52 protein-coding genes and 1 pseudogene (2 of these 53 cut by a window edge) are annotated in these 56,608 nt (G+C 71.9%); 25 read left to right on the top strand and 28 right to left on the bottom strand.

The genetic code is table 11. The features are described from left to right. A protein-coding gene (locus ACFYZA_RS03130) for an SDR family NAD(P)-dependent oxidoreductase (RefSeq protein WP_382583984.1) crosses the window boundary here: on the bottom strand, positions 1-29 show its 5' portion. Its footprint begins 739 nt before the window's first position; only the first 29 of its 768 coding nucleotides appear in the window; its start codon is at positions 27-29; its stop codon lies beyond the left edge, outside the window. Positions 30-227: 198 nt separating this feature from the next. On the opposite strand from ACFYZA_RS03130, the gene ACFYZA_RS03125 reads away from it, so the two are divergent. Then, a complete protein-coding gene (locus ACFYZA_RS03125) occupies positions 228-1,643 on the top strand; it encodes a putative Ig domain-containing protein (protein WP_388486640.1) in 1,416 nt (471 codons plus the stop codon). A 70-nt stretch (positions 1,644-1,713) separates the two neighbouring features. Here the strand turns inward: ACFYZA_RS03125 and ACFYZA_RS03120 are convergent, their stop codons facing one another. The 7 genes and pseudogenes from ACFYZA_RS03120 to ACFYZA_RS03090 all read right to left on the bottom strand — a co-directional run bounded on the left by ACFYZA_RS03120 (position 1,714) and on the right by ACFYZA_RS03090 (position 10,603). Continuing rightward, the gene (locus tag ACFYZA_RS03120) at positions 1,714-4,566 is read right to left on the bottom strand and encodes an AAA family ATPase (RefSeq protein WP_388486638.1); all 2,853 of its coding nucleotides are present in this window, start codon (positions 4,564-4,566) and stop codon (positions 1,714-1,716) included. A gap of 77 nt (positions 4,567-4,643) precedes the next feature. Further along, entirely contained in the window at positions 4,644-6,248 is a 1,605-nt protein-coding gene (locus ACFYZA_RS03115) for a glycoside hydrolase family 9 protein (protein ID WP_388486636.1), read from the bottom strand. Beyond that, positions 6,221-6,346 (bottom strand): annotated as a pseudogene (locus ACFYZA_RS03110) (hypothetical protein); the annotation flags it as partial. The pseudogene ACFYZA_RS03110 and the gene ACFYZA_RS03115, both read right to left, overlap by 28 nt. 322 nt (positions 6,347-6,668) lie before the next feature. Further along, the gene (locus ACFYZA_RS03105; RefSeq protein ID WP_388486634.1) at positions 6,669-8,528 is read right to left on the bottom strand and encodes a cytochrome c biogenesis protein CcdA; all 1,860 of its coding nucleotides are present in this window, start codon (positions 8,526-8,528) and stop codon (positions 6,669-6,671) included. Positions 8,529-8,737: 209 nt separating this feature from the next. After that, positions 8,738-9,337 carry a fasciclin domain-containing protein gene (locus ACFYZA_RS03100; RefSeq protein ID WP_382583998.1) on the bottom strand — a complete coding sequence of 200 codons (600 nt, stop codon included), beginning with the start codon at positions 9,335-9,337 and terminating at the stop codon, positions 8,738-8,740. A 321-nt stretch (positions 9,338-9,658) separates the two neighbouring features. Next, positions 9,659-10,318 (bottom strand): dienelactone hydrolase family protein, encoded by a 660-nt coding sequence (locus ACFYZA_RS03095; RefSeq protein ID WP_388486631.1) that lies wholly within the window; start codon positions 10,316-10,318, stop codon positions 9,659-9,661. Positions 10,319-10,459: 141 nt separating this feature from the next. Next, entirely contained in the window at positions 10,460-10,603 is a 144-nt protein-coding gene (locus ACFYZA_RS03090) for a hypothetical protein (protein ID WP_382584000.1), read from the bottom strand. Positions 10,604-10,879: 276 nt separating this feature from the next. On the opposite strand from ACFYZA_RS03090, the gene ACFYZA_RS03085 reads away from it, so the two are divergent. From ACFYZA_RS03085 to ACFYZA_RS03065, 5 genes are all read left to right on the top strand, one after another. Further along, positions 10,880-11,143, top strand: coding sequence for a hypothetical protein (locus ACFYZA_RS03085; RefSeq protein WP_382584002.1), 264 nt, complete (start codon positions 10,880-10,882; stop codon positions 11,141-11,143). Beyond that, positions 11,137-11,745 (top strand): RNA polymerase sigma factor, encoded by a 609-nt coding sequence (locus ACFYZA_RS03080; protein ID WP_382584005.1) that lies wholly within the window; start codon positions 11,137-11,139, stop codon positions 11,743-11,745. The genes ACFYZA_RS03085 and ACFYZA_RS03080 overlap by 7 nt, the downstream gene beginning before the upstream one ends. After that, entirely contained in the window at positions 11,724-13,484 is a 1,761-nt protein-coding gene (locus tag ACFYZA_RS03075; RefSeq protein ID WP_388486628.1) for an IclR family transcriptional regulator C-terminal domain-containing protein, read from the top strand. Before ACFYZA_RS03080 ends, ACFYZA_RS03075 begins: the two co-directional genes overlap by 22 nt. Before the next feature lie 125 nt (positions 13,485-13,609). Beyond that, positions 13,610-14,305, top strand: a complete 696-nt coding sequence (locus tag ACFYZA_RS03070) for a DUF899 domain-containing protein (protein ID WP_388486626.1) — start codon at positions 13,610-13,612, stop codon at positions 14,303-14,305. A gap of 69 nt (positions 14,306-14,374) precedes the next feature. Beyond that, positions 14,375-14,815, top strand: a complete 441-nt coding sequence (locus ACFYZA_RS03065; RefSeq protein WP_388486624.1) for an OsmC family protein — start codon at positions 14,375-14,377, stop codon at positions 14,813-14,815. Between the two features lie 73 nt (positions 14,816-14,888). Here the strand turns inward: ACFYZA_RS03065 and ACFYZA_RS03060 are convergent, their stop codons facing one another. Then, complete coding sequence (locus tag ACFYZA_RS03060) at positions 14,889-16,043, bottom strand: ABC transporter permease (protein ID WP_388486622.1); 1,155 nt, start codon at positions 16,041-16,043, stop codon at positions 14,889-14,891. 221 nt (positions 16,044-16,264) lie between these two features. On the opposite strand from ACFYZA_RS03060, the gene ACFYZA_RS03055 reads away from it, so the two are divergent. After that, positions 16,265-16,528, top strand: coding sequence for a GlsB/YeaQ/YmgE family stress response membrane protein (locus ACFYZA_RS03055; protein ID WP_100573259.1), 264 nt, complete (start codon positions 16,265-16,267; stop codon positions 16,526-16,528). Between the two features lie 138 nt (positions 16,529-16,666). On the opposite strand, the gene ACFYZA_RS03050 is transcribed toward ACFYZA_RS03055, so the two are convergent. Beyond that, a complete protein-coding gene (locus tag ACFYZA_RS03050) occupies positions 16,667-17,455 on the bottom strand; it encodes an SDR family NAD(P)-dependent oxidoreductase (protein WP_382584015.1) in 789 nt (262 codons plus the stop codon). Between the two features lie 196 nt (positions 17,456-17,651). On the opposite strand from ACFYZA_RS03050, the gene ACFYZA_RS03045 reads away from it, so the two are divergent. Then, positions 17,652-17,963, top strand: a complete 312-nt coding sequence (locus tag ACFYZA_RS03045) for a hypothetical protein (RefSeq protein WP_388486619.1) — start codon at positions 17,652-17,654, stop codon at positions 17,961-17,963. Between the two features lie 124 nt (positions 17,964-18,087). Here ACFYZA_RS03045 and ACFYZA_RS03040 read toward each other — a convergent pair whose 3' ends face one another. Beyond that, the gene (locus tag ACFYZA_RS03040) at positions 18,088-18,597 is read right to left on the bottom strand and encodes a CYTH domain-containing protein (RefSeq protein WP_388486616.1); all 510 of its coding nucleotides are present in this window, start codon (positions 18,595-18,597) and stop codon (positions 18,088-18,090) included. Between the two features lie 284 nt (positions 18,598-18,881). On the opposite strand from ACFYZA_RS03040, the gene asnB reads away from it, so the two are divergent. From asnB to ACFYZA_RS03005, 7 genes are all read left to right on the top strand, one after another. Further along, positions 18,882-21,125: an asparagine synthase (glutamine-hydrolyzing) gene (gene asnB / locus ACFYZA_RS03035; RefSeq protein ID WP_388486614.1), complete on the top strand. Its 2,244-nt coding sequence runs from the start codon at positions 18,882-18,884 to the stop codon at positions 21,123-21,125. A 71-nt stretch (positions 21,126-21,196) separates the two neighbouring features. Next, the gene (locus tag ACFYZA_RS03030; protein WP_382584027.1) at positions 21,197-21,898 is read left to right on the top strand and encodes a class I SAM-dependent methyltransferase; all 702 of its coding nucleotides are present in this window, start codon (positions 21,197-21,199) and stop codon (positions 21,896-21,898) included. Beyond that, positions 21,895-22,749: an isocitrate lyase/phosphoenolpyruvate mutase family protein gene (locus ACFYZA_RS03025; protein ID WP_388486612.1), complete on the top strand. Its 855-nt coding sequence runs from the start codon at positions 21,895-21,897 to the stop codon at positions 22,747-22,749. Before ACFYZA_RS03030 ends, ACFYZA_RS03025 begins: the two co-directional genes overlap by 4 nt. Further along, positions 22,746-23,855: a phosphonopyruvate decarboxylase gene (gene aepY, locus ACFYZA_RS03020; protein WP_382584033.1), complete on the top strand. Its 1,110-nt coding sequence runs from the start codon at positions 22,746-22,748 to the stop codon at positions 23,853-23,855. Before ACFYZA_RS03025 ends, aepY begins: the two co-directional genes overlap by 4 nt. 5 nt (positions 23,856-23,860) lie before the next feature. Next, complete coding sequence (locus tag ACFYZA_RS03015) at positions 23,861-24,025, top strand: hypothetical protein (protein WP_388486609.1); 165 nt, start codon at positions 23,861-23,863, stop codon at positions 24,023-24,025. Continuing rightward, positions 24,022-25,083, top strand: a complete 1,062-nt coding sequence (locus tag ACFYZA_RS03010; protein WP_388486607.1) for a methyltransferase — start codon at positions 24,022-24,024, stop codon at positions 25,081-25,083. The genes ACFYZA_RS03015 and ACFYZA_RS03010 overlap by 4 nt, the downstream gene beginning before the upstream one ends. Positions 25,084-25,132: 49 nt before the next feature. Next, entirely contained in the window at positions 25,133-26,305 is a 1,173-nt protein-coding gene (locus tag ACFYZA_RS03005) for a GNAT family N-acetyltransferase (protein ID WP_388486605.1), read from the top strand. A 38-nt stretch (positions 26,306-26,343) separates the two neighbouring features. Here ACFYZA_RS03005 and ACFYZA_RS03000 read toward each other — a convergent pair whose 3' ends face one another. The 10 genes from ACFYZA_RS03000 to ACFYZA_RS02955 form a co-directional block, all read right to left on the bottom strand. After that, positions 26,344-27,567: an MFS transporter gene (locus ACFYZA_RS03000; RefSeq protein ID WP_388486603.1), complete on the bottom strand. Its 1,224-nt coding sequence runs from the start codon at positions 27,565-27,567 to the stop codon at positions 26,344-26,346. Continuing rightward, positions 27,567-28,223, bottom strand: coding sequence for a hypothetical protein (locus tag ACFYZA_RS02995; RefSeq protein WP_388486601.1), 657 nt, complete (start codon positions 28,221-28,223; stop codon positions 27,567-27,569). The genes ACFYZA_RS03000 and ACFYZA_RS02995 overlap by 1 nt, the downstream gene beginning before the upstream one ends. Positions 28,224-28,278: 55 nt before the next feature. Then, positions 28,279-29,820, bottom strand: a complete 1,542-nt coding sequence (locus tag ACFYZA_RS02990) for a glutamine synthetase family protein (protein ID WP_382584050.1) — start codon at positions 29,818-29,820, stop codon at positions 28,279-28,281. Continuing rightward, the gene (locus ACFYZA_RS02985; protein WP_388486598.1) at positions 29,817-31,271 is read right to left on the bottom strand and encodes an amidase; all 1,455 of its coding nucleotides are present in this window, start codon (positions 31,269-31,271) and stop codon (positions 29,817-29,819) included. Before ACFYZA_RS02985 ends, ACFYZA_RS02990 begins: the two co-directional genes overlap by 4 nt. Then, positions 31,261-32,964, bottom strand: a complete 1,704-nt coding sequence (locus ACFYZA_RS02980) for a hypothetical protein (RefSeq protein WP_388486596.1) — start codon at positions 32,962-32,964, stop codon at positions 31,261-31,263. Before ACFYZA_RS02980 ends, ACFYZA_RS02985 begins: the two co-directional genes overlap by 11 nt. A 63-nt stretch (positions 32,965-33,027) precedes the next feature. Next, positions 33,028-33,432 (bottom strand): GNAT family N-acetyltransferase, encoded by a 405-nt coding sequence (locus ACFYZA_RS02975; protein ID WP_382584059.1) that lies wholly within the window; start codon positions 33,430-33,432, stop codon positions 33,028-33,030. After that, positions 33,419-34,726, bottom strand: coding sequence for an adenylosuccinate lyase (purB, locus tag ACFYZA_RS02970; RefSeq protein ID WP_382584062.1), 1,308 nt, complete (start codon positions 34,724-34,726; stop codon positions 33,419-33,421). The genes ACFYZA_RS02975 and purB overlap by 14 nt, the downstream gene beginning before the upstream one ends. A 153-nt stretch (positions 34,727-34,879) precedes the next feature. Continuing rightward, positions 34,880-36,847 (bottom strand): BTAD domain-containing putative transcriptional regulator, encoded by a 1,968-nt coding sequence (locus tag ACFYZA_RS02965; protein WP_382584065.1) that lies wholly within the window; start codon positions 36,845-36,847, stop codon positions 34,880-34,882. 66 nt (positions 36,848-36,913) lie between these two features. Next, a complete protein-coding gene (locus tag ACFYZA_RS02960; protein WP_382584067.1) occupies positions 36,914-37,228 on the bottom strand; it encodes a PqqD family protein in 315 nt (104 codons plus the stop codon). Further along, the gene (locus tag ACFYZA_RS02955) at positions 37,228-38,010 is read right to left on the bottom strand and encodes a hypothetical protein (protein WP_382584070.1); all 783 of its coding nucleotides are present in this window, start codon (positions 38,008-38,010) and stop codon (positions 37,228-37,230) included. Before ACFYZA_RS02955 ends, ACFYZA_RS02960 begins: the two co-directional genes overlap by 1 nt. A gap of 619 nt (positions 38,011-38,629) precedes the next feature. Here ACFYZA_RS02955 and tpx point away from each other — a divergent pair. After that, a complete protein-coding gene (gene tpx, locus ACFYZA_RS02950) occupies positions 38,630-39,139 on the top strand; it encodes a thiol peroxidase (RefSeq protein WP_388486593.1) in 510 nt (169 codons plus the stop codon). A gap of 226 nt (positions 39,140-39,365) precedes the next feature. Here tpx and ACFYZA_RS02945 read toward each other — a convergent pair whose 3' ends face one another. The 4 genes from ACFYZA_RS02945 to ACFYZA_RS02930 form a co-directional block, all read right to left on the bottom strand. Next, positions 39,366-40,811 carry a serine/threonine-protein kinase gene (locus ACFYZA_RS02945; RefSeq protein ID WP_388486591.1) on the bottom strand — a complete coding sequence of 482 codons (1,446 nt, stop codon included), beginning with the start codon at positions 40,809-40,811 and terminating at the stop codon, positions 39,366-39,368. Positions 40,812-40,829: 18 nt separating this feature from the next. Next, a complete protein-coding gene (locus tag ACFYZA_RS02940) occupies positions 40,830-41,633 on the bottom strand; it encodes a serine/threonine protein kinase (protein ID WP_388486589.1) in 804 nt (267 codons plus the stop codon). Positions 41,634-41,723: 90 nt separating this feature from the next. Further along, complete coding sequence (locus tag ACFYZA_RS02935; RefSeq protein WP_382584082.1) at positions 41,724-42,647, bottom strand: LysR family transcriptional regulator; 924 nt, start codon at positions 42,645-42,647, stop codon at positions 41,724-41,726. Between the two features lie 94 nt (positions 42,648-42,741). Then, a complete protein-coding gene (locus tag ACFYZA_RS02930) occupies positions 42,742-43,095 on the bottom strand; it encodes a VOC family protein (protein WP_388486587.1) in 354 nt (117 codons plus the stop codon). A gap of 149 nt (positions 43,096-43,244) precedes the next feature. On the opposite strand from ACFYZA_RS02930, the gene ACFYZA_RS02925 reads away from it, so the two are divergent. Next, a complete protein-coding gene (locus ACFYZA_RS02925) occupies positions 43,245-44,645 on the top strand; it encodes an FAD-binding oxidoreductase (protein ID WP_382584088.1) in 1,401 nt (466 codons plus the stop codon). A gap of 87 nt (positions 44,646-44,732) precedes the next feature. On the opposite strand, the gene ACFYZA_RS02920 is transcribed toward ACFYZA_RS02925, so the two are convergent. Then, positions 44,733-45,959 carry a cytochrome P450 gene (locus ACFYZA_RS02920; protein ID WP_382584091.1) on the bottom strand — a complete coding sequence of 409 codons (1,227 nt, stop codon included), beginning with the start codon at positions 45,957-45,959 and terminating at the stop codon, positions 44,733-44,735. 160 nt (positions 45,960-46,119) lie between these two features. On the opposite strand from ACFYZA_RS02920, the gene ACFYZA_RS02915 reads away from it, so the two are divergent. Further along, entirely contained in the window at positions 46,120-47,325 is a 1,206-nt protein-coding gene (locus ACFYZA_RS02915; protein WP_382584094.1) for a cytochrome P450, read from the top strand. A gap of 541 nt (positions 47,326-47,866) precedes the next feature. Then, entirely contained in the window at positions 47,867-48,295 is a 429-nt protein-coding gene (locus ACFYZA_RS02910) for a winged helix-turn-helix domain-containing protein (RefSeq protein ID WP_202518752.1), read from the top strand. On the opposite strand, the gene ACFYZA_RS02905 is transcribed toward ACFYZA_RS02910, so the two are convergent. Together ACFYZA_RS02905 and ACFYZA_RS02900 are read right to left on the bottom strand one after the other, a co-directional pair. Next, positions 48,262-49,032, bottom strand: a complete 771-nt coding sequence (locus ACFYZA_RS02905; protein WP_388486583.1) for a 4'-phosphopantetheinyl transferase — start codon at positions 49,030-49,032, stop codon at positions 48,262-48,264. The two genes, ACFYZA_RS02910 and ACFYZA_RS02905, sit on opposite strands and share 34 nt — an antisense overlap. After that, positions 49,013-50,617 carry a (2,3-dihydroxybenzoyl)adenylate synthase gene (locus tag ACFYZA_RS02900; RefSeq protein ID WP_388486581.1) on the bottom strand — a complete coding sequence of 535 codons (1,605 nt, stop codon included), beginning with the start codon at positions 50,615-50,617 and terminating at the stop codon, positions 49,013-49,015. The genes ACFYZA_RS02905 and ACFYZA_RS02900 overlap by 20 nt, the downstream gene beginning before the upstream one ends. 185 nt (positions 50,618-50,802) lie before the next feature. On the opposite strand from ACFYZA_RS02900, the gene ACFYZA_RS02895 reads away from it, so the two are divergent. From ACFYZA_RS02895 to ACFYZA_RS02870, 6 genes are all read left to right on the top strand, one after another. Continuing rightward, the gene (locus tag ACFYZA_RS02895; RefSeq protein ID WP_388486579.1) at positions 50,803-52,401 is read left to right on the top strand and encodes an AMP-binding protein; all 1,599 of its coding nucleotides are present in this window, start codon (positions 50,803-50,805) and stop codon (positions 52,399-52,401) included. A gap of 11 nt (positions 52,402-52,412) precedes the next feature. Beyond that, complete coding sequence (locus ACFYZA_RS02890) at positions 52,413-52,688, top strand: hypothetical protein (RefSeq protein WP_161244872.1); 276 nt, start codon at positions 52,413-52,415, stop codon at positions 52,686-52,688. A gap of 159 nt (positions 52,689-52,847) precedes the next feature. Further along, a complete protein-coding gene (locus ACFYZA_RS02885) occupies positions 52,848-53,816 on the top strand; it encodes an ATP-binding cassette domain-containing protein (protein WP_388486577.1) in 969 nt (322 codons plus the stop codon). Next, positions 53,813-54,595 carry an ABC transporter permease gene (locus tag ACFYZA_RS02880; protein ID WP_388486575.1) on the top strand — a complete coding sequence of 261 codons (783 nt, stop codon included), beginning with the start codon at positions 53,813-53,815 and terminating at the stop codon, positions 54,593-54,595. Before ACFYZA_RS02885 ends, ACFYZA_RS02880 begins: the two co-directional genes overlap by 4 nt. Then, positions 54,592-55,401, top strand: coding sequence for an ABC transporter permease (locus ACFYZA_RS02875; protein ID WP_382584114.1), 810 nt, complete (start codon positions 54,592-54,594; stop codon positions 55,399-55,401). Before ACFYZA_RS02880 ends, ACFYZA_RS02875 begins: the two co-directional genes overlap by 4 nt. 48 nt (positions 55,402-55,449) lie before the next feature. Continuing rightward, positions 55,450-56,608, top strand: partial view of an FAD-dependent oxidoreductase gene (locus tag ACFYZA_RS02870; protein ID WP_388486572.1) — the 5' portion only. Its footprint extends 53 nt past the window's final position; the window shows 1,159 of its 1,212 coding nt (coding positions 1-1,159); the start codon lies at positions 55,450-55,452; the stop codon falls past the right edge of the window.

Here is a 56,608-nt window from a genome sequence, read left to right as displayed (position 1 = left end):
ACGCGGCGGCCGGTGGCAGGCAGATTCATGGACAAGACTCCCGTCGTAGGCGGTGGATCCCTGTCGATCCGTCCCCAACCTCCCTTTATACGTGGCGGAGCCCTCGCTATACGCGGCGGAGCCCTCGCTCCAACGCCGAGAAGGACAAGGGATTTCCCCGATGCCGCACGCTGCCGGGCGGATCGAGTATGTCCGCACCGCTCTCCCCGACCTTCGAGAGGTGTGGAATGAACATATCCAGACGTGCCGGTGCCGCCGTGTTGTGCGGGGTGGCCGCCGCCGCGGCGCTGTCCGCGCCGCCCGCGTTCGCGGCGCGGGGCGCCGAGGCCCGTGCCCACCCGGCCGCCCCCGTCGCACGGTCGGAGGCGGCCAGGGCGGAGCTGGCCGCCCTGCCGGCCGTGCCCAACACGGCGTACGGCCTCGACCCGGTGGCCGGACAGGTGGTCCTCACCGTCAGTGACGCGGCACAGGGGCCGGACCTGAGCAGACTGCTCGCGAAGGCGTCCGCCCTCGGCGGCGCGGTACGCGTCGAGCACACCAAGGGCAGGATGGTGCAGCAGAGCACCACCCACACCGGCGACAAGCTCCAGGTGGTCGGGAACACCGGCAGTTGGTGCTCGATCGGGTTCAACGTCACGGACGGCCAGAGCAATTACGTACTCACGGCCGGTCATTGCAAGGCCGCGAACGGATGGCAGACGCCTGCGGGCGACTTCATCGGCAAGACCGTGAAGGTCGGCCCCAACGGCACCGACGCGAGCCTCGTGACCAACGCGCTGACCCCCGACACCACCACGTTCACCAAGGTGGGCACCGCACGGGTCGGCGAGAGCGTGTGCAAGGACGGCGCGACGTCCGGCACCACCTGCGGCACCGTCAACGCGGTGGACCAGACCGTCACGTACGACAACGGCGTCGTGGTCAACCACCTGATCCAGACCGGTAACCTCACGCAGTCCGGTGACAGCGGCGGCGGCCTGTACGACGGCTCGACGGCGCTCGGCGTGGTGAGCGGCGGCAGTGACACCGTGAGCAGCTTCTACCCGCTCACCAACGCGCTGAGCGACCTGGGTGTGCGGCTCGCCACCGGCGGCGCTCCCGGCACCAGCGTGACCGTGACCAATCCCGGTGACCAGAGCGGCACGGTCGCGAGCCCCGCCCGCCTGCAGGTCGCCGCCACGGACAGCACGCCCGGCGCCACCCTGGCCTACAGCGCGACGGGACTTCCGGCCGGCCTCGGGATCAACGCCTCCACCGGTCTGATCTCCGGCACACCCACGGCGGCCGGTACCTACCGGGTCACCGTCACGGCCACCGATCAGTCCAAGGCCGCGGGCAGCGCCTCCTTCACGTGGACGGTGAAGCCGGCGGGAGGCAGTGGGACGGTCACCGTCAACAATCCCGGAAATCAAGCGAGTTGGGTCGGCTACTGGATCTTCTCCTTCACGATCCAGGCCAAGGCGAGTGACGGCGGAGCCGTGACGTTCGCGGCCACCGGGCTGCCCTCGGGTGTGAGCATCAACGCGACGACCGGCCTCGTCTCCGGCACGCCGACGGTCAGGGGTACGTCAGCGGTCACCGTGACCGCGACCGAGGCCAACGGCACCCATGGCAGCACCTCCTTCCAGTGGAACGTCACCTGAAACCGTCGGGGCGGCGGATGACCGGCGCCCCCAGGTGCCTTCCGGCGGCGCTCCGCCCGGCTGCGTCGCGTCAGCCGGACGGCGTCAACCGCCTGAGCACCGAGCCGAGTTCGGTCCGCGACCGGACGGCGAGTTTGCGATAGATGCGGCTCAGCATCGCCTCCACCGTCTTCACCGACAGGTGGAGGCGGTGCGCTGCTTCCTGGTTGGTGGCCCCCTCGGCGACGATCGCGGCCAGTCCGGCCTCCGCTTCGGTCAGGGGGCCCGACGGAGGCGCCATGGGGCCGCCGAGGAGCGCGGCCCAGGGGTGGGCGTGGACGCGGACGAACAGACCCAGGGCACGGTGCGCCGCCTCCCTCGACGCGGCCTGCCGGCGCCGGCCGCGTTCGAGGCGGGCGAGCTGTACGAGGGCGCGGCCCTCCTCCAACGGGAGCCCCAGGGAACGGAATTGGGCGAGCGAGGCCTCAAGGAGCGTGCGGGCCACGTCCGGTTCGCCGGTCCTGTCGCGGTAGGAAGCCTCCGCCCTGGCCAGCGCGGCGCCCGCCCCGGTGTCCAGCGCCCGGGAACCCATGGCCCGCCGAGCTCCGGCCAGCAGGGCGTGGGCCTCGTCCAGTCGGCCCAGGCCCACGAGCGTCTCGATCAGCTCGGGCTGCCAGCGCAGCGCGGTCGCGTCGCGCACCTGCTGATCCGCTTCCAGCGTGGCGACCTCGCGCAGCGCCTCCACCGCCTCCGCCAGGTGCCCCGTGACCAGGCGTACGGTCCCCAGCGCGAAGAGGTTGCGCGAGGTGAAGACCAGGTCGCGCTCCTCCCGCGAGATGCGCACGCCCCGCGCGGCGTGCGCGGCGGCCTCGGCGAAGCTGCCGCCCGCGCTCTGCACCAGCGCGGCCGTGTAGGAGGCGGGCCCCGGTGAGAGGCCCGCTCCGGCGCACTGGCTCAGGGCCCGCTCGCTCCACTCCAGGGCCTGTGCGCACGCGCCCGAGCGCGCGTCGACCTCGGCCAGACTGCGCAGCACCTCTTGCAGGTCCTCCGCGTCGCCGGTGCGCTCGGCGAGCGGCAGGAGCCGCAGCAGGGCCTCGCGGGCGAAGCCGAGCCGGTCGTCGAACACGGCGTGCCGCGCGGCAAGGTACTGCGGGCTGTTGCGGATGCCCACGCGCTCGGCGGGCACCGCGAGGGCGAGCGCCCTCGCCAGGGTCCGGGTCGAGCCGGGGTGCCCGGTGATCCGCTCCATCCGGGCGCGCATGCTGAGGGCGGCGGCTTCGAGCGCGAGGTCGCCGCCGTTCCGGGCCATCCGCACCGCGCGGTCGGCGGCGGCGCGGGCGCTGCCCGGCAGGCCGGCGCAGAGGTTCGTCCGTACGGCGACCCGAAGCTGTACGGCCGCCAGCAACGCGGGGTCGTCGCCCGCCCGTTCACGGGCCCGGGCGATGATGTCGTCCAGTTCTCCCATGGCCTGGCCGCCCGCGTCGATCACGGCGAGCAGCGCCGCGACCTGTTCCACGCGGCCCGCTCCGGCGGCGCGCACCGCGTCGGCGACCCGCACGGCCAGGTCGAAGCTGCCGCTCGCCGCGGCGTGCGACGCGGCCGCCGCGAGGCGGCGCAGCCGGTCCGCGCGGAGGGCGGCCGGAGTGCGGTCGGCGGCCAGCAGCAGGAGCTCCGCGGCCAGGGTCCGCTCGCCGCGCGAGCCGGCCCGGCGGGCCGCCCCCTCCCCCAGCTCCGCCAGCGCCTGGTCGAAGTCGTCCGAGGCCAGGAGCCGGTGCCGGACGGCGCGCACCGGGTCGTCCACCGCCGTGGCCAGCGCCAGATGTGCGGCGGCCGAAGCCGAGCGCGTCGTGCGGTGCGCGGCCGCGTCCCGCAGCGCCCGCGCGGTGAACTCGACGGCCCCGGTCGCCCCGGTCCGTACGATCCCGGCGTTGCGTGCCTCGGCCAGGTGCTGCTCGGTGGCATCGGCACAGCCGGCCCGGCGCAGCAGGGCCGGGGTCGGCCGGCGTGCCAGGGCCGCGGTCAGGAGCGTTGTCCGGGTGTGCGGGCCGAGGGTGGCGAGCCAGGCGGTGGCGGCGGCTCGTACCGCGTCCGGCACCGGTGGCGCGAGGCGGCCCCACGGATCCGCCGCGCGACTCGTCCGCCCGATCACCATCGCCCGCACCAATGCCGGGTTACCCCCGGAGTGCCGGTGCACGCGCGCGGCCCAACTGGCGGGCAGGTCCTGGGCGTTGAGCAGGTCCGCCACCTCGTCGAGCGTGAGCGGTTCGAGGGGCAGCCGCATCGCGTGGTCCCCGCACAGCCGGCCCGCGAGCGGCGTCTCATGGGCGGCGCGCTCGGCGACGACCGCTCGCAGCCGCTCGGGCGCCAGCGCCCGCAGCGCGTGCCCGAGTACGTCCGCGCTGGCCGCGTCGAGCCACTGGGCGTCGTCGATCAGAAGGAGCGGAGGGTCTTCCCGGGCGCCTCCCCGCGTCGCTTCCCGCGCACCCTCCCTGGCACCTCCCCGCGTCCCTTCCCGCGCCAGGGACGTGAACAGATCCGTCAGCGCGAACCGAACCGCCAACGGGTCCCCGTCCGCGTTTCCGGGCCCGTGTCCGATGGCGGCGGCCAGGAGCCGCCGCTTGGCCTCGACCACTCCTCCCTCGGCCCTGGCGTGCGGCCGGAGGGCGAACAGCGTGGCTAGCGCGGCGTACGCGAGGTTCCGATCCCCCGGGGCGGGCGTCACCCGCAGCACCGGCACGCCGGCCCCGGCCGCCCTGTGGGCCAGTGCCGACAGCAGGACGGACTTCCCCGACCCCCAGGGGCCGTGCACCACCAACCGGCCCCCGGCGAGCAGCAGTTGCTCGGCCCGGTCGGCCGACCCCGGCCCCGGGGACTCCGGGAATCCCGCCCCGGCCGTCCTCGCGCCGGCCATCGGCAGGGGGTCGCTGTCGCGGTCCGAGGTCATGGCGTCACGGTAGGCCGCCCGCGCGCCGCCAACAAGCGCGGGCCGCCCACTCCTCTCCCGCGCTGTGCCGCCGTGCGTTATGCCGCGGACAGGGCGAAGGCGAGGAGCGCCGTCGAGGTGAAGTCGTCGGCGGGCTCGACCGTCTGCCAGGCGCCGACCCGGTCGACGTAGCGGGCGCCCCTGCCGTCGAAGCGCTTCCACTCGGCGTCGCCCGCGGCGCACGCTCGCGTCGCATCCAGGGTGTCGTCGGCGCCGGAGAGCTTCTTGGCTCCGTTGGGGCCGTTGACGACCGCGCCGCGCAGCAGCGCGCCTTGGCCCGTGAGGCTGCCCGCCAGGTTGGCCACCTGGTGGGCCGGGCAGTGCGGGAACACCTCACCCGTGCCGATCATGAAGCTCGAGCCCCAGGCGTTGGCGCCCAGCGCCCAGCCGCGCTGCTGCCCGGCGAAGGCGTCGTAGCGGTGGTCGCCGGTCGCCTTCGCGTAGAGAGCGGCCGTGGCGACGAGGCCGAAGGTCTGCGGTACGGCGTCGAAGTCCGTATAGACCGCACCGGCGCGGAAGGGGTCCTTCGCGGCGCGGCGCTCGCCGTCGGCGAGCTGCCGGCGCAGGTCGGCGGCGGCGACGTCCGAGGGGCCTAGCCGCAGCAGGTCCGCGTGGGCCGGCGCGCTCACGTCGGAGACGCCGAGCGTGCCGAGGTTGCCCGAGGCCAGGTAGGCCCGCGCCCAGTCGCCGGCCTGCGCGTGCCAGCCCTCGGCCCTCTCGTCGCCCAACTCCTTTGCCGCAAGGGCAAGTTCAACGGCTCCGAACTCCATGTCGTCCTGCCAGGAGTCCTCGCTGTAGAAGGCGTGCGGGAAGGTGGTGACCAGCTTGCGGGGGTCGTGTGTGTCGGCCTGGCCGTAGACGGCGGCCGCCTTGTCCAGCCACTGCCGGGCGCCGGCCGGGTCATGGGCGGCATCGATCTGCGCGGCCAGCGCGAAGGCGGCGGCGACCCGGCCCGCGAGGTTGGGGCTGATGGGCGCGCCGGGCTGGTTGGCGCGGAAGACGGGGCGGAGTCCGACCAGTTGGTCCACGTCGCCGTCACGCACCTTCAGCGCGTCGTCCGCCTCCGGCAGACGCCACACGTCGTGATCGCTGTGCAGGTCCTTGTCACCGGCGCCCAGGCCGACTTGGGCGTAGAGCGTACGGGTGCGGCCGTCCCACATCTTGTCGAGCCAGGACAGGCCGTGCCTGGCCTCCGCCGAAAGCCCGGGGATGGCGGGCAACGCCCTTTGCGCGAGCAGCAGTTCGTCCGTCGCGTAGGAGGCGGTGTGGGTGAACTTGAGGTAGTCCCCCGCGTCGAACCAGCCACCCGACACGTCGACGGGACCGCCGTCCCGCCGCAGCGGGGCGGTCAGCTCGGCGCCGTCGTCGTTGTACCGGGGCGTGGCGTACACGGTCGCCGAACGGTCCGCGAGGTGGGACGGCCGGCGCCCGAGTACGCCGGGGACGACGTCGGCGCCGTCGCGCTGCGCTGGAAGAAGCGGACGTTGTCGGCCGCCAGGTTCTTCATCAGGTCGCCCGCCGGGGCCACGGTGAACCGTGGCGAGGTGGCCTCGGCGGTGCCGGTCACGTGCAGCCGGTAGGTGCCGGCCTTGGTGAGGGCGGAGATATCGAGGGGCCGCACCGCGTCGTACGTCGCGTTCCACGCTCCGGTACTGGGTCCGGGCGCGCCCTCCAGGACGGCCCGTCCGGCCTCGTCGACCACCTCGAAGCGCGTCCCCGCCAGCCTGCCCTTCGGCCCCATCAGGTAGGCGGCCTTGCTTTCGCCGCCGACGTATCCTCCCTGGTCGACACGGATGGTGACCGGCCCCGGCTCGTCGTCGTGCGAGGGCAGCGCGTACCAGGCGGCGCCCCCCGCGCCGAGGCAGAGCGCGAGACCGAGGACGAGAACGCGGGGGCGTCGCAGGCGCGGAAACATGGGGTCTTGCTGCTGCCTTCTCTTGACGGACGGGCGTACAAGAGACCAGAGGCCACAATCGCCGAGGCGGTTCCGGATGTTCTGATGGTTTTCGCACCGGGCGGGCCCCGGCTCTGCGCCGGGCGGGTCCCGTGCCCCCTCCCCCTGCCTATCCGAAGGTGAAGGCGTAGCCCTCGACTCCCGGGGCGACGCGGAGTTCGAGGTGGGCCTGGGCGGGGGTGGCGGCGTTGACGAGGGCGTACAGGGACGGCGTGCCGTGCACCTGGATCGTCCTGGTCACCTTGCCGTTGACGAGGACCGTCACGGGGCCGTTGCCGCCCAGGACCAAGTTGACGTTCCTGGCCCGGTAGGTGAAGGCCAGTCGCGCGTTCTGGCCGGCGGTGAAGTGGTCATAGCCTGCGGTCCAAGTCCCGTCCAGGGAGAGGCTGTTGAGGGGGATGGCGGCCGGGAAGTGGTAGGTGGCCGGCTTGTCGTCGACGAGCGGGGTGCCGACGTATCCGCTGATGCGCAAGTTGCTCAGGTACGTCTCCGGGGTGCGGTCCGCGGTCAGGACATCGGCCTTCTGGCCGGTCTTCGGCGGCAGTTGCACCTGGGGGTTGGCCTGGTGCAGGAGGGTCCTGATCAGGTCCTCGGTCTGGTCGTACTGGCCCTCGCCGAACTTGAAGTAGCGCACCGTCCCGTTGGCGTCGACGAGGTACTTGGCGGGCCAGAAGCGGTTGCGGTAGTTGTCCCAGGTGGTCAGCTTGTTGTCGAGGGCGACCGGGTAGGTCACGCCGAGCTTCTTGGCCTGGCTCGCGACGTTGCCCGCGTCCTTCTCGAAGGGGAACTCCGGCGAGTGGACGCCGATCACCTCGAGTCCGTACGCCTTGTACGCGGCGTTCCACGCCTCGATGTGCGGCAGGCTGCGCTGGCAGTTGATGCAGGAGTAGGTCCAGAAGTCGATCAGTACGACCTTGCCGTGCTGGGCGGCCAGGTCGACGGGTGCGCCGCCGGGGGTGTTGAGCCACTTCGCGATGCCGTCGATGGCGGGGGCCCTGCCGCAGGAGCGGAGTTGGTCGACGCCGTCCTCGCAGCGGGAGAGCTCCTTGTTGGAGTTGTCGTAGAGCCCGGACAGCTGCTGGCGGGCCGTGTCGCTGTCCTCGATCTTCTTCTGGGCCGCCGACGTGTAGTCGGGCAGGGCGCGCTGAATGGCGTCCGTGACGTTGAACGCCAGGGCGAAGGCGAGGGCGACCATCAGCACACCGGCGCCGATGCGGAGCTTGCGGGCCCGGGTGCGGAAGGCGGCGACGCGCTCGGCCACCCTTCGTCCCGCGAGCGCGAAGGCGAGCAGCGGAATCGCCGTGCCGACGGCGAACGAGATCGTCAGCGCGACGATCTCGCCGCTGATCTGCCCCCGCGCCCCGGCCACCGTGATCGCGGCCAGTACGGGACCCGCGCACGGCACGTACAGCAGCCCGAGTCCGAGGCCGAGGACGAACGCGCTGCCACCCTTGTTGACCTGCCGCTGCGGGAGGCGGGCGAACGGCTTCTCGAGGAGACGCTCGACGGGCGGGAAGATGAGGCCGAACCCGATCAGGACCAGGAGGGCCAGGCCGATGTAGCGCAGGATGTCCTGCGGCAGCCCGAGGGCCGACAGCAGGGTCACGCCGAGCAGCGTGAAGAAGCTGAAGCTGAGCACCAGGCCCGCGACCACCGCGTAGGGCCGCCGGTTGCGCGTGTGCCGGGGAGTCTCTCCCGGGTCGGCCGCGCGAGTGCCCGACTCCGGGTCGGCCACGAGGGTGCCCGACTCCGGGTCGGCCACGAGGGTGCCCGAGGCCGCCGTACCGCCCTCCGGCAGCTGCCGCCCCTTCCCCTTTCCCGGGTGCGTCCCGGTCCCCGCCCCGGGGCTGGTCTCGGATTCCGTCCCGGGGCCGCCGGCCAGGAACACGACCGGCAGGACCGGCAGGATGCACGGTGACACCGCCGTGATCAGCCCTCCCAGGAGTCCGATGAGGATCAGTACCAACATGGCGGCCCGCTCTCGGGAGACAAAGGCCCACGGTCGCGGCCTCTTGCCTCCTTGATTCGTCACCACACGGTCGGAGGATTGGCCCCGCGAGGGGTGGGGGTGCCCGGCGTACACGGGCGGCCGCCCCTGCACACAGACGCCCCCCAGGCCCGGTTCGGGGCGCTGAGGGACGTGAGGGTGCGGAGCTTTCCCGCGATGCGCGGCGGCTCCTACATCCCGGACATGCCAGGCATGCCGGGCATGAGCACGCTGTCGATGATGTAGACGGTGGCATTGGCCGTCGGGACGTTGCCGCAGACGACGGACGCCTTGGCGTTGACCTTGTACGAGTCGCCCGAACCCGTGGTCTTCAGGGTGCTCCCCTCAAGGGTCTTGAAGCTGCCCTTCGCGAGCTGGTCGGGGGTGATCTTCTGGCCCACCACGTGGTAGGTGAGGATCTTGGTCAGTTGGGCCTTGTCGTTGAGCACCTTGTCCAGCTGCGCCTTCGGGATCTTGTTGAAGGCGTCGTTGGTGGGTGCGAAGACCGTGATGTTCTTCGCGTTGTTCAGGGTGTCCACGAGACCGGCCTTCTGGACCGCGGTGACCAGTGTGGACAGGGCCGGGTTGTGGGAGGCGGCCGTCGCGACCGGGTCCTTGGCCATACCGGCGAAGCTGCCCGCGCCGTCCTTGGGCACGCCCGCGCAGGCCGTCCCGAAGGGGCCCGGAGAGCTGTCGGCGAAGGCCGCCGGGGCGAGGGCGATGAGCGAGGCGGGAAGTACGACGGCGGCAGCGCCCGCGAGCACTGTCCGCCGGATGCGGCTGGTGTCCATGGTTCCTCCTTGGCCACGACGTGGGAGCGGCCCCGGAACGCGGGGGCTCCGGGCTTCCCCGCGGCTGTCTGCCACGTACCCGAGCGGTGGAACCGGGCGGAGAGAAGCCCACGCCATACCCGTGATTCGTGGCCCAGAGGCGTGCGGATTGCCCGTTATGTTCACTTTTTTGGGTACCCGCCGGTAGACCGCGCCGAGCCCTCGGCGCCCGAGCCATCGGCGTCCGACACCGCGCACCGCGTACCGGCCGGCGCCGACCCCGTCCCTCGGCACCGACCGCGTACAGCGCCCCGGGGCGGGGCCCGGCTGGGACGCGGCCGGTCATTCGTCTCGGCGGGGTGTCAACCGGCTTGGCGGAGGCGGCAGTTCGAGCAGGTCCCGCACGTTGTCCACGGTGACGCGGTGCCATCCGCGAGCGCCTCGCACCATGGCGTGACCGCCGCTGGGCATGCTGATGGCCTTGGTCGTCGCACCGGCGCGACGCGCTCGCGCGAGGAAGGCCCATGACTCGTGGGCCGAGGTCACCCGGTCGCTCTCGTCGTGCAGGACCACGACCCGCCTGTGGGCGAGGTGGTCGACCGGCTCTCCGGGCGGGCACCAGGGGGCGAGCGCCACCACCCCCCGGACCTGGGGGTGGCCGGCGACGAGCAGCGCGGCCCGCCCGCCCATCGAGTGCCCGACGAGCACGACGGGGACGTCGTCGCCCACCGTGCGCCGCACCTCCTCCAGGGCCTCACGAGCGTCCCGGGCCGCGTCGCCGCGGGCCCCGTTCCACCCCCGGTAGCGATAGCGCACCTCGCCCACCAGGACGCGGTCGGCGCGGGTCGCCGCGGCGATCTCCGAGCTGAAGGGACGCATGCGCGCCGCGGGGAGATTGAGCCGTGGCGGCGGGGTCAGGGCGTCCGAGCGTCCGCCGTGCAGGACGAGCACGACCGCCCCGGGCGCGGCACCGCCGCCGGACGGTGTCCGGCGGCGGGTCATGGCCCTGGACGGCCGCCTCCACACGACCCTCCCCCGGGCACCGCCAGGTACGGGCGGGTCGGCGTCCAGGTGCTGTACGTGGCTCATGACGCGGGGCTGCCTTTCTGCTTCCGGACGTACGGGGGCGGCTCGTGCGGACGTTCAGTGTGCCGCGGCACCGAACTCGGCGTGCTGGCTGCGATGGGTGAACTCCTCGTCCTCGGGCGGCGGCGGCGCGGGAAAGCCGATCCGCCGGGCGGCCGCCTTCGCCTGCGCCATCAGAGCCTCGAACTCCTGGTCTGTCATTGCCCTCACCCCGGAACGAGATCGGTCTTCTGTGATTCGTCGCCGACCGGCGCGGAGATTGGCGGCGTCGCCGAGCGGCTCCCGCGCGGCGTCGCCGAGCCGCTCCCGTTCCGATCAGTACCGGGCCCGGTGCGGCCTCGACATGGCTCCTGTTCGGCGGCCGATGGGCCAGTTCCAGTGGAATTCGGTCCCGGGGGGAGATCCGGGGGGCGCCGACCGTCAGGGAAGCAGGGCGCGTCCCGCGTTCCGTATCGGAGTAGATGGAGACCGACTCACATGACGCCGTTCTTGGACTGGCTCGGGAGCCTTCCGGCAGCCGTGAGCGCGGTGCACGCGCTGGCCGTTCTGTTGCGAGCCGGCCGGAACCGGCGCGGCCCCCGTACGGCGGGAGACGGTTCCGGCGGGCCCTGTGCGACGGTGGTGCGCGTCGAGGGCGCCACGCACTCGGCCGTCACCGTCACGGTCCGTCTCGTGCCGCCCGGCGTCGGCCCGGCGGCGGGCGGTGCGCATCCGGCGGCGGAAGAGCGCGGCCGGTGGTAGGCGGTGAGGCGTCCAGTGAACCGGCGGCGGTCGCGGTGGAGGCGACGGGGATCGGACAGCGGCTGCTGGCCGTCTACGACGGGTTCATGGCCCGGGAGCCGTTGATGCTGCGCAGGATGTCCAATCGCCAATTGTCGCTGGCCGCCTGTCAGGACGCGGCCCAGGAGGCGTTCGTCCGGGTGGTGCGGAAGGCGGCGGCCGGCGACCTCGACGCCGGGGCGAACGTGATGGCGTACCTCCAGACGGCCGCCCGCAACCTCATCCTCGACCAGCTGCGTGCCGACCGGCGGCTGGAGTTGATGGACAGCGACGGCCTCACCAAGGTGCCGCCGCCACGCGGGGAGACAGGGGAGGACGTGGACGTGCTGGAGGACCTGGTGCTGCCCGCGATCGACGCGATGCCGCAGAGCGGACGGCAGCAGGTGGTGTGGCTGCAGAGCCAGGGGCTCACCGACATCGAGATCGCGGCCGCGCTCGGCATGCACGCCGCCCGCGTCCACCGCGAGCGGTACAACGCCGTCATCGAACTCCGTGGGTCCTTGGCCACGTTCATCCGGCACGGACACCAGAAGAAGGCACGATGCCCGAAGAAGGACAGGTGACCGGTGTGAGCCGCCCCGACGAGGAGAGCAGCGGCCGCCCCGCTCCGGACCTGCCGCCCCAACTCCTTGACCTCGTAAGCCAGTTGACCCCGCCGGACCACTGGGACCGGCCCGCCGGTGACTTCGGTCCGCTCACCTCCCTGTACGGCCTGGACCGTGCGGCGCGCGAACGCGCGAACTCGCTGTTCCGGCTGGGCTCGAAGGCCCTGGCGCGCGATGAGCTCACCACCGCCGCGCAGTGGCTCGGCCAGGCCGCCTCCGCCGGCCACCCCGGGGCGCTGTTCCGGCTGGCCCTGGTGGCGCTGCGCGCCGGTGACGACTGGGAGAAGGAGGCGCTGTTCCTGATCGCCGAGGCGGCCCGGCACGGCCACGGCGATGCCCGCCGCCTGCTTGCCGCGACCGGCCACCGCAGGCCGGCCGGCGGCGAACCCGTGGCGGCGCCGGAGGACCCGTCGTTCTTCGACGAGGCTCGCGAACGCCTCGGAATCCCCCACGACGCCCTGCTGCCCGAGCCCGCAGTCGACCTCGGCGCGACCACCGCACGGCTGGCACTCGCCGATGCGCCGGTCCGGCCGGGCGACGGACCGCGGCACCACGCACCGCAGCACTACGCACCACCGCAGGACTACGCACCGCAGGACTACGCACCGCAGGGCGCCGCGTCCCAGGAGCGGCGTCCACGACTCGTCCTCGTCCCTCCGCCCCGCCTGCTCCCCGCCCAGGGGCCGGGCGCACCCGCGCCCCCCGGCCCACGGCCCGCGGGCGGACAGCCGGGCCCCGCCTCCGGTCCCGACGCCCGGAGCGGGCCCGGCGCTCAGAGCCCGCCGATCGCCCTTCAGCCACTGCCCGGCCTCGACCGCGCTCCCGGATCGGGCGGCGGACGGGAGTGGTCGGCGAACGCCCTGCGCCCGGCGGTCCTCAATGACATCGCCCGCGGCCGGCCCCTGCCGGCCCCCTGCCCCGCCCGGGTTCAGGCGGCCCAGCGCGCCCGCGACCTGCTGCACCGGATCAGCGCCGCCGACGGCATCACCACCCGCACCCTGGCCCTGCGCTGCGGCATGACCATCACCGCGACGGCCTGGCTGCTGCACTGGCTGCGCACCCAGAACCTCGTCGAGACCGTCGCGGGCGTCCATGTGCCGGGTCCCGTGATGAAGATGGTCAGCCACCCCGAACAGCACGGCCCGCTGCTCCACCAGGCACTCGCCGCCCTGCGCGACCAGCTCGGCGCCGCCGTCTACATCAGTGCCTACGCCGACGGGGACGTCCACGTCCTCGCCTCCGTGTACAGCCCCACCGCGCCCCCGGTCGACGAATGGGTCGCCTTCCGCGACGCCGCCCACGCCAGCGCCGTCGGCAAGAGCCTCCTGGCGCAGCTCGACTTCGAGTCCCGCATGGACCACCTCGCCCGCCACCCCTCCATCCCGCTGACGGAACGCACCATCACCAGCCCCCGGGCCCTCATCGACTCCCTCGACGGGTACGGGCCCCACGCCGCCCAGTTCGATCTGCTCGAATACTCACGCCGTGAGGTCTGCGCCGCCTACTCCCTCGGCCTGCCGGGCCGGACCTCCTGCGTCGCCCTGTCCCTCCCCGCCCGGCGGTCGCACCGCCTGATCGACGCCGCCCGCTCGCTGAGCGAGCGCGCCACGGGCCTCCTGCTCGCGCACCTGCTCACCGACGACTCCGCCTCCGGCGCACCCCCGAGCACGCTCACCAGCACTCCGGCAGAGCGATGAATCCGGCCGCCGCGATGAGATTCACGGCCGGGCGCGGTCCACACATAAGAGCTGGATGCCCGCAGGGCCGTACGCCCTGAGAGCTGTGCGGAGCCGTACCCCCGTCGTGAACCCTGGAGGAACCCATGACCGCCCAGGCACTACCGCCCGTCGTCGACGCCGAGACCTGGCAGCGCCGGCTCGACGAGCTGCGCGTGCAGGAGAAGGCCGCCACCCGCCAACTGGACGCCGTCGCCGCCCAGCGGCGGGCCATGCCGATGGTGGAGATGCCCGACTACACCCTCGAAGGGGAGGAGGGGCCCGTCCGGCTGGCCGACATCTTCGGCGACAAGCGCCAGCTCATCGTCTACAACCACATGTGGTTCCCCGGCGAGAAGTGGCAGTGCCACGGCTGCACGGGGTTCAGCTCGCAGTTCACCCGGCTCGAATTCCTGGCCGCCTACGACGCCCGGTTCGTCATCGTCACCCAGGGCCCCCTCCACGAGGCCCTCGCGTACAAGCGCCGGGTCGGCAACAGGATGACCTGGTACTCCACCGCGAACAGCCCGTTCGGCGCGGACGTCGACGCACCGCCCGGCGGCGGCTTCGCGCTCAACGTGTTCCTGCGCGACGGCGACACCGTGTACCGCACCTGGCACACCACCGGCCGTGGCATCGAGCAGCTCAGCCACACCTTCGCGCTCATGGACGTGCTCCCCTACGGCCGCCAGGAGGAGTGGCAGGACTCCCCCAAGGGCTGGCCGCAGTCGGCCACCGGCGGCCGGTGGGCCGGCTCCGAGGACATCGCCGCGCTCTACGGTCCGGACGCGAGCACCGCCTGAGGCCGCGGGCCCCGCCCGGTCCGGCGGGGCACCGGCTCCCCCTCCGGGCGTGCGGTTACCGTCGTCGCCATGACTGACGATTCACTGCGCTCCATCAGCATCGAGCGGTCCGGCCCCGGCCGGTTCACCGCGACCAACGCCCGCGGGGCCACGCTGGACTTCGGCACCGGCGCGGGCACCGAGTTCACACCGGTCGAGCTGTTCCTCGCGGCGATCGGCGGCTGTTCCGCCGCCGACGTGGAGGTCGCCACGAGCCGCCACGCGGAGCCGGCGGTGTTCTCCGTCACCGTCACGGGCAACAAGGTCGAGGACGACGGCGGAAACCGGCTGTCGGACCTCGAAGTCACCTTCTCCGTCAGCTTCCCTGACGTTCCGTCAGGCGATCGTGCCCGGACGATCCTGCCCCGCGCCGTGAAGACCTCGCACGACCGGCTGTGCACCGTGAGCCGCACGATCGAGGCGGGCACCCAGGTGAGCGTGATCGTCTCCGAGCCGGACGACCGGGCCTGACGTCGGGACCATCCGTCCCACCGCGACCCGGCGGATCCCGGCACCCGGCACCCGGCACTGACAGCGGGGCCCGTCAGGCGGCGGGCGCTGCCCCGTGCGCCGGGGCCGGGCGGTCGCGGCCGCCCGGGTGGCGGTGGCGCCAGAACCAGAACACCGCGCAGGACAGCAGGGACCAGCCGGCCAGCACCAGGAACGGGAAGGCGTGCTGGGCGTCGGCGAAGTACACCGCCGTGTGCTGGGCGTTCACGGACGCTCCCGGCGGCAGCCAGCGCCCCACATGGCCGAGGAGCGAGGGCAGCAGCGGCCACGACACCGCGCCACCCGACGAGGGGTTGCCGAGCAGCACCATGAGCCCCCAGGTGGGCAGCATCGCCCAGCGTCCGATCAGGGTGTTGAACATGGTGAAGACCATCCCGGACGTGAACATCGTGAACGCGAGGATCAGCCAGGCCTCGACGAACGGCAGCCGTACCGCGCCGAGTCCCCAGTCGACCACCGCCGCGATGGTGAATCCGCCGAGGAGCGAGTACGCCACGGTGAACGCGATCCGCTCCAGCGGGTTGAGCGTCCGGGCGTGCACGCTCAGCTGGATCGAGCCGACGAAGCCGAGGACCACCGCGGCGAGGGAGATGTAGAACAGCGCGAGGCCGCGCGGGTCGCCCTTCTGCAACGGCTTCACATCGGAGATCGTCACCGGCACGCCGACGGCCTTGGCCACCGGGGGCGCCGCCTGGGCGAGCACCTGCGCCACGGATGCCCCGGCCGCGCCCGCCACGTCCATGTGCACGCCGGCCGGCCGGACGGCGAGGATCGCGAAGACGCTCTGCTCCTCCATGGCCTGCCGCGCGGCAGGCTCGTCCGGGTAGGGGCGCACGTCCAGGGAGGTGTTGAGGGCCTTGTCCATCCCGGCGATGAACTGCTTCGCCTCGGGGGAGCCGTCGGGCGCGACCAGAGCGGTGGGAATGTGGTGCGGCGTCGGGTTGGCCATGGTGTACGTGTACGAGCCGGCGAACAGGCCCGCCGCCGCGGCCAGGATGAAGACCAGGACGACCGCCGGCAGGAACGGCGAGTCCTTGAAGTCCGCCCAGGCCCCGCCCGCGCCCCGCTTCCTCGCGTGCGCACCGTGACCGGCGTACTGCCCCTCGGGGGCACCGGGCTCCCGGGGCGAGCGGCCGGCGCCGTCCTGGTTGGCGCCGTCTCGACGGGCGTCGTCTTCTTCCATCGGCATGTGCGACCAATCCGGTACCGGGGACGTTTTCCGTGCCGTCTGCCCTGGCCGGCGCCGCCCGGTCGAGGACCTTCGGTCACGGCATGAGGGCCGTAGGTCCCGTGCGCGGGCCCGGGCCGGGGGTACCGGCTCGAAGGCGAACGGGGGGACCGGCTCCCCGCTGCCACCACCCGGTCGGCGGCGCCACCGGGTCGCGCAACGAAAGGAATCGGGTTTCCGTTATGGGCATCATCGCCTGGATCGTCATCGGGCTCATCGCAGGAGCCATCGCCAAGGCGCTGACCCCGGGCAAGGACCCCGGCGGCTGTCTGGTCACCATGGTGATCGGCATCGTGGGCGGTCTGCTCGGCGGCTGGCTCGGCCAGCTCGTCTTCGGAGTCGACGGGGTGAAGGGCTTCTTCCACCTGTCGACCTGGATCACCGCGATCGTGGGCTCGGTGATCGTGCTCTTCCTCTACCGCCTGGTCTCGGGCCGGCGCGGCTGACCCCGGCCCGGGCGGCTGTGACGCCCGTACTCTCCGTGCCTTCCCGGCAGCCGCCCGGGGAGGCACGGAGAGTTTCGCGGCCGTTGGGTCATCCGGGGGAACGAAGGTCCCGGCCCGCTCCGGCCGCCGCGTCCGCGCCTACGGCAGGATCGAGTCGACGTAGCCGCCGTCCACCCGCAGCGCGCCGCCCGTGGTGGCCGAGGCGAAGGGCGAGCTGAGGTAGACGACCATGTGCGCGATCTCCTCGGGCTCGATGAGCCGCTGGATCAGGGACTGCGGCCGGTACTCGCGCATGAAGGCGCGCTGAGCCTCCTCCCAGGGCAGGTCGCGGTCCACGAGCGAGTACACGAAGTCCTCCACTCCGCCGGTGTGGGTCGGCCCCGCGATGACCGAGTTCACCGTCACGCCGGTGCCCGCGGCCTCCTTCGCGAAGCCCCGCGCGACGGCGAGCAGGGCCGTCTTCGACATGCCGTACTGGATCATCTCGGCGGGCACCACCACCGCCGAGTCGCTGGCGATGTTCTGGATCCGGCCCCAGGAGCGCTCGACCATGCCGGGCAGGTAGTGGCGGGTCATCCGGACGGCGGTCAGGACGTTGACCTCGAAGTACTTCCGCCACTCCGCGTCGTCGATCTCCAGGGCGGGCCTGGCGCCGAAGATGCCGAGGTTGTTCACCAGGATGTCGGCGTGCGGCACGGCGTCGAAGACGGCCGCGGCGCCCTCGTCCGTGGCGATGTCACCGGGGGCGGCGACGAAGTCCCCGCCGTCCCCGCCGAGGCGGTCGAGCGCCTCGCCCACCGACTTCTCACTGCGTCCGTTCACCGCGACCCGCGCTCCGGCCGCCGCGAGGCCGGACGCGATGGCCGCGCCGATGCCCTGGGTGGATCCGGTCACCAGGGCCGTCCGCCCGGATAGATCGATGCGCACGCTGACTTCCTCCGTACTGCCGCCGGGGCGGCTCCGTGACTCCTGCCTCTTGTCCGCTTCCCCGTTTCTCCCGTTTTTCCCACCTGCCCCATCGGCCCCCGGCGCCCTGGCCGGCGGAAGGGCTCGTGGCGCCCGGCATCGCGCGGGGCCGTTGTAGGGTCCGGCTGCACACTCAAAGCCGTACGCCGGAGGCCTCGTGGACATCCGCTCAGCCCAGCGACTCGCCTGGGAGAACAAACAGGAGAAGGGCTTCAACACCACTGACGTACCACTGGAGTTCGGACTCCTCACCGCCGAGGTGGGCGAGGCGTTCACGGCCTGGCGCAAACAACTGCCGGACTACGGCGAGGAGTTGGCGGACATCTTCCTGTACTTGACCGCCCTGGCCGAGATGAACGGCATCGACCTGGAGACGGAGGTCGAGCGCAAGATCGCGAAGAACCGGGCACGGGTCTACGCGCGGGATGCCCGGGGCGTGCTGCACCGGGTGGAGGGCGCCGAGTCCTGAGCGCGCCCCGCAGGAAGCCGGGCGCGCTCGCCGGCCCGCTGGGGGGCGCTACAGCCCCGGAGGCGCGCCACGACTCCGGGGGCGGCGCTCGGCCGGGAGCGGCGCTCGGCCGGCGGGTCGGCGCTCAGCCGCCTTCGGTGGCGCCGCCCTCCGGTCCCGATGGGTCCGGAACTCCTCCGCTCCGTGCGAGCGAGCGGTTCTGATACCGGGCGTCGTCCGTGACCTCCCGGCCGAACCAGGACGGCGCGCGGAAGGCGTGCGCGGCCTCGGCCGTGTCGAACTCGACCTCCACCATGGCCAGTCCGGCGAGCCGCCCCTCGAAGTCGTCCACCTCGGCGGTCTCACCGCCCTCCAGGGCGACCGTGCGCCGCTCCTTGGCGATGCGCGCCGCATCGGTCAGGGGCCACAGGGCGTCGAAGAGTGCCGGCGGAATCGGCTCCTCGCACTCCGTCCTGACCAGGCCGGTACCGCCCTTCACCGTCATCAGGACCTGGCCGCCACGGCGCCGGACACGTACCTCGGCGCCGTCCACGTCCAGGGGCAGATACCCCTGCTCGATGCGTTCGGCCTTGAGCGTGCTCTCCTCGGGCACCGCACCGGCGACCAGGAAGCGTCGTTCGATCTCCTCGCCCACGGGTTGTCCTCCTGTCGTGCCGCGTCGGGATCACCCATCTATACAGCGCGGGAGCGGCAGTTGGGGGACTCGGGGGAAAACACCAGCGCGCCACCACCGCGCCACCACCGCGCAACCAGCTCCTTGCATGCTCTTCAGCAGTAAGAGCCGAACACATCGCACGGAGGTGAATGACATGAAGGTTTACACCAAGCCCGAGGCCAAGCCGGTCGCGCAGGGCACCATCGTCGCTACCGTTCGCTAGTAGTGACCCACATGCCACGCCTCTCATCGAGGGGCGTGGCATGTCCACTCCATACACAGAAATTCACACGGGAGTCGGAAGCCACATGTGCGGAATTGCTGGATTCGCCCATACAGATGGAAGTGGTCTGGCGGAGTCGGCCGACCGGATTCTGCGCGACATGGCCCGTGCCCTGCGCCCCCGTGGCCCCGACGACATGCAGTTCCACCACACGCCACAGGCCTGCATGTCGTTCACGCGCCTCGCCCTGATCGACCCCGAGGGCGGCCGCCAGCCCTTCGTCAGCGAGGACGGGAACGTCATACTCGCCGCGAACGGCGAGATCTACAACTACAAGGAACTCACCAAGAGTCTTGCGGGACGGGCGAAATTCCGGAGCGAGTCCGACTGCGAAGTGCTGCTCCACCTGTACCTGGAGAAGGGCCTCGACTTCCTCGACGACGTACGGGGAATGTTCGGCATCGCGGTCATCGACCTGCGCGAGCAGCGTCTGCTGCTCGCCCGTGACCGCCTCGGCATCAAGCCGCTGTTCATCAACCGGACGCCCGGCAGGGTCCTCTTCGGATCCGAGATCAAGGCGCTGTTCCAGCACCCCGAGTGCCCCCGCGAGCTCGACTGGACGCGCGCGCTCGCCGACCAGGGGCTCAACGCCGCGCCCGTGATGACCGACGAAGACCCGGTGACCTGGTTCAAGGAGGTCGACCACGTTCCCTCGGGCGCGATCGTCAACATCAGCCTGCGGGACGGCGCGACCCGGGTGCACCGCTACTGGGAGCTGCCCACTCCCGCCGAGGCGGACCACCTCCCCGAGAGCTTCTTCGTCCAGAGCATGGCCGAACTGCTCGCCTCGTCCGTACGCGAGTGCCTGGTCGCCGACGCCGAGATCGGCGTCTTCCTGAGCGGCGGCCTCGACTCGGCGGCCATCTCCGCGCTGTCCGCCCACACCGGTCTGCACACCTTCTCCGCCCTGACCGGCAGCACCGTCGTCAACAAGGACGCCGAGTACGCGCAGCAGACCGCGACGCTCCTCGGGCTGCCCAACCACCAGGTGGCCTTCGGCGCCGACCGGATCCCCTCCTCCGACGAGTGGAAGCGGCTGCTCTGGCTCATGGAGTCGCCGCAGTGCGGGCCCGAGCAGTTCTACAAGAGCGAGATGTACCGCTTCGCCCGCGCCGAGCGCCCCGGCCTCAAGGCGATCCTCCTCGGCTCGGGTGCCGACGAGTTCAGCGGCGGATACAGCGTCAGCCTGGCCGGCGGCGGCGGATGGGACGACTTCACCAACAACCTGCGCACGCTCGCCCGCCGCAAGGCCCTCGGCTCCCAGTCCCCCGTCTCGGTGTGGTGGGAGGGGACCGATCTGCCGCTGCTCAGCGACCGCGCGGTCGACGCCTATCTGCCGGGCGCGGTCGACGACCCGTACGGGTCGTACCTGGCCTGGAAGTTCCGCGACATGCAGCAGTACAACTTCTGGGTCGAGGACCGCACCGCGTCCGCCAACGGCGTCGAGGCCCGCGTGCCGTTCCTGGACCACCGCATCATCGAGCTGCTCGCGACCGTGCCGCGCGCCTACCGCAAGCGGCTGTTCTGGGACAAGCAGATCATCCGGGACGCCGTGAAGGACATCCTGCCCGCCGAGGTCATCGGCCGGCCCAAGCTCGCCTTCTACGAGGGCGAAGGGGTGCGCCACACCCACCGCGCCTTCACCAGGATGCTCGCGAACAACCACGACGAACTCATCGAGGAGGCCCTGTCGTCCCCGAGGGCCGCGCAGTACCTCGACGGCACGAACATGCGCCGCGCCCTGCGCCGCCTGGAGCACGACCAGACCTCGGGACATGTCGAGCTGCTCATGCGCGTGGTCAACCTGGGCCTGCTCGACCAGATGACGGTCGAACTGCCCGCCAGCCGCCCCTCGTCGGGCCCCGCCCCCTACGAGCTGCGGGTGACGGACTTCGAGGGCCCCGAGGTGCTCGGCCTCTTCTCGCGCACCGAGATCGGCGAGGAGTCCGTGCTGCGGCGCTCCGAAGGCGTCCTGGTCCTGGACGACGCCGAGGAGACGAACACGTCCTACGTCGTCGTCGACGGCAGCCTGCGCTTCGTCATCGACCAGGTCACCCACCTGGACTGGCTGCGGCTGCTGCGCGGTCTGGACGGCCGGCGCACCCTCGCGGAGGTGGTGGCCTCCGTCGGCTGCGGCCTCCAGGAGATGCGGCCGCTGCTCGACGAATCCCTGGAGGCCGGCCTCCTGGAGCTCGTACCGCAACCGGTCGCGGCCGCCGGCTGACCGCACCCCTCCCCCATCGGACCCGGCATCCGGACCTGGATGTACGCAAGCAATGACGAACGAGGTCACGCATGACAGCCCATCTCTACTGGGACGAGGTCTGGCGCACTGACAGCGGTCGCGCCGACTGGTCCCGCCCCCACCCCTGGGTCGTGGAAGAGGCCACCCGGCTGCGCGCGCTGGGCGCCAAGGACGCGCTCGACCTCGGCTGCGGAATCGGCCGGCACGCGCTCTTCTTCGCGGAGGAGGGTTTCGCCAGCACCGGCATCGACCGGGCGCCGACCGCCGTCGAAGCGGCCGGCGTCGACAGCGCCGAGCGTTCCCTCCAGGTGAGCCTCGACGTCGGCGACTTCACCGAACTCCCTTACGCGGACGCCAGTTTCGACTACGTGCTCGCCTTCAACGTGGTCTACCACGGCGACGAGTCGACCCTGGCCAAGACCCTCGCCGAGGTCCGCCGGGTGCTGCGGCCGGGCGGCGTCTACCAGTGCACGATGCTCTCCAAGCGCAACGGGGAGTACGGCAAGGGCGACGAGGTGAGCCCCAACACCTTCTGCCAGCCGGGTGCCACGGACGACAAGGTGCATCCGCACATGTACGTGGACGCGGCCGACCTGCTGCGCCTGCACGACGGGTTCCAGCTGATCAGCGCCCTGGACGCCGAGCACTCCAAGCCCGGATCCTTCCACTGGCACTGCGTGTTCCAGACGCCGGCGGCCGTGGTGGAGGGCACCAACCACACGCACTTCGCGCAGAGGGCGGGGACACAGTGACCAAGGCAGCCCTGTTCCGTGAGCTTCTGGAGCGGCCCGAGACAGCCCGGCTCGTCGGGTGCCGCGACGCGCTCACCGCCCTGCTCATCGAGGAGGCGGGCTTCGACGGCCTGTGGGCGTCGAGCTTCGAGATCTCCGCATCGCGCGGCCTGCCGGACCTCGGCCTGCTCACCATGGCCGAGCTCCTCGAAGCCTCCTCGCACGCCAACCAGGCGACCGGCCTGCCGCTGCTCGCCGACTGCGACACCGGCTTCGGCGGCAAGATCAACGTGGTGCGTACGGTCCAGCAGTTCGAGGCCGCCGACATCGCGGGCGTCTGCTTCGAGGACAAGCTCTTCCCCAAGCGGAACAGCTTTCTGCGCGGCGGCCAGGACCTGGAGGCGGCCGAGGAGTTCGCCGGACGCGTCGAGGCGGGCGTACGGGCCCGGCGCAGCGCGGACTTCACGGTGGTCGCCCGGGTCGAGGCGCTCATCGCGGGCCGTGGCCTCGACGAGGCCCTGCGCCGCGCCCACCTGTACGCCGACGCCGGCGCGGACGCCATCCTCATCCACTCCAAGCAGTCCACGCCCGCCGAGATCGTGGAGTTCCTCCAAGCCTGGCGGGCGCGCACCCCGATCGTCGTGGTGCCGACGACCTATCCGCACTGGGACCTCAAGGAGGCCCAGGCAGCCGGCGTCTCCATGGTCATCTACGCCAACCACACCCTGCGGGCCTCGGTCTCGGCGATGCGTGACGTGCTGGGCGAGATCCAACTGCACGGGGGAACGGCGGGAGTCGAGGGCTCCATCACCTCGATGAAGGAGCTGTTCGGCCTGACCCGGGTCTCGCGCTGGGAGGAGTGGAGCGCATGATCAGCGCCGAGTTCTTCTGCGCGGAGCTGGACCGGCACGGCTACGGCTTCTTCAGCGGTGTGCCCTGCTCCTTCCTCAAGGGCCCCTTCGCCCTGCTGGAACGGCGCGGCAGCTACGTGCCCGCCCCCAACGAGGGCATCGCCCTCTCCATGGCGGCCGGTTCGGAGCTCAGCGGCGTCAAGTCCGCGGTCCTGGCGCAGAATTCGGGCCTCGGCAACCTCCTCGACCCGCTCACCTCGCTGAGCATGGCGTACGAGATACCGCTGCTGCTCTTCGTGAGCCTGCGGGGCTGGCCGAACGCCGAGGACGACGAGCCGCACCACGCGGCGATGGGCGCCGCGACCATCGGCGTGCTCGAATCCATCGGGGTCGCCCACGGCATCCTGGAGCCCACCGAACAGAGCCTGACGGCGCTGCTCGCCCGGGCGGAGGAAGAGCGCGCCCACCAACGGCAGTTCGTCGTGCTCGTACCGGCGAAGACCGTCGGCACGTGCGACGTGCCGGCCGAGCCGTCCGAGGCCCTGCTCGACCGGCGGACCGCGGTGACCGCGCTGGCGCGCCACCTGGACGACGCCCTTGTCTACAGCACCACCGGCATGATCAGCCGCGAGCTCTTCGGGGTGCGCGACAGCGGCCGGAACTTCTATATGCAGGGTTCCATGGGACACGCCATCGGCCTGGGTCTCGGCACCGCCCTCAACCGTCCCGAGGAGCGGGTCGCGGTCATCGACGGGGACGGGGCCGCGGTGATGCACCTCGGCGGGCTCGCGCTGGTCGGCGAGCGGCGCCCGGAGAACCTCACCCACATCGTGCTCGACAACGGTTCCTACGACTCCACGGGCGGCCAGCGGACCCGGGGCTCCTCCATGCGGTGGGCCGATCTGGCGCTCGCCGCGGGCTATCGCACGGGCGAGACCTGCCGGACCGAGGCGGAGATCGACGCTCACCTGGCGAAGGTGGCGGACCTTCCCGGCCCGCACCTGATCGCCGTGTTCATCGCCAAGGGCGGCGCCACCCCGCCGCGGGTCACATCGGCCCACACCAATGCCGAGGTCACCGCACGGTTCAAGGGTGAAGTCGCCCGCTCCCGTGGGGACTTGGCGTGATGGCCATGGCCGGGGACGACGCTCCGCACCCGGGCACCAGCCCGCGCACCGACCGGGAGAACGCCATGACAAAAGCCCTGATCGCCGATCGCGTCGCGCTCGATGCCGGCCGATCGCGGCCAGACACCTGGACCGGCCTGCCGCAGGTGCGGGCCGGGAAGGCCCGGTGACCGCGATCCTCCCGCCGCTCGTCGCCGAACTGGAGACGCTGGGCCTGGCCGAGTTCCTGGCCGGCTTCTCCGCCGACTCCGTGGACCTCACCGCCTGGGCGCGGCAAGTGGACCTCCTCGACGGCCCGTTGCGCACGGCCGCGGGCTTCCTCCTGCTCGGCAGGCCCGCCCAGGTGGACGCGCTGCCACCGGCGGTGGCGGCCGCGCTGCCCCGGCTCCAGGAGTACGGCGTCGCGCTCCAGCGGGACAACGAGGCCCAGTTGCTCGACGTGAGCCTCTTCCGCGCCCAGGGCGTGTGGCTCTTCGCGGAACCGCCCAGCGTCTTCCAGGTGCGCCACTACTTCGGCCCGGACTCGCTCACGCTGGCCCGGCGGATCTCCTACCGGCCGGGCTCCCGCGTCCTCGACCTGTGCGCCGGCCCGGGCTTCCAGGGCCTGATAGCGGCCCAACTCCACGCCCGGGCAACCCTGGTGGAGCTGCTGGGCGATGTGGCGCGGGTGGCCGCTCTCAACGCCGAGCTCAACGGCGTCGCGGACCGGACCGAGGTGCTGACCGGCGACCTGTACACGCCGCTGGCCCCCGACGACCGCGAATACGACCGCGTCGTCGCCAACATCCCCTTCCTGCCGACGCTCACGGCGCCCGGCGAGGAGGCCGCGGAACAGGGCGGCGAGGACGGGTTCAGCGTCGGCCGCCGGGTCCTCGCGGGCCTCCCCCGCCATCTGGCGCCGCACGGCACCGCCCATCTCACCGCGCTCCTCTTCCAGGCGGGCGACGAGCTGCTCATGGCGAAGGAGCTGGCCGACTGGGCCGAGGCGCACGGCTGCGCCCTCGTGGTCTCCCTGACCGACGAGATGGCGGTCGGCCCCGGCTCGGACCTGGTGCAGACCGCCGTCTCCGACCTCCTGGACGCGGATCCCGGGGCCGACGCGGATGCGCTGAGCACGACGGTCGCCGAGATGTTCGCGCGCCGCGGTGCCACCCGCGCCCGCCTCTCCTATCTGCGCATCGACCACGGGGTGTCCGGATTTCGGGTGCTCGATCACACCGAGCGGTGATCGCCGCCTAACGTGAGGGTGGAACGGCAGGCGAACAGGGAGGTTTTCGGTGACGGAACGGGCGCGGGGCGAGGACATACGCATCAGTGAGCTCGCCTCGGTGAACGACGTGGCGCCCGCCGCCTGGGACGCCCTGGCCGCCGACGCCTCGCTGTATTCGAGCCACACCTGGCTGCGCTACGGCGAAGAGCTGCGGGACTCGACCCCCGGCCACCTGGTCGCGGAGTCGGGCGCGGGACGCCTCGCGGCGCTGCCCGTCCACCGCTTCACCGCGAAGGTGCCGCACTTCTACGACCCCGCCGTGCTCTTTCCCGGCGCCGCCGAGCCCACCACCGAGAGCCGGCCGCTGCTGCTCGGCGGCACCCGGCTCGGCTACACCAGCGAGGCCCTGGTGGCGCCCGGCACCCCCGCGCCCCTGGCCCGGACGGCGCTGCGCGCGCTCCTTGAGCGCCTGCGCGAGCGGCGGGACGCGGCCGGGGGCCTCGCGGTCCTGCTGTACGTCACCGACGAGTCGGTGGAGCAGCTGCTTGCGGTGCTCGCGCCCCGGGACCGCCTCGTCCTGATCGACGCCACCGCGATCATCCCGGTCGACGCCACCGGCATGGAGGGCTATCGCGAGCGGCTCAGCTCACGCCGCTTCGCCGCGGTCCGCAAGGAGATCCGCCGCTTCGAGGAGGCGGGCTGCCGGGCCGAGGTGCGGCTGCTTTCGGAGTGCCACGAGCAGCTCGGCCCGTTGTCCGCGCAGGTGCTGCGCCGCTACGGACACGAGGTCACGGACGAGGGCGAGCGCGAGCGGTTCACCGCGCAGGTCCCCCTGTTCGACGACAACTGCCGCATTCTGGCCGCCTATCAGGGGGACCGGATGGTGGGCTTCACCCAGTTCTTCTTCTGCGGCGACGTCATGTACGGCCGCTCGCACGGCGTGGACGACTCGATGGCCCGGGCCGCCTCGGTCTACTTCAACCTGACCTACTACCAGGCCGTCCGGTACGCCGCCGAGCACGGCTACCGCCGCCTCGACATGAGCTGCGACGCGCTGGACGCCAAGGTGGCTCGGGGCGGCCACCTCAAGCCGCTGTGGGCCCTGGTCCTCGACGCGCCGTGGTCCGGGCCGACGCTCGACCGGGTGCGGGCCGCGGAGAAGGAGCGCCGCGAGACGTTCGCCGCGATCGATCCGGGCGTCGAGTCGCCCGTCACCCGCCTGGTGGCCGAGCGAGGCTGACGCCCCCGGGGCCCAACCGGCTCATTCCCGGCGGCTGTTCAGGTCGTGGTTCCGGTGACGGTGACGGGCGTACGGGACGCCCGGCTGCGCTCGGCGACTGCGGCCACCGGCGGGACCAGGGCGCCCGCCGTGACCATGAGTGCCGCGAGCGCGAACCAGCCGGGCGGACCGGCCACCAGGCACAGCGCGTTCAGGACGGTCGGCGCGACGGCCCCGCCGATGCCCACGCCCACCGCGAACGCCCCCTGGTACTCCCCCTGCGCGTGGTCGGGCGCGAGCCCGAACGACAGGGCGTACTCGCCCGCCGTGAACAGCATTTCGCCGAGGGTCAACACGGCCGCGCCGGCCAGGAGCAGGGCCATCGCCACGTATGTGGGCACCTGGGCGGCGGCGAAGACGAGGAGCATCGCCGCCGCGATGACCGGCCCGCTGCGCCGCATGGTCCGGGCGCCGTCGCGCGGTGTGTCCACGCCTTTGGCCACCCGGGTCTGGCACAGCACCACGAGGGCGCAGCTCAGGGCGAAGATCAGGGACACCGTCCAGCGGGGCGCGTCGGTGTGCTCGGCGATCCACACCGGCATCAGGACCGTGAGGAACACGTCGAACATCACGAGCACGCCCGACAGGAGGCTGACGGCGAGGAACGGCCGGTCCGTCAGGGCGTAGCGATGGCCACTGCCGTGCTGCCTCGGCACGGGAGGCAGATGGGGCAGCCGGGCGACCAGCAGGGCGGCGGCGAGGTAGGAGACCACGTCGGCGCCGATCGCGATGGTGTAGGCGAGCCGGGTGTCCGCCTGCAGCACCAGGCCGCCGAGCAGCGAGCCGATGACCATGGCCAGGTTCTGCAGGGAGTAGATCCGGGCCCGGAAGGTGACCTTGTCGTCGCCGCCGACATGGGCCACCAGGGCGCCGCTGATCGCGGGGAAGGCGCCGCGCCCGAGCGCGACGAGCGTGATGACGACGAGGAAGCCGCCCATCCCGCGGACCGTCATCAGGGCGGCGGCCGCGGCCGCCTGGGCCACCAGGCCCGCGATGCCGACCTCGCGCGGCCCGAACCGGTCGGCCAGGCGTCCGACGACCGGCCCGGCGGCGAGCCCGGCGAGCCCGGCAGCCGTCAGGCCGAGGACGACGTGGCTCGTGGACAGGCCCACCGACCGTACGAAGAACAGGACTTGGAGCGGCGCCCACACGCCGGCCCCCAGGAAGCGGACGAACAGAGCCGCCGACAGGCTCCTGCGCACCGTGGTGGGGCGGCGTGCCATCACGGGGCCGTCGCGCGGGTGGCCGCGGCCGCTTCGAGGCGCGGGGTGAGCAGCTTGCGCAGCTGGTGATGCGCGGCGTCGGCGGTGTTGGCACGGATGACGTCCCAGCCGCGCTCGGCCACCCACTCCAGCATGATGTCGCGGACCGCGCCCTGGTGGGAGAGGAACCGCTCGGGGCGGCACTCGGGGTCGCGTCCGCACTCGTAAGGCGTGGTCCTCTCCCTCTTGCGCCGCAGCGCCTCCTGGGGTGTCACGTCGAAGAAGACGACCAGGTCCACGGGCGCTGTGGCGTCCACGACGGCGTCCACCAGACCCTTGTGGCAGCCCGCCAGCAATTCGGCGGCGGCGTGCTTGACCCAGTAGCCGTCGAGGACGACCAGGTCCTCCTCGGCGGCCCTGGCACGTTCCGCCGCGAGGGTGTTGAGCCAGCCCAGGTACAACATCCTTGCCGGGTTGGGCATTTCGGCGATGCACACGCGCAGTTCGTCCACGCCGGTGCCGCGCAGGAAGCGGGCCTGGGGCACTTCGGCCTCCTCGAAGACCTGCCACTTGCCCACCACCCGGAAGGAGAGGCCCTGGCCGGCCGCCCAGCTCGCGAGCCGTTTGACCTGGCTGCTCTTGCCGGCTCCGTCGGGCCCGTCCATCGCGATGATCACAGTTCAGTCCTCTTCCGGGGTCCGCCAGGGGCCGCCGCCTGCCGGGCGCCGGTGATCAGTAGGCGCCGAAGTACTCACGGTGCTCCCACGCGGTGACCGCGCCCGGCGTGCCGGGCCCGGCCGTCGCCAGCCAGTCCTGGAAGCGGGTGGCTTCGCTGCGCTTGAGCTGGACCAGACAGTCCCGCAGGTGCTTGCCCAGGAGGTCCAGGCAGAGCGCGCTGTTCTCCAGGCGGGCGGTCGCCGCGGGCAGGTCCCCGGGCAGCGCGGCGGCCGACTCGCCGTGCGGGTCGGCGGCCTCGCTGCCGGGACGGAGCCCGCGCTCGACACCGTCGAGTCCGGCGCCGAGCTGGGCGGCCAGATACAGATAGGGGTTGGCGCAGGGCTCGCCCAGGCGGTTCTCGATGTGGGTGGACTCCTCACCGGGCCCGCCGAGCACCCGTACCAGGGCCCCTCGGTTCTCCCTGCTCCACACGACCCGGTCGGGGGCGAGCGAGAACTGTCCTCTGATCCGCCGGTAGCCGTTGACGGTCGGGACGGCGAGCAGAGTGGTGTCGGCGGCGTGCTCCAGGAGCCCGGCGACATAGCCGAGTCCGATGTCCGACAGCGGGGCGGTGCCGTCCGTCGCGACGAAGGCGTTCCGGTCGGCCGCGACGTCGAAGAGCGACTGGTGCAGATGCCAGCCGCTGGCGTCGAATCCGGAGAGACCGGGGAGGGCCATGAAGCTGGCGTGGTACCCGAGCCGTGCGCACATCTGCTTGATGACGGTGCGCAGCAACAGCATGGCGTCGCCCGCGTCCAGGCCGTTCATCGGGCTGAAGGTGAACTCCAGCTGGCCGGGGCCCGATTCGTGCTCGACGGTGCGCAGCGGCAGGCCGAGATCGCGCAGGGCGCGCGCCAGCGGAGCGATCACCGGCATCAGGCCGTCGGTGAGCGTGTCGAGGTTGAACTGGTAGCCCCCGTTGACCGGTTGGACCGTGGGCGGCTCGCCCTGGATGCCGAAGCCGCCGACCGAGGCGGCGTCGGCCGTGCCGGTCAGCCGGGTCAGGTACCACTCCACTTCGAGGCCCACCACGAACGCCAGGCCCCGCCGCGCGGCCCGCCCGCAGGCGCGGCGCAGGACGGCGCGGCTGGACAGCGGGTGCGGGCTGCCGTCGCGCAGGTACTCGTCCGCGACGACCCAGCCGGTGGGCGCCTCGGTGTAGGGCAGCTCGCGGAACGTGAGCGGGTCGGGGACGACCAGGAAGTCACCGGCGCCGGTCAGTTCGGGGATCCCGATGCCGCCGTCGGGCGCGAAGAAGTCGACGCCCACGGCGTGCCCGGTGTCGAAGACGAACGGCCCCGGGCTCATGTCGAGACCGTTGCGCAGGGCGACGCGGAAGGCGTCGACGGTCAGCGTCTTGGAACGCATCAGGCCGTGCGGGTCTCCGAAGCCGACCCGTACGAACTCCAGCCCGTCCAGGCGCTCTTCCAGCTGGGCTGCGGCCTCGCGCTGGGCGTCGTCCCACAGCCCGTGCCGTTCCACGAAACCCACGCTGCCGGTGGCGAAGCGCGCGTAACGGCGCTCGCTGTGCTGGGATTCGGCTCTGGTCCTCGTCATCGTGCGTCCTCCTCCTGGCATCGCTTCGCGAGCTCGGCGTACCAGTGGTGCCAGGGATGGGTCTGTTCGAATTGGTGGGCGGCGGCGAGCACGCGCAGGTCCGCCCCGAGCGCGCCCACCAGTTGGAGACCGAGGGGCAGACCGGTGTCGCTCAGGCCTGCCGGAACGGTCACGGCCGGCTGGCCGGTCAGGTTGAAGACATAGGCCTCGGGCGCCCAGGCCAGCCAGGAGAGCCTTCCCTTGTCGACGCGTACGGCCGGTTCGTGGAGTCCGGCGGCGAAGGGGGGCACCGCGACGGTGGGCATGGCGAGCAGGTCGTACCGTTCCATCAGGGTGAGGGCCTGGGTGCGGAGCAGGCTGCGCCGCTCGTACGCCGTCGCCAACTCGGCGGCGCCGAGCCCGAGTCCGTACTCGATCACGCGGAGGCGCCCCGGGTCGAGCAGCGCGGCGACCCGGTCGAGGCCGGGCCCGTGGGCGGCCGCCTCCCATGCGGCCAGGATCGTCTCCAGAGCGGGGTACGGGTCCTCGAAGGGCGCCGCGATCTCCTCGACCAGGTGGCCCCGGGCCTCCAGGGCCGCCACGGCCTGCCGCACGCGGCGGGCCTCGGCGGGCGCCGGAGCCGGTTCCCCGAGCGAGGTGATCCAGCCGATCCGCAGCGGCGGCAGCCGGTCCGCGACCTCGGCCAGATCCCGGACCAGGGGCTCCGAGGGCACCCCGAACGACAGGGGGTCGCGCGGGTCGTACCCGGACATCACCTCCGTCATCAGGGCCGCGTCGGCGACGGTCCGGGTGAGCGGCCCCAGGTGCGAGAGGCCCTCCGGGCTGTGCGGCACGTACGGGACGCGGCCACGGGTGGGCTTGAACCCGACGACTCCGCAGAACGCGGCGGGGATCCGGATGGACCCCGCGCCGTCGGTGCCGGTCGCCGCCACCCCGATGCCCGCGGCGATCGACGCGGCGGCGCCCGCGCTGGACCCGCCGGAGGTGAGCGCGAGGTCCCACGGGTTGCGGGTGGGGCCCTGGAGCCGGTTGCTTCCGGCCGCGCTCCAGCCGCCCTCGGTGGTGTTGGTCTTGCCGATGACGATGGCGCCGGCCGCCCGCAGGCGCGCCACCGCGGGCGCGTCCCGGTCGGGCACGGTGTCGTGGTGGAGGAGGGAGCCCCGGGTGGTGCGGATGCCCTCCGTGGCCGTGAGGTCCTTGACCGAGACGGGCATCCCGAGGAGCGGCCGCTCCCGCCAGGCGGCGGATCCCCGCGTCTCGATCAGCCGGTCCGCGTTCGCGGCCTCGGCCAGGGCGCGGTCCCGGGCGACAGTGAGGAAGGCGCCGATGCGCGGCTCCCAGCGGTCGAGGAGGTCCAGCGTCTGGGCCACGTACCGCGACGGGAGCAGGCTGCCGTCGCGGTAGCGGGAGCGGATCCCGTCGATGCTCGCGTGCTGGATCTCAGGCTCCATGGAAGTCCCGGTACCAGACGTTGTCGAAGTCGCGGATCTCCAACTGCCGCTCGGCGGCGGCCTGGTGGACCATCGCCTGGACGTTGCCGACGGCGATCGCGGCCCGCAGGTCCGCCAGCTCGTACTCGGCGCCGGAGGTCCGCATCAGGCGCAGGTCGTGGATGCCCGGGCGGTAGCGGCCCTCCAGGACGATGCCCAGCGGGATGCGCAGCGCGTGGCGGACGCCGAAGGCGACGTGGCCGGTGTGGTGCTGGTCCGACCAGTTGGTGATGTCGGGCATCATCGGCGCGAAGAACCAGTCGTCCCGGCCCGGTATCTCCTCGGTCCAGGACATGCTGTGCGGCAGATAGTGCCAGGTGTTGTAGCGCATCCGCGCGCTGTAGGCGGACAGGACGCGGGCGAGGCCGTCCCCGTCGGTGGCGAAGCGGCCCGCGAAGGAAGCGCTGGGCGCCACACAGCAGTAGAAGTCACGCGTCGCCAGGCTGCCCCGGTCGGCAGCCGGCACCTCACTGTGCAGCGCGGCGACGGACTTGGGGCCACGGCCCATGACCACGTCGCAGTGCATCGCGTCGGCCACGGTGGCGAAGAACCGGTGCAGGAAGGCCTCGTACCCGCTCGTGAACCCGGTTGGCGCGGTGGCGTCGGCGAGCCGCTCGACGGCGGTTTCCACGAGCCGGCGCGCCTCGTCCACGGAGGCGTCCGGTGCCAGGGGCCGCCCGGCGGTGTCGCCGAGGAGCTCCGTGATCTGCGGGGGCAGCTCGGCCGTGGTGACCGGATCCCGCATGATCTGCTCGCGCTTGTGCAGGGTGACGCCGTTGATGGTCCGGTAGAAGACGGTTCCGGCACTCAGCAGTTCCGCCCGGCCCCGCGCGCAGACCTCGGCCAGGCGGTCGAGGCGGTCGCCCGTGGAGCGGGCGCGCAGATCGGGGACCTCCCGCCCGTAGGACTCGATGCGCTCTTCCAGAAAGGTGATCAGCTGGTCCGGGGCCAGCTGGATTCCGTTGAACTCCTCGGCCCTGACCGGGGATCCGGAGGATATGAGGGCGTGCAGGCACACCACGAAGGCGGCGTGCTCGGCGGGCCACCGCGCGACCGGTGTCTCCTTGAGCGTGGTGAGCAGGGAGCCCGGCGCCCCGGGCGACAGGGAGCGCCCCGGCAGGTTCGCGAACCTGCCGAGGTTGCTGTAGACCTGCTCGTCGCCCACGTACAGCAGGACCGGCGCCATGTGCACCAGGGCGTGGTCGAGCGCGTCGATGCGGGCCCGGACATCGTCGGCGCCCCGGGCCGCGAGCCAGCGGGCGATCTCCTCGAACTGGAGCCGCTGCACCTCCCCCGCCGTGCTCCACGCCCGGTCGAGGGAGCGGGGCCGGTGGGACCACTTCACCGCGCCGAGGGCGTAGTCCTGTTCGGCGGGGCGGCTGCCCTCGGGGCGGACCTTGAGCTTGCCCGTGTGCGTCAGGAGCAGGACGTCCCCGCCGGAGTCGGCCGCCGGGTCGAAGCCGGCGGCCTGGGATTCGGCGAGTTCCACGTACAGGCGCTCGCGAAGCCCCAGTGCCGCCCGGCCGACGTCCTCGGGCACCTTGCCATCCAGGGTGGTCGCGATCCGGATGGCGTCGGCCGCGAGCCCGCAGGTGCGGGCGCGCTCCGCCGCCGCTTTGACCAGGGCGTCGAACCCGGGTGTCTTGAGAAGCATGGTGGTCACCTACGTCAATTCGATGCGGCAGTGGGGGCACGCGGCACGGGCAGCCCTGGGGACTCAGCCGAGCGCGTCGAGGGTCCAGGCCGATTCGTGGCGCTTGAACCCGATGTGTGGGTAGTAGTCGACGGCGGCGGGGGCGGAGAGCAGTACCAGCTTGGCGCGCGGCGCCGCCTCCTGGGTGGCCCGGATCAAGTCCCGTCCCACGCCCTTTCGTTGGTAAGCCACGTCGACGGCGATGTCACTGAGGTACGTGACGTAGGAGCCGTCCGTCAGCGAGCGGGCGATGCCGATGAGCCGGCCGTCGAGGCGGGCGGTGACGACCAGGTCGGCGCCGGCCAGCATCTTGGTGAACCGCTCGACGTCGGCGACGGGGCGGCGCTCGGCGAGGGTGGAGGCCCGGTACAGGGCGAGGACTTCCCCGACGTCGAGGCTCGCGCCGACGACCTGCTCACATGTCCACATGGTGCTGCAACTCCTTGCTCAGTTCTTCCAGTCGGGACTTCAGGTGCGCGCGGTTGCCGAGGAACCGCTGGGGGTCGAGCTGTCCTTCCCGGACCGTCACGCCCCGGGTTTGGAGGCTCTCGGCGAGCCCGGTGCCGGACGACCAGGCCTCGGTGGCGGCCGACTGCACCAGCCGGTAGGCCTCCTCGCGGTCCGCCCCCTCGGACACCAGGTCGAGATATATCTCGGAGCTGTAGACGAGGCCGAGGGTGGTGTCAATGTTGCGCGCCATGCGCTCGGGGAAGACCCGCAGGCCCTTCAACAACTCTGCTGCGGAAGTGAGTTGGTAGTGCGCGACCGTCAGACTGTCCGGCAGGATGACCCGCTCGACGGAGGAGTGGGCGAGGTCGCGCTCGTGCCAGAGCGCGATGTTCTCGTACGCCGCGCCCGCGTTGGCCCGCAGCAGCCGGGCGAGGCCGCACAGCCGCTCACTGGTCGTCGGGTTGCGCTTGTGGGGCATCGCGCTGGAACCCTGGTAGGCGCTGGTGCGCGGCTCGTCGACCTCACCCACCTCGGTGCGTTGCAGCATCCGCATCTCCAGGGCGAACTGCTCGACGACGGCGCCGGTCACGGCGAGCGCGGACAGCAGTTGGGCGTGCCGGTCGCGGGCGACCACCTGGGTGGGGATGGGTTCGATGCCGAGACCCAGCTCGCCGCAGACGCTCTCCTCCACCAGCGGGGAGATGTGCGCGTAGGTGCCGACGGGCCCGGAGAGCGTGCCCACCGCGACGGCGGCCCGGGCCGCCGTGAGCTGCCCCAGGCAGCGGTGTACGGCGTGCGCGTGGACGGCCAGCTTCTGTCCGAAGGTGGTCGGCTCCGCGTGGATGCCGTGGGTGCGGGCGATGCACGGGGTGTCCCAGTGCTCGAGGGCCCGCTCGGCGAGAAGTTCGGCGAGCGTACGCGCCGCGTTCAACACCAGGTCGCAACTGCGCGCCAGGATGTGTCCGAGCGAGGTGTCGACGAGGTCGTAACTGGTCATCCCGTGGTGAACCCAACGGGCCGCATCGGAGGGCATCGTCTCGGTGTACGCGGCGAGGAAGGCGAGGATCTCGTGATCGCGCGTGCTCTCGCACTCCCTGATCCGCTCGACCGTCGGAACGGGGGCGCGCCGGATGACTTCGAGGGCCTCAGGGGGCACCACGCCGAGCTCGACCTGGGCGACGGTCGCCAGTACCTCCACCCGGACCCAGGTGGCGTACTTGGTCTCGTCGGTCCAGAGCTCGGCCATCTCGGGCCGCGCATAGCGTTCGATCAACGCCGCTCTCCTTGGTTCGGTGAGGGCCGCCGCGTCCGGTCCGGTCGGTACGGACACGGCCGGTCGGCCCGGGCTGGTGGGTGGGGGCGCCGTGGCCCGAGGGGGAAGGCCGGGGTACGGCTGTTGGGCCGGTCCGCCGGAGGCGGGCCGGGTTCAGACGCTGCTCAGCGCCACGGGTGGCGGCGGGTTGCCCAGGAGAGTGGGGCCGAGGCCCGGTGGGGCCATCGGTGCGGGGGCCGGTGTTCGGGCGGGGCTGTCGTACCAGGCGCGCAGGGCGTTGCGTACGGTTTCGTGCCGGCTGTACACGGAGTCCTCGTCGAAGGTGCGCTCGCGTGCGTAGAGCCGGACCAGGGGGTGGAAGGAGAACCTGACGCCGCTGCCCGCGACGAAGTCCGCCTCCAGGAGGTGCCGGGCCGTGAGCCGCTCCAGGAACTCCTCCGTGCGGTCGGCCGGGAGCCCGAGGGCGGCGGCCGCGACCCGCACCGGGAACGACGGCATCTCGAGGAGGCTGAGCAACCGGAACGCCCTGCGCTCGGGCACGCTGACGCTGCGGTAGCTGAGGGCGAGGCTGTCGCGCACGCTGAGTTCACCCACGGCCAGCTCGTCGAGCCGCCTGGCCTCCAGGCGCAGCCGTTCCGACATCTGGGCCAGCTGCCAGTGCGGCCGTTCCAGCAGCCGGGCTCCGACGATCCGCACGGCGAGCGGCAGCGCCCCGCACCGCTCGATCAGTTCGCGGGCGGCCTCCGGCTCGGCGCCGACCCGCTCGGGCCCGATCATGCGGCCCAGGATGTCGGCCGCCTCGGCGGGGTTGAGCAGATCGAGGCGGACGTGCTCGGTGCCGCCCAGGGTGGGCAGCATCGCGACGCTGGTGACCAGGGCCGCGCAGGTGGCGGAGGACGGGAGCAGCGGCCGCACCTGGGCCTCGTTCGCCGCGCCGTCGAGGACGATCAGGATGCGGCGGCGGGACAGCAGGCCCCGGTACAGGGCCAGCAGGGACGCGGGCTCCCCGGGGACGGCCGCGGCCGGCACGCCCAGGGCACAGACCAGTTCGCGCAGGACGTCGGCGGACTGGCGCGGCCCCGCCTCGCCTTCGAGCTCCACGAACAGCCGTCCGTCGGGGAAGTGCTCGCTGACGGCGTGTGCGATGCGGACGGCCATGGTGGTCTTGCCGACGCCCGCGCCGCCGTGCAGCGTCAGCGTCTTGGGGTGGAGCTGGGCCCCCTCGGCCGTGGCCGGATCCTGGAGCAGCCGCCGTACGATGTCCGCTTCCAGCCGGGGCCGGGCGAACTCGGCGAGGCTGGGCGGCAGGGAGAACAGGGGCGCCGCGTGCGGAGGCCCGGTGTGCGCCGGTGCGGCGGCCTCCCGATCGGGCCGCTCCTGTCCCGCCGCTTGCAGGCCGTTGAGTATGTGCTGGTGCGCTCCCCGAAGTTCCTCTCCCGGGTCCACGCCGAGTTCCCGGTCGAGGAGTTGGCGGGCCTCCTGATAAGTCGCGAGTGCGTCCGCCTGCCGGCCGGCCCCGTAGAGCGCTTTCATGAGGCGGCTCAAGGCGCTTTCCCTGAATGGGTGTTCGGAAACGAGTGCCTTGAGCCGTGGCAGTACCTCCGCGTGCCGCCCGACCGCCATTTCCGCGTCCGCCCAGTGTTCGGTCGCGTTCAGCCAGCGTTCCAACAGTGCTGCGCCATCGCCCTGTTGGAGATTTTCCGAGGGGATGTCGACCAGCGGGATGCCGCCGGTCTCATCGAGGGCCGCGCGGAAGAGACGGGCGCGTTCGGCCGCGTCGTCGGCCTGCTGGGCCTGGGCCAGGAGCCGTTCGAATCGGCCCAGGTCGAGGCAGTCGCCGTCGACGTCGATCGCGTAGCCCGAGGAGCGGCTGACGACGGCGTCCGGCCCCAGGACCTTGCGGAGCCTGGCGATGTATCCCTGGAGGGTCTTGCGCGCGGTCAGCGGGGGCTCGTCGCCCCACAGGTGCTGTATGAGTTCCTCTTGCGTCACCGCACGGTTGGCGCGGAGCAGCAGAGCCGCCAGGACAATTCTGTGCTTTGCCTGGGGAATTTCTGTGACGTGGCCATTGCGCCGTACTGTCAACGGACCGAAGACACCGAACTGGAGATCGTCCAGCATTCCATACCCCCTGGGATGACGGACCTACTCAGGCAGGAAAGAGAGAGACACCCCCGTGACTTCTCTTCACACCTCAGAGCCAGGATTTTTCTCGCTTATCTTGATGACCTCGTGCTCGGCGAGCTCGGTGAACAGCTCAACGACGTCATCGACGACCGTCGCCTGATCGATGTCGTATTCGTCGGCAATCACCTGCGCGATGTCGGCCACCGTGCGGACGCCGTCTATCTGGCGCCATATGAAGGTGGCCGATTCGGTGAGCTCATAGAAGTGCTGATATCCACCGACGATCGTCTTCCCGCGGTGATTTCGGATCTTCACGTTCAGCGGGAGCGAGGCCACGGTGGCGGGGCCGACGCGGATGGCGCGGTCTCCGCTCATCAGACCGTCACCTCCATGGAGATGCGCTGGCAGACGGCGATGGTCTCCTCGATCCACTTCTGCGGATTGTCGGGGTCGAACGTCCTCATGGTCTCGATCGCCCAGTACGTCTCGAACGGAAGCAGCGCCGGGTCGAGGATCTGCATGCGCCGGGCCCGCCACTTGGGCCACAGGCTGCCGAACTGGCCGAGGCTCGCCTGGAGTGCGTCCACGGCGTGACTGAAGGCGTTCCGGGCCGCGATGACAGCGCTGTGCAGATCCTCGCGAGCCATCTGACCTGCAACGTCCTCGGTGTAACCGTCCGCCTGCTTAAGGGAGTTGACGATCAGGACCGAGCGGTGCGCCGAGGCGGCGAGGGTGGCGCGGGTGCGCTCCATCCACTGACCGTCGTCGGCGGCGGCCGCGTAGGGGAGGCGTTCGAGCAGCGCGATCTCGTGATGGCTGAGGGTGCGCCAGGCTCCCTGGTCGTCGGCGAACTGCTCGGGCGTGATCTTGGCGAGGACCTGGTCGATCTGCGAGGACGTCCAGTACTCGACGTCCCATCGGCGCCCGTCCACGAACGTGCCCTCGTACTGGAGCGTGTTGGGCTCAAGGGCCACATGGCTGGTTTCGTCGATGCCGCTTGCCCATACGTCTTGAGTGACCACATGCACATCGAGATCGCTGGTCGGGTTTCCCCATCCGCGAATCAGAGAACCGCTGGCAAATACCGTGTCGTATTCGCTCGGCAGCAGATTGCGGCTCTTCAGTTCGCCGATCACACCACTTACGTCGTAGGTCATGCAACCATGCCTTTCCGTTGTGCCGGTACGCAATAGTCCAAGATCGTTGGAATGCCGCACCCCTCGCCGATATATCCCATTCGTCGAGACTGTTCACCCGGGCCGAGCAAGTCGTGTCAATCGCGCCTGTCATGTGCCCCCGAGCCGCTGGATGCGACCCTAGCAATGATCTTGACTGGCGGTCAGCGGGCCCCGTTGCGACCTGAATCACATGCACAACGGTTGAAAAGACGGTACTCGAAGGCTCACCCGGGTGCCGTCAGGAATACATGCAAAGAATGGCTGGATCCAGACTTTGCACGGACGTCCTCGGAGAATGGCCGGATCCGGTCTGCGCGCCGGGGGCGGCCACGCGGAGGCGGGCCCGGGGGCACGAACGGGGTGCTCGGTCGGTGGCATGCGCTTCCTCAAGGGCCGGAGTGCGGCACATCATGGGATGCGGCCGGTGGTCTCCTGGTGGTTTTTCGGAGGTGCGGCGCCAACCCCCGTGCGGGCGGGGCCCTTAGAGGAAACTTTGCAGGTCGAAGGTGGTTCGCGGCATGATCGTCAGCCAATCTGGGCACATCGACCCCAACGACTGGCGCAGTCGAAATACGCTTCGTGACGTCTGGAGAGCAACATGCCGAGCACCGTTCACCGCAGGGGAACTCCCGTCGCCGTCGAGGGTGACTTCCCTCAAGTGGGCGCCACCGCAAGGCCGTTCACGCTCGTGGGCAAGGACCTGTCGGACGTACCGCTGTCGTCCCTCGGGGACGCCCGCAAGGTCCTCAACATCTTCCCCAGCGTCGACACGGGCACGTGCGCGGCGTCCGTGCGCAGGTTCAACCAGCTCGCCGGCGAGCTCGACGACACCGTGGTCCTGTGCATATCGGCGGACCTGCCGTTCGCCCAGGCCAGGTTCTGCGGGGCCGAGGGCCTGGACTCGGTGATCACCCTGTCGACGCTGCGCGGGCGGGAATTCCACACCGAGTACGGCGTCGCCATCGCCGACGGCCCCCTCGCGGGCCTGACCGCCCGCGCCGTGCTCGTCCTCGACGGTGCGAACCGGATCATCCACGCCGAACTGGTCGGGGACATCTCCTCGGAGCCCGACTACGAGGCCGTACTGAAGGTTCTGGCCAAGATATAGCGGCGGGGTCGACGGTCCGCCGGCCGGGCGCGAAGCGCCGCGAGCGGCACCCGGAACGATCCGGAGTGACACGGGCCGGGATCCGCGATGGACTGGATCCATGCCGGTGTCCGGCCCGTGCGGCCCATCTTCCGCGCTGGTCACGGGAGTTGTGCGGGCGGCACACGGAGGTGTCGGACTCGGGCGCTTTTCGGGGGTGAGACGTCCCGGCGCCCGCCGGGGGTCCTCACCGTGTGGGCGTGGGCGCGGGGCAGTCCGGGACGGAGGGGCGGTCCTTCGTGCGGACGGCCGGCAGCCAGGCGGTGGGCCGGTCGGCGCCGTCGGGCAGCCGGACGCGGTACCACGCGTTGGAGTGCGAGTCCGACTCGTCGATGATCGGCATGCCCTCGACGAGCCGGCAGTCCACGGCGAGTTCGTCGCCGTGCCACACCCGGGTCGCCACCACGTTGTCGACCGTATAGGGCCGCAACGGGTCGATCGCCAGGCCGAGGCTGCAGTCGGCGTTGTGGTCGGTGCGGCCGCGGCAGCTCTGTTCGGCGTTGAACACCTTGATCCGGCCGGGCGGTTCGGCGTTCGGGGTGCCGGATCCGGTGCCGTGCTCCAGGTGCGGCCAGACCGTCACGCCCACGGCGCACACCGCGAGGGTGACGGCCGCGGCCCGTCTTCGGCCACGGCGTACCGACGGCCCCGCGGACGGCGACGCCCCGGTGGTCGGCCGCTCACCGATGCGGGCCAGCAGGCTCTCGGCGGTGTGCGGGGCGCGGGCGGAGTGCGTCGGCGCGAGGCAGTCGGCGGCCAGCGCGCGCCAGAACGGCGGCAGCGAGCCGTCCAGGCGCAGCGGCGCCCGGCCGTCGGCGTACTCCTGGGTCGCCGCGCCGCGTGCCATGGGGGTGGCACCGGGGAACGGGGACGCGCCGGACGCGAACAGCTCGTGGACGGTGATGCCGAGCGCCCAGATGTCGGCGCTCGGCCGGATCTCGACGCCCTGTTCGCCGAGCGGTGCCTTCCAGCGCTCGGGCGGGAGGTAGTCGAAGGTGCCCATGGGCGGCGCGTAGCCATGGGTGCCGTGGGTGCCGGTCAGCTGGGTGACCAGGCCGAAGTCCGAGAGCTTCACCGAACCGTCCGCCATGAGCAGGATGTTGTCCGGCTTGAGGTCGCCGTGCACCCATCCGCTGTGGTGCAGATGGTCCAGGCCCTCGCAGATCTCCGTCACCAGCCGGGCGCCTTCGGCCTCGCTCACTCCGGTGTCGAGCAGATCGCGCAGACTGCGCTCGGCCCGCTCCATGACCAGCACGATCGCTCCGTCCAGAAGCGGATGGTCCGGTTCGGCGAGCACGAAGGTGTCGAGCAGGCGGATCAGTCTCGGGTGCGAGGAGCCGCGGCCGAACTCGACCTCGCGCCGGGCGGTCTCGGCGACCTTGCGGGCCTGGTGCGGTGAGAGCCCTGCGGTCGGCAGCACCTTGAGCGCGACGGACTCCTCGCCCGGCGCCCCCTCCTCGCGGCCCTCGACCAGGCGTCCCGCGTGGACGGTCGCCCAGCCGCCGGTCCCGATCGGCTCGGTGACCTCCCAGCGGGCGACCCGGTAGCCGCGCGGAAGGAGTTCCGTGCGGTCATCCCCCGCTGTGTCGGCCGGCCCGTGCACCGTGTCCCCCTCCGGTCCGCCGGTGCTCACGGTGTACGGGTCCGCTTCTCATCCCGCCGTCCTCCGCTCCTGTCCGCCCGCCCCGGCCCGGGGCGGAAGGAGCGCGAGGTGTTCCTCCCGCACCAGGCCGAAGCGCAGGACGAGTCCGACGATCGCCTCGCGCTTGCCGTTGCGGCGCGCCTCTCTGCGGGGCCCGCACTCGGCGGGCGTGCTGATCCGCATCTTCTCGTCGGCGAGGTAGTCGATGTGCGAGCTGACCGCCCTGGCCGTCAGCCGGCCGCACGCGGGGTGCCCCTTGAGCCGGTCCACGATCTGGGGCGTGGTCGGCACCGCGACCGGGGACTCGTCGCGCAGACGTGGTTCGCAGAGCGCGACGAGGATGAGGAAGTAGAGGGCCGTCTCGTCCAGCGAGTACGCGGTGACCGTGCGGCTCCCCCAATGGCCGTGCAGGCCGTCCGCGTCCAGGTAGACATGGTCCGGCGCGAACACCTGGAAGGAGACGGAGGTGTTGCGGGTGGGCAGGACGACCCGGGAGAACTCGAACGGGATGGGCGCCCCGGCCCGCCTCGGCGGCACCCGCAGATACTCCCCGGCGCCTTCCGGGTTCTCCACCAGATAGCTCTGGGTCGCGCTGAGGTTGCTGAGCTGCCAGTGGTCGTCGGTCACCCTGATCTCGCCCGCGAGCCGGGAGATCGCCTCGTCGTCGAGGCGGAGTTCGACGGGGGTCGTCGCCGAGCCCCGTCCGAAGCGTGCCACTTCCCCCGGGCCGAGCCGCAGCGTCACCGCGTCGCCGCACGGCTCGCCCTCCGCGTCGCCCCTCCCCCGTGGCAGATGGATCACTACCCCGCTCACTGCCCCCTCCTCGCCCCGCGTCACCGATGCTCACTCGGATCGAACGTTACACATCCTGACCATCGGTCAACTCCTGTGTTCTGGCCGATTTCACGCCTCGGCCGCGAGTCGGCTCGATCCCTGCTCCGAGGGGCCGAGGACGGCGGCCGCCAGGTGCTCACGGAACCAACGATGGCCGGGATCGGCCGAATTGCGGGGGTGCCAGGCCATTCCGAGGTCGAGGGGACCCAGGTCCAGAGGGACGGGGAAGGTGCGGAGTCCCAGGGCGGCCGTGGTGGCGGGGAGCCAGTCCTCCAGGGTGAGGGCGACGAGGTCGCTGTCCCGGGCCAGGATCATCGCGCTGGTGTGGCTGGGCACGACGACCGCCACGCGGCGTTCGAGCCCGCGCGCGGCGAGGGCCTCGTCGATGGGACCGGTGCGCTTGCCGTGCCGGGAGATACCGATGTGACCGGCGGCGGCGAAGCGGCGGGCGTCGACGGGCCCGTCGAAGAGGGGGTGGCCGTCGCGGGCCACCCCGACCAGCGCCTTCCTGGTGAGGTGCCGGGTGCGGACCTCGGGGTCGAGCCGGCCGAGCACACCGAGCTCGACGTCCACCGTCCCGTGCCGCAGCGCGGGGCCGCCCTCCAGGGCCTCGGGCAGGAAGACCACGTCCACGTGCGGGGCCTCGGCGCGGACCCGGTCGGTCAGCGGCCCGGCAAGGCCGGCGAGCAGCAGATCGGTCGCCTGCACGGTGAAGGTGCGCCGCAGGCGCACGGCCTCGAAGCCCGCGCCCGGCCGCAGTACGTGATCGCAGGCCTGGAGCAACTCCCTTACTTCTTCGCGGAGTTCGAGCGCCCGGGGGGTGGGGACCATGCGCTGGCCCGCGCGGACCAGGAGCGGGTCGCCGACGGTCCGCCGGAGCCGGGCCAGGGTGCGGCTGACGGCCGCGGGCGAGGTGCCGAGGCGCTCGGCGGCTCGGGTGACACTGTTGTCCCGCAGCAGGGCGTCCAGGACGCGCAACAGGTTGAGATCCATGCGGCGGGCGCTCCTGAACCACGTCTGTACTTCTGGGCCGGTGGGTGGAAGCCCATTCTTCCACCCGCCCGGCACGCCCCCGGGCCGCCCGGCGTCAGGAGTGGCTGAGCACGTTGACGACCCTGCCGTTCGGGTCGCGCACGAAGAAGCGGCGTACGCCCCACTCCTCGTCCGTCAGGGGGTGGACGATCTCGGCGCCGCGCTCCACCATCGCCCGGTGCACCGCGTCCACGTCCTCGACCTCGATGCTCACGTCCGGAATGACGGGCGCCGTCAGGTCCTTCGTCATCAGGCTCAGCTGCACGGCCGGATTGTCCTCGCAGGCCAGCGTCACGATCCAGCCGTGGTTCATCACTTCCTCGAAGCCGAGCACCCCGTAGAAGTCGGAGCTGTCGGCCAGGGCCTGCCCCTCGGACTGGAAGTTGGGAACGATCCGGCGAACGTACATGAGCCACTCCGTGGACGCGGGAACATGCGGGAGGCCCACGCTACCGAAGCCGGAGGGGTCCCACCGGCCGCACCCGGCGGACCTTTCCGTACTCTGTCCGGTCCGTGGGGCCCCCTGCCTGGCCGGGGTTGGATTGGCGGCACCATTCGATGTCCAGCCGTACGGGAGGCGCGATGCGGCTCACCACCACCTCCGGCGACACTGTCCCGGAGCGACTCGTCGAGGAGTTGCGCGAGCAGTTGCGCGGCCCCCTCATCACCGAGGCGGACCAGGAGTACACCGAGGCGAAATCCATCTGGAACGCCTACTTCGAGAAGCGGCCGGGCGCGCTGGCCCGCTGTACGGGGGCGGCGGACGTCGCCACCGCCGTACGGTTCGCCCGTGAGCACGACATCCTGCTCGCGGTGACGGGCGGCGGGCACTGCTTCGCCGGCACCGGCAGCGTCGAGGGCGGCCTGGTCATCGACACGTCCGCCATGAAGGGCATCAAGGTCGACCCCTCTGGCCGTACCGCGCTGGCCCAACCCGGCCTGGTCCAGGGCGAGTTCGACGCCGAGACCATGCACTACGGCCTCGCGGTCACCGGGTCCCAGGAGTCGTACATCGGGATCGGCGGCATGACGCTCGGCGGCGGTCTCGGCTGGCTCGCCCGCTATCGCGGACTGCTCGTCGACAACCTGGTCTCCGCCGACATCGTGCTCGCCGACGGCACGCTGCGCCGGGCCAGCCTGGAGGACGACCCGGACCTGTTCTGGGCGATCCGCGGCGGCGGCGGCAACTTCGGGGTGGCCACGTCCTTCGAGTACAAGCTGTACCCGCAGGGCGACTGCCTCGCCGGGCTGCTGGCCTTCCCGGTCGCGGAGACGGGTGAAGTCGCCCGTCGTCTGGGCGAGTTCAACAAGACGGCACCGGACGCGCTGACCACGTCGTTCGCGTTCCTCACCGTGGACGGGGAGCCGGCGGTCGGTCTCGGCTACGTCCACGCGGACCCGGAGGCCGGGGGCGAGGAGGCGGTGGCGCCGCTGAGCGGGCTCGGCCGCAAGCCGCTGCTCAACCACGTGGGCCGGATGCCGTATCTGGCCGTGCAGCGGATGCTCGACGACAACACCGTCGCCGGGCGGCGCCTGTACGCCCGGTCCTTCCACTTCGACGAGCTGCACGGGGAGGCCCTGGACATCCTGGGCGAGGGCTTCACCACGAACCCCTCCGCCCTGTCCCTGGTCGGCGGCGGTCTGATGGGCGGCGTGATGGCCCAACTCCCGCCGGAGGCAACGGCGTTCCCGCACCGCACCGGCTACCTCGTCAGTGTGCTGAGCCAGTGGGAGGACCCGGCCGACGACGCGGCCAACGTGGAGTGGACCCAGCGGGTCTACGAGCGCGTGCTCCCGTACACGACCGGCGGGGTCTACGTGAACCACCTCGGCGACGACGGACCGCAGCGGCTGGGCGACGCCTACGGCCCCAACCTCGAGCGGCTCACCCGCCTGAAGGCGAAGTACGACCCGGAGAACCTGTTCCGGGTCAACCACAACATCCTTCCGGCGAGCTGACCTCAGGGGCAGCGCGAAGGGGGCCACCGGATCACCGGTGGCCCCCTTCGTTCCGTTCGTCGTGGCCGCGGTTCACGGGGTACGCGGTCAGCTGGTGCGGGCCACCGGGATGCTGCGGTAGGCGCAGAAGGGGAAGCGGAAACCCGCCGCGCTCGGCTGCCAGTCCGCCTCGCCGGCCGGTTCCAGATGGCCGGCGCGGTCGAGGAGCCGGCCGAACACGGCGGAGCCCTCCACCCGGGCGAGCATCGCGCCCAGGCAGTGGTGGGCGCCCCCGCCGAAGCTGAGGTGGGTGTTGGGGCGCCGCGCCAGGTCGAGGCGCTCGGGGTCGGCGAACTGCCGCTCGTCGAAGTTGGCGGAGGCCAGGAGCAGCACCACCACCCGGTTGGCGCGGATGGTGCGTCCGCCCACCTCCACCGGTTCCAGGGTGAGCCGGGTGGTGGTGTGGATGGGGGCGTCCCAGCGCAGGAACTCCTCGATGGCCGTCGGCATCAGGGTGCGGTCGGCGCGCAGCCGGCGCTGCTCGTCGGGGTGGTGGATGAGCGCGTGGCAGCCGGTGGCGATGAGGTTGGTGGTGGTCTCGAAGCCCGCGTAGTAGAGGAAGAGGGCGTTGTCGACCGTCTCCTCCTCGGTGAGCGGCCGGTGCTCGTCGTCCCGGGCGGACGCGATCGCGCTGAGCAGGTCGTCGCCGGGGTCGGCGCGGCGCTCGCGCAGCAGCCCGCGCAGATATGCGCGCAGCCAGCGCACCCCGTCGTGGGCCGCCGCCCGCTCCTCCTCGGGGATGAACACCGCGAAGGCCTTGGCGACGTCGAGGGAGCGGCGCATCACCTCGGCGCGGTCGCCGTGCGGGATGCCGAGCAGGGTGCTCATCACCAGGACGGGCAGCGGCTGGGCGAGGTCGGTGACCGCGTCGAAGGAGCCGCGCTCCTCGGCCGCGGTCAGGAGTTCGTCCACCAGGTCGCCGATCAATCCGGTCAGGGTGCGCACCGTCGTCGGGGGCAGCGCCTTGGTGAGCAGCCGGCGCAGCCTCGTGTGGTCGGGCGGGTCCCGGTCGATGACGATGCCGCGCAGGAAGTCCACGGCGGGCCCGGCGCCGACCGACATCTCCTGGAACTCGACCGGGAAGGCCCGGCCGAGCCTGCGGTCCTTCAGGAGCCGCGACACCTCGTCGTAGCGCGTCACGACCCACTGGGCGGGACCTCCCCGGCACAGCGGGCCCGCCGCGCGAAGCCTCCGGTAGACCGGATAGGGATCTCGCAGCAGAGCCGCGTCGTCAAGACTGAACCTCGGCAGTTCCCTGTCTCTCACATCGGTCACAACTGGCAGCGTAGGACAGTGAACCGAGTCTTCATCAGCCCTGAAAGGAAAGGGAAAGAACAACTCCGAAAGGAAGATCCTCTCTGTCGTCCGGTGCCCCGCGGGCGATTCCCGCTGCTAGGATCCGGCCCGAAATCACGGCTTTCGACAGGAGAGCGGCATGGCTTCGGAACTGCCCCTGAGGTTCAATTCACGCGCCCCTGAAGTACTGTCCGATCCGTACCCCGTGTACGCGGAACTGCGCGCCTCGGGTCCGCTGAGCCGGGGCGGTCCCGGCCAGTGGGTGATCAGCCGGTACGCCGATGTGGTGCCGTTGCTGCGAGATCGCCGGCTCAGCCATGAATACCCGCCGGAATACCATGAATTCAGTATCGGAGACGGTCCGGCGAACAGCTTCTTCCAGCGAATAATCCTGGATCGCGACGCCCCCGACCACACCCGCCTGAGGCGCCTGATGGCAAAGGCTTTCAGCCCGCGTCTGGTGCAGCGCATGCACGATTTCATCGAGGAGCAGGTGGAGTTGCTGCTCGCGCCCGGCCTCGACGGCGGCCTTTTCGACGCCGTGACCGAGCTCGCCTTTCCGCTTCCGGTCATGGTGGTGTGTGAACTGGTCGGAATTCCCCCGGTGGACCGGGACCTGGTGCGCCCGCACGCCATCCAGCTGGCGAAGGCGTTCGCGCTGTACGTGGCCGAGGAGGACCGGGCCGCCGCGCACGCGGCCGTCGCCTGGCTGCGGGAGTACATCGGGGCGCTGCTCGACGAGCGGGGGCGCAACCTCGGCGACGACCTGCTGTCGCAGATGCTGACGGCCGAGGTCGCCGAGGAGCCGCAGGCGCGGCTGAGCCGCGAGGAGATCGTGGACAACACGATCTTCCTGTTCTTCGCCGGGTTCGAGACCACCACCAACCTCATCGCGACGAGCTGCGCGGCGCTGCTCGGCCATCCGCGCGAGCTGGCCAGACTGCGCGCGGATCCGGGTCTGCTGCCCAGCGCCGTCGACGAGTTCCTCCGTTACGACGCCCCGATCCAGGCGACGGCCCGGATGGCCGTGGAGGAGATCCGCATCGGGGACCGCACGATCCGGCCCGGCCGTGTGGTGGTGCTCCTGCTGGGTTCGGCCAACCACGACGAGGAGCGGTTCGAGGACCCGGAACGGCTGGATGTGGGCCGCTCCCCCAACCCGCACGTGAGCTTCGGCGGCGGCGCCCACCACTGCCTGGGCGCGGGCCTCGCGCGCGTCGAGGCGCAGGTCGCCCTCGGCCGTCTGCTGAGCCGGGCCCTCCGTTTCGAGCCCGCCGGCGAAGTGGTCCGGATACCCAGCGTGACGTTCCGCTCGTACGCGAGCGTTCCCGTCGCTTTACGGTGACGGTGGCCAAAATATGAGTGACAGATTTAGCGACGCGGACCCGCACAAGCCCTTAGATTGAGCCTGTTCGTCCGGCTCATATGAGGAGGCGAGGGGGACACGGCGAAGGTTTGTACCACGCCGTGGAGGAAGGGTGACAGGGGTGGGACAGCCACCGATCTTTATCGGCCACCCCGGCTAAATCGTTACGGCGAAGGACCTCCGCCGGTCATCAGGCCCCGGCGGGCGCCGATCGATTTTGATCCAATGGTCAACAATTTCACGAGCGCGCACACGAGGTGAATGGCTTGAACGGGGCTGTCACGTCGGCTCGTCGAGCGTGCTCCATGTGACCGGCGGCAACCGGCTGTTCTCCGGCGTCTCTTCGCGCCGCAATTTCAACGTTGGGCGGCTCCCGCTCCCGGGTTTCAGGGGGATGCGGGGATGAGTGAGCGTATAACTCCATGGGCGTGGAAGGGGCGCGTACTTGTCACGTGAAGAAGTCCGGTTACTGAGATGGCCGGCGCAACAGGAACTGCGGGATCGCTACCGCACGATCGGCGTGCCTCGGATACTGGTCGTGGAGGCGAGAGCCGAGGCTCCCGTCTGCGAGGACGTCTGCGAGGACTGGGTCAGGGCGCCGATCGCGGCGCACGACTTACAGGCCCGGGTGAACGCCCTCAGTCGCCGGTACCGAATGAACCGGCTTCCCTGTCTGGACGAGAGCGGGGTACTGCACTTCTCCTCCCGTTCCGTGACGGTCTCGCCCACCCAGACGGAACTCCTGGAACTGCTCGTACCGAACTTTCGCGAGGTCGTTCCCCGCGAGGCGCTGCGCTACCGGCTCGGTCAGGTCAACGGATCGAGAACGCGCAACGCCCTGGACCTGCACATGATGAGGACCCGGGAACGAATACAGCCGCTCGGCCTTTCCATACGCACCGTGTGGGGGCGGGGCTACGTACTGGAGTCCCAGGCCGATCTGGTCTGAGGCCCGAGGGCTGTGCCCACGACGCGGCGGGGGCGTGTCGTGGGCGCTTCCATGCCGGGCCGCACGACGACGCACGAGGTGAGCACCAGACCGTGGGAGCGGTGCCAGCGCCCCTCGATGTGCCCCGGGTCCAGGCCCACGAGGCCGGCCACGGCGGGCACCCGGGCGCGAAAGCGCCCGCTCGCCCCCGGCCCGTGCTCGCCGGGCTCCACCAGGATGCGCAGTTCGGCCATCGGCGGGGCCTGCCCGGGTCCCACCAGTGCCGAACACGCTTTGTAAACAGCCTCCTTGGCGCTGAACAGCAAGCGCTCTCCGGCGACTTCCGGCCGCATCAGGCCGGCTTCCTCCTCGCTGATCAGCCGGGCCCGCACGCGCGCCGGAAGCGGGCCCTCGACCTCGGCGTCGATGCCGAGCGCCCACGCGTCCCGCGTGCGGCAGAGCGCGGCGGCGCGGAATCCCGGGCAGTGGCTGATGCTGCCGAGGACACCTCGCGGCCACAGCGGCTCGCCCCGTGGGCCCCGCCCGACCCCGACCGGCCGTTCGCCGAGCCGGGCCAGCGCCCGGTGCGCACACCAACGGCCGGTGGTGAACTCCCCCTTCCTGCGCGGACCGGCGCCCTCGCACAGTGCCCGCTCCGCGGCGAAGAGCGGCCCGGGCACGTCGTCGGCGCGGGCCGCGCCCACCGCCCACGGCGGCAGCACGGCCCGCAGCAGCGCGTCAGCGGTTTCCGTGCGCACGCATCGCGGCCTTGTCGACCTTGCCCACCGGCGTCTTGGGGAAGGAGTCCACCCGCTCGACCTGGTCGGGCACCTTGTACGAGGCGAGACCCCGTTCCCGCAGATACGCCTTGAGGCGGGCAAGTCCCGGCTCGCCGGGGCCCGTTGAAGGGTCCGCGATGACATAGGCACAGATGCGCTCGCCCAGCATGTCGTCGGCGAGACCCACCACGGCCACGTCCCGCACCTGGGGGTGGGACAGCAGATGCTCCTCGACCTCCTCGGCGGACACCTTGTCGCCGCCTCGGTGGATGATGTCCTTGGCCCGCCCCATCACCACCAGGTTGCCGTCGGGCCGCAGGCGCACCAGGTCGCCGGTGCGGAAGAAGCCGTCCTCGGTGAAGGCCCGCGCGTTGTGCTCGGGTGCCCGGTAGTAGCCGCGGATGGTGTACGGCCCCCGGGTGAGCAGCTCGCCGACCTCGCCCGTGGGCACCGGCCGGTCCTCCTCGTCGACCACCCGTATCTCGTCGTCCGGGCAGAGCGGGCGGCCCTCGGTGTGGGTGATCACCTCGTCGGGGTCGTCGAGCCGGGTGTGGGTCAAGAGCCCCTCGCCGATGCCGTACCACTGGGTCAGCCGGCACCCCAGGCCCTCGCGCACCCGGCGGGCCACCTCGGGCTGGAACTTGGAGCTGCCCACCTGGAGCAGCAGCCCGGACAGGTCGGCTTTGAGCACTTCGGGGTCCGCCAGCCACATCATGACCAGCGGCGGCACCAGGGTCGTCAGCGTGACGCCCTCGTCGATCACCAGGGGCAGCGCCTCGTCCGGGCTGGGGCTCGCGGCGAGCACGGCCTTGCCGCCACGGAACAGGGTGCCGAGCACGCCCGGACAGCCGAGCGCCGCGTTGTGGGCGACCGGGGTGGCCGCGAGGTAGGCGCTGTCCTGGTCGACCCCCAGCGCCTTCGCGCAGGCCAGGGCGTTGTACGCGTAGTCGTCGTGGGTGCGCGGGATCAGTTTGGGCAGGCCCGTGGTGCCGCCGGACAGGAGCAGCAGCGCGACCTCCCCGGCATCCACCGGGGCCAGGTCGACCGGCGGGCACGGCACCGAGTCGAGGGCGGTGAACTCCTGCGCGTCGCCCGACACCAGGACGTGCGCCAACTCCGGTACCTCGGCGCGCACTTCGCGGGCCAGCACGCGGAAGTCGTAGCCCTGGAAGCGGTCCGGGACCACCAGGGCGACGGCCTCGGCGCGGCGGCACAGATGCACCAGCTCGTTGCGCCGATGGCCGGGCAGCGCCATCACCGGCACCGCGCCGAGCCGGAACAGGGCGAAGCACAGCACGACGAAGTCGGCGCGGTTGGGGAGCTGGACGACCACGCGGTCGCGCGGCCGGATCCCGATCCGGTGCAGTCCGGACGCCAACTCGGCCGCCCGGTCGACGAGTTGGGTGAAGGTCAGCCGGGTCGCGCCGGAGACCACGGCGGTGCGCGGGCCGTGCTCGTCGGCCGCCGCGAGCAGCAGGTCGTACAGGGTGCGGCCCTGCCGATAGCCGCGGTCGCGGTAGCGCTCGGTGAACTCGCTCGGCCAGGGGACGAATCCGTCCAGCATGGGCCCCTCCTGCCGGTACGCGGTACATGCGCGTACGCCGTTGGGTGAGCGCGAGGAGGCTTCCCCGCACGCGGGACAACCAGAGTCCGCCGCGAACCGGCGTCGGCGGCGGGCCGGTGAAAGACACTCAACAGCATCCGCCGACCCGCGCCGGAGGGTGCCTAGGCTCCCGCAGCGAAGCCCGAATGGGGACCGAACGGGGAGGTGAACAGGCCGTGGCCGAGGGGCCGTTGCTCGCATGGATCCGCGATCCCGCCGCCGCCCGGGGCATCCACTTCAGCACCCGCGAAGGCGGTTGGCACCACCGCTCCTACCCCGAACTCGCCGCCGACGCGCGGCGCGCGGCCGGCCGGCTGACGGAGGCCGGGGTGCGCCGGGGCGATCTGGTGGCGCTCGTCCTGCCGTCGGGGCCCGCGTTCGTCGCGGCGTTCTTCGGCGCCCTGCTCGCGGGGGCCGTCCCGGCGCCGCTCGCCCCGGAGGCCGCGGGCCGCCCCGTCACCACCGGCCACCAGGAGCGGATGGCCGCCCTGCTGACGGCCGCCCGGCCGCGCCTGGTCGTCGGTGACGGGCTCCGGGGCGCCCGGGCGGCGGGCGTCGACACCCTGAGCGGCGCGGAACTCCTCGCGCCGGGGCCCGAGGGGCCCGCGCCCGGCGAGGTCGAGCACGACCGCACCGCGCTGGTGCAGTTCACGTCCGGCTCGACCGGCCCCGCGCGGGGCGTGCGCGTCGGATGGGACGGGCTGTGCGACAACCTGGCCGTCATCCGGGACTGGCTGGGCGTCACCTCCCAGTCGGTGTGGGCGAGTTGGCTGCCCGTTCATCACGACATGGGGCTCGTCGGGTGTCTGCTCGGGCCGGTCGTGGCCGGCAACGACCTGTGGCTGATGCGGCCCGAGGACTTCGTGCGCCGTCCGCTGGAGCATCTGCGCTGTTTCGGCGAGCGGGGCGCCTCGATCACCGCGACGCCCGCCTTCGGCCTCGATCACATCCTGCGCAAGGTGAGTCCCGGCCAACTGACCGGTCTGGACCTGGGCCATGTGACCTCGATGGTCGTCGGCGCCGAGCGCATGGCGCCGAGCCTGCTCGACCGCTTCGCGGCCCTGCTCGCCCCGCACGGCTTCGACCGCGGAGCCCTGCTGCCCGCCTACGGCCTGGCCGAGGCCACCCTCGCGGTGACCGGGGTGCGCCGCGGCACCGGCTGGCGGCACCGGGGCCCCGTGGTGGGCTGCGGCACCCCGCTGCCCGGCACGGCCGTACGCGTCGTCGACGAGGAGGGCCGGCCGGTGCCGGACGGGACGCTCGGCGAGATCATCGTGCGCGGGCCCTCACTCGGCCTCGGCCACCTCGGCGACGAGGGCGCCGGCAGCCGCTTCACGGACGGTGAACTGCGCACTGGGGACGCCGGCTTCCTTCACTCGGGCGAGCTGTACGTGCAGGGCAGGCTCGGCGACAGCGTGAAGGTGCGCGGCACCCGGGTGTTCGCCGAGGACCTGGAGCAGTCGCTCCGGGAGGCCGGCGTCCTGCCGCGCGGCTCAGCCGTCGTCCTCGGCGACGACGCGGCGGGGCCGGTGGCCGTCGCCGTGATCGAGGCCGACGGCGGACGGCGCGACACGGCGGCCGACGACCGGGTGGCCCGGCTCCTCGCCCGTGGCGCCACCGGAGCCCGCACGGTGGTGCACCTGGTACCCCGCGGCTCGATCCCCTGGACCTCCAGCGGCAAGCCACGCCGCCGCTCCCTGTGGCGCGCGTACTGCGCCGCACCACCCGACCCGACCCGGACGTAGGAGAGACGGACATGGCCCACACCGAGAGCTCCGTACGCGACAGCATCCTGTCCCTGGTGCGTCAACTCGCCCCGGACGCCGACGAGATGCCCACCGACCGCCCCGCCCACCTCGTCAACGACCTGGGATACCACTCCCTGGCCCTCCTGGAGCTGGCCTTCGCGATCGAGGACGACTTCGACCTGCCGCCGATCGACGAGGAGACGGGCCGGGGCATCGTCACCTCCGACGACGTCGTCGCCTATGTGCTCACGCAACTGCGGGAACAGAAGCTTCTCGTGGGGTGATTGACAGATCTCCGACAGTAACGGCTCCCATCACCGCGTGTGTTGCTACCGTCGCGGCGCGGAGCGTACCCATTGAGTCTATTACAACGCCTTTGCGGCGTTCCGTTCGTGCAGGTTCCGCGACCGCGGAGCCTCCTGTGTGAGGAAAGGGGTCCTGCTGTGGCCGAAGCGGCGATCGAGATCGATCGGCTCCGCAAGAGTTTCGGGCCCAAGGCGGCAGTGGACGACGTGTCGTTCTCCGTGGCCGCGGGCACCGTCGTCGGACTGCTCGGGCCCAACGGAGCGGGCAAGACCACCGTCATCAACTGCCTCACGACACTGCTCACACCGGACAGCGGCACCGCGCGGCTCGCCGGGCACGACGTCACGAGCGACCCGGCCGGAGTGCGCGCGAGCGTCGCCGTCACCGGCCAGTTCGCCGCCGTGGACGAGACGCTCACCGGCCGCGAGAACCTCGTGTTCTTCGGGCGTCTGTTACGCCTGACCCGGGCCGGGGCCAGTGCCCGCGCCGCCGAACTCCTCGACCAGTTCGGTCTTTCCGAGGCCGGGGACATGCCGGCCGGTCACTACTCGGGCGGCATGCGCCGCAGGCTCGACCTGGCCGCGAGCCTGGTCGTGCCCCGGCCGATCCTGGTGCTCGACGAGCCGACGACCGGGCTCGACCCGCGCAGCCGGCAGGCTCTGTGGGACGCGGTGCGCCGGCTGGCCCGCGACGGCATGGCCATCCTGCTGACCACGCAGTACCTGGAAGAGGCCGACGCGCTCGCCGAGCGGATCGTCGTCATCGACGAGGGCCGGGTCATCGCGGAGGGCACGCCCAAGGAGCTCAAGAAGGACGTGGGCGGCTCGGTCTGCGAGGTGCAGATCACCGACGCCGGCGACCGGGCCCGGGCGGCCGGCGCGCTGGCGGGCTTCGTGGGGGTCCAGGAGCGCGACGACGTCCTCGTCGTGCCGATGCGCGGCACCGACGAGCTCTCCGCGATCGTGCGGGCGCTCGACGGCGCCGCCCTGAAGGCCGACGACATCGCCGTGCACCCGCCGACCCTCAACGACGTGTTCTTCGCGCTGACCAAGGACCACCGGGCCGCCGGCGGCGCGGCCCTCGGCGGCGACGGGGGCCGGGCATGAGCACCCCCGCCGCCGTGACGGGGCCGGCCTTCGTCAACGACGTCCAGGTGCTCGCGGAACGCGACTTCAAGCGCTCCTTCAGCAGGACCGCGCTCTTCGGCACCGTCGTACAGCCGCTGGTGTTCTTCGGCATCTTCTACGCCACGTTCAGCGGCATGCTCTCCGACAAGGGCATCGACTACGGGCCCTCGGTGACGCCCACCCTCGTGGTCCAGGCCCTGATGTTCATCGCGATCGCCTCCGCGATGGCCCTGGCCGCCGACCGCGGCAGCGGTCTGTTCAACCGGCTGCGGACCATGCCGATCAGCAGTTCCGCGCTCGGCACCGCCCGCCTGCTCACCGTCGCCGTCGAGGCGGTGATCTCCACCGTGGTGATCACGCTCGTGGCGCACCTGGCCGGATTCCGGTTCCACGAAGGGCCGTTGGCGGCGATCGGCTTCCTCCTGGTCGCCGTCCTCTTCACCGCGGCCCTGGCCGCCGTGACGGCGACGCTCGGACTCACCGTGCGCAGCCAGGAGGCGCTCGCCGCCTGCCTGTATCTGCCCTATCTGCCGCTGCTCGTCGTCTCGACCGGGTTCGTGCCGGCCAGCCTGTTCCCCGGCTGGCTCCAGCCCGTCGTCAACGCCTCGCCCGTCTCCGCCGTCGTCGAGGCGCTGCGCGCCCTGTCCGACAGCGGCACCGGCACCGGCCGGGTCTGGCCCGCCCTCGTGTGGTGCGCCGGGCTGATCCTGCTGTGCGGGTGGACCACCGCGCGCGCCTTCCGGAAGGTGACCAAGTGACCGCGACAACCAGCGCGCCCGCCGCCCTTCCCACCACCGCCGGAGGGCTCTGGGCGGAGAGCCGCATCATCGCGGGCCGGGTGCTCAAGCTCTTCGTGCGCAGCCCGATGATGCTGCTCGCCACCTTCGGGTTTCCGCTGCTCCAACTGTTCATGCTGCTCGCCGCGTTCGACATCCTGGTGCACGACACCCTCGGCCAGAGCTATGTCGTGCGCCTGGCCCCGCTGATCATTCTGATCACGGCGTTCTCGGCCATCGGCTCCAGCGCCATCGCGTTCTGGGTGGACATCCGCAGCGGCGTCTTCAACCGGCTGCGGGCGATGCCGATCAACGCCCTCTCCATGCTCTTCGGACGCATGCTGGGCGACCTGGTGCGCATCCTCGGCATCGCCGTCCTGGTGGCGGTCATCGCCTATCTGCCGGGGTTCCGTTTCGAGCAGGGCTTCGGGGCCGCGGTGGGATTCTTCGTCCTGGTGGCCCTGTTCGGCCTGATGTGCACCTCGATCGCGGTGGTGGCCGCGCTGTCCGCCCCGTACCCGCCGGTCATCATGGCCTGGGTCCAACTGCCCACCCTGGCGCTGACGTTGATGTCTTCCGGCTATATGCCGCTGGACGCCTATCCGAGCGCGATCCGCGGCGTGGTGGCCGCGCAGCCCGTCTCCACGGCCGTGGAGGCGCTGGTGGGCCTCTCGCACGGCGGTCCGATCCTGGTCCCGGTGCTCGCGACGGTCGCCTGGACCGTCGGCATCAGCGTGCTGTGCGCGTTCGTGACGGTCCGCAAGTTCCGTAATTTCGTTGCAGGTTAGCTCCGGTGCCGGACCATCCGGCGACCGGGCGGAGGAGGAAGTACGCCCATGCCCCACGCACGTTCCTTCGACACCCCCGGCCAACAGCGGGTCCTCATCGCGGGCTGCGGGATCACCGGCCCGGTGCTGGCACTGTTCCTGCGAAGCTGCGGATTCGAACCCGTGCTGTACGAGGGCCGCGACGAACCGGACGACGCGGCCGGGTCGTTCCTCAACCTGGGGCCCAACGGACGCGGTGTCCTGGAGAGCCTCGGCATCGCGGAGGAGGTCCTGAGCGCCGGGGAGCCCACCACCAGGCTGGTCTTCGCCAACCACCGGGGCCGCACCATCGGCCGGAACCCGGAACGGACCACCGTCATCAAGCGCGGCCTGCTCAACAAGGGGCTGCGCGACGCGGCCGAGAAGGCGGGCGTGCCGGTCGAGTTCGGCAAGCGGCTCGTCGGCGTCGAGCAGCACGGTCGCGGCCGGGTCACCGCCCGGTTCGGCGACGGCACGACGGCCGACGGCGCCCTGCTGATCGGCGCCGACGGGATCAACTCCGCCACGCGTGCGGCCGTCTTCCCCGAGGCGCCGGCGCCGAGTTTCACGCAGGGCGTCGGTTCCGGTGGCTTCGCCCGCACCAAGGGCGCCGGGGAGGCGGACGGCGTCCTGCGGATGGTGTTCGGACTGCGCGGCTTCTTCGGCTACCAGGTGCTGCCCGGCGGGGAGGTGTACTGGTTCGAGAACCACACCGAGCCCGATGAGCCCGCCAGGGGCTGGGCCGCGTCGATCACCGACGAGCAGTGGCGGGCGGAGCTGCTGCGCCGGCACGCCGCCGATCACCGGGTGGTCGCCGGGATCCTGCGCGCGACCGAGGGCCCGATAGGCCGCTGGCCGCTCTACGACCTCCCGTCGCTGCCCAGCTGGCACCGTCACAACGTCTGTCTGATGGGCGACGCGGCCCACGCCATCTCACCGCACCTGGGCCAGGGCGCGGCCCTCGGCATGGAGGACGCCGTGGTCCTCGCCAAGTGCCTGCGCGACGAGCCCGATCCCCAGAGCGCGTTCGCCGCGTTCGAGCGCATCCGGCGCCCGCGCGTGGAGGGTCTGGTCCAGCGGGCCCGGCGCACCGGTGGGCACATGACGCCCAACGGGCCGGTGGGCCGGGCCATGCGCGATCTGATGCTGCCCTTCTTCCTGCGGCTGAGCCTGAAGAGCGCGGACGACG

The organism is Streptomyces sp. NPDC001828, from assembly GCF_042892175.1.
Lineage (GTDB): Bacteria > Actinomycetota > Actinomycetes > Streptomycetales > Streptomycetaceae > Streptomyces.
This window is presented reverse-complemented; position numbering and strand designations above follow the sequence as displayed.

Coding starts and splice junctions, on each gene's coding strand:
- ACFYZA_RS03125 (WP_388486640.1), top strand. CDS start 228: ATGAACATATCCAGACGTGCCGGTGCCGCCGTGTTGTGCGGGGTGGCC.
- ACFYZA_RS03120 (WP_388486638.1), bottom strand. CDS start 4,566: ATGACCTCGGACCGCGACAGCGACCCCCTGCCGATGGCCGGCGCGAGG.
- ACFYZA_RS03105 (WP_388486634.1), bottom strand. CDS start 8,528: ATGTTGGTACTGATCCTCATCGGACTCCTGGGAGGGCTGATCACGGCG.
- ACFYZA_RS03100 (WP_382583998.1), bottom strand. CDS start 9,337: ATGGACACCAGCCGCATCCGGCGGACAGTGCTCGCGGGCGCTGCCGCC.
- ACFYZA_RS03095 (WP_388486631.1), bottom strand. CDS start 10,318: ATGACCCGCCGCCGGACACCGTCCGGCGGCGGTGCCGCGCCCGGGGCG.
- ACFYZA_RS03090 (WP_382584000.1), bottom strand. CDS start 10,603: ATGACAGACCAGGAGTTCGAGGCTCTGATGGCGCAGGCGAAGGCGGCC.
- ACFYZA_RS03085 (WP_382584002.1), top strand. CDS start 10,880: ATGACGCCGTTCTTGGACTGGCTCGGGAGCCTTCCGGCAGCCGTGAGC.
- ACFYZA_RS03075 (WP_388486628.1), top strand. CDS start 11,724: ATGCCCGAAGAAGGACAGGTGACCGGTGTGAGCCGCCCCGACGAGGAG.
- ACFYZA_RS03070 (WP_388486626.1), top strand. CDS start 13,610: ATGACCGCCCAGGCACTACCGCCCGTCGTCGACGCCGAGACCTGGCAG.
- ACFYZA_RS03065 (WP_388486624.1), top strand. CDS start 14,375: ATGACTGACGATTCACTGCGCTCCATCAGCATCGAGCGGTCCGGCCCC.
- ACFYZA_RS03060 (WP_388486622.1), bottom strand. CDS start 16,043: ATGCCGATGGAAGAAGACGACGCCCGTCGAGACGGCGCCAACCAGGAC.
- ACFYZA_RS03055 (WP_100573259.1), top strand. CDS start 16,265: ATGGGCATCATCGCCTGGATCGTCATCGGGCTCATCGCAGGAGCCATC.
- asnB (WP_388486614.1), top strand. CDS start 18,882: ATGTCCACTCCATACACAGAAATTCACACGGGAGTCGGAAGCCACATG.
- ACFYZA_RS03030 (WP_382584027.1), top strand. CDS start 21,197: ATGACAGCCCATCTCTACTGGGACGAGGTCTGGCGCACTGACAGCGGT.
- aepY (WP_382584033.1), top strand. CDS start 22,746: ATGATCAGCGCCGAGTTCTTCTGCGCGGAGCTGGACCGGCACGGCTAC.
- ACFYZA_RS03015 (WP_388486609.1), top strand. CDS start 23,861: ATGGCCGGGGACGACGCTCCGCACCCGGGCACCAGCCCGCGCACCGAC.
- ACFYZA_RS03000 (WP_388486603.1), bottom strand. CDS start 27,567: ATGGCACGCCGCCCCACCACGGTGCGCAGGAGCCTGTCGGCGGCTCTG.
- ACFYZA_RS02990 (WP_382584050.1), bottom strand. CDS start 29,820: ATGACGAGGACCAGAGCCGAATCCCAGCACAGCGAGCGCCGTTACGCG.
- ACFYZA_RS02985 (WP_388486598.1), bottom strand. CDS start 31,271: ATGGAGCCTGAGATCCAGCACGCGAGCATCGACGGGATCCGCTCCCGC.
- ACFYZA_RS02980 (WP_388486596.1), bottom strand. CDS start 32,964: ATGCTTCTCAAGACACCCGGGTTCGACGCCCTGGTCAAAGCGGCGGCG.
- ACFYZA_RS02975 (WP_382584059.1), bottom strand. CDS start 33,432: ATGTGGACATGTGAGCAGGTCGTCGGCGCGAGCCTCGACGTCGGGGAA.
- ACFYZA_RS02965 (WP_382584065.1), bottom strand. CDS start 36,847: ATGCTGGACGATCTCCAGTTCGGTGTCTTCGGTCCGTTGACAGTACGG.
- ACFYZA_RS02960 (WP_382584067.1), bottom strand. CDS start 37,228: ATGAGCGGAGACCGCGCCATCCGCGTCGGCCCCGCCACCGTGGCCTCG.
- ACFYZA_RS02955 (WP_382584070.1), bottom strand. CDS start 38,010: ATGACCTACGACGTAAGTGGTGTGATCGGCGAACTGAAGAGCCGCAAT.
- tpx (WP_388486593.1), top strand. CDS start 38,630: ATGCCGAGCACCGTTCACCGCAGGGGAACTCCCGTCGCCGTCGAGGGT.
- ACFYZA_RS02935 (WP_382584082.1), bottom strand. CDS start 42,647: ATGGATCTCAACCTGTTGCGCGTCCTGGACGCCCTGCTGCGGGACAAC.
- ACFYZA_RS02930 (WP_388486587.1), bottom strand. CDS start 43,095: ATGTACGTTCGCCGGATCGTTCCCAACTTCCAGTCCGAGGGGCAGGCC.
- ACFYZA_RS02925 (WP_382584088.1), top strand. CDS start 43,245: ATGTCCAGCCGTACGGGAGGCGCGATGCGGCTCACCACCACCTCCGGC.
- ACFYZA_RS02915 (WP_382584094.1), top strand. CDS start 46,120: ATGGCTTCGGAACTGCCCCTGAGGTTCAATTCACGCGCCCCTGAAGTA.
- ACFYZA_RS02900 (WP_388486581.1), bottom strand. CDS start 50,617: ATGCTGGACGGATTCGTCCCCTGGCCGAGCGAGTTCACCGAGCGCTAC.
- ACFYZA_RS02895 (WP_388486579.1), top strand. CDS start 50,803: ATGGGGACCGAACGGGGAGGTGAACAGGCCGTGGCCGAGGGGCCGTTG.
- ACFYZA_RS02890 (WP_161244872.1), top strand. CDS start 52,413: ATGGCCCACACCGAGAGCTCCGTACGCGACAGCATCCTGTCCCTGGTG.
- ACFYZA_RS02880 (WP_388486575.1), top strand. CDS start 53,813: ATGAGCACCCCCGCCGCCGTGACGGGGCCGGCCTTCGTCAACGACGTC.